At 71.6% G+C, this 57,671-nt stretch carries 45 protein-coding genes, 2 tRNA genes and 1 pseudogene (1 of these 48 running past the window's edge); 30 read left to right on the top strand and 18 right to left on the bottom strand.

Features of this window, described 5'->3' with window-relative positions; genetic code table 11:
* The coding region (locus DEJ17_RS01445; RefSeq protein ID WP_181420985.1) for a PRC-barrel domain-containing protein at positions 1-205 on the bottom strand (205 nt) is incomplete at its 3' end.
* Positions 206-335: 130 nt separating this feature from the next.
* Here DEJ17_RS01445 and DEJ17_RS01450 point away from each other — a divergent pair.
* Complete coding sequence (locus tag DEJ17_RS01450; RefSeq protein WP_110891749.1) at positions 336-1,217, top strand: general stress protein; 882 nt, start codon at positions 336-338, stop codon at positions 1,215-1,217.
* A 448-nt stretch (positions 1,218-1,665) separates the two neighbouring features.
* Here DEJ17_RS01450 and DEJ17_RS01455 read toward each other — a convergent pair whose 3' ends face one another.
* Both DEJ17_RS01455 and DEJ17_RS01460 read right to left on the bottom strand, forming a co-directional pair.
* Positions 1,666-2,136, bottom strand: coding sequence for a GNAT family N-acetyltransferase (locus tag DEJ17_RS01455; protein ID WP_181421005.1), 471 nt, complete (start codon positions 2,134-2,136; stop codon positions 1,666-1,668).
* Positions 2,137-2,151: 15 nt separating this feature from the next.
* On the bottom strand, positions 2,152-3,636 hold the full coding sequence (locus DEJ17_RS01460) for an aminopeptidase P family protein (protein ID WP_110891751.1): 1,485 nt from the start codon (positions 3,634-3,636) through the stop codon (positions 2,152-2,154).
* A gap of 70 nt (positions 3,637-3,706) precedes the next feature.
* Between DEJ17_RS01460 and DEJ17_RS01465 the strand changes: the two genes are divergently transcribed.
* Positions 3,707-4,579 (top strand): PHP domain-containing protein, encoded by an 873-nt coding sequence (locus tag DEJ17_RS01465; protein ID WP_027464577.1) that lies wholly within the window; start codon positions 3,707-3,709, stop codon positions 4,577-4,579.
* A gap of 156 nt (positions 4,580-4,735) precedes the next feature.
* On the opposite strand, the gene DEJ17_RS01470 is transcribed toward DEJ17_RS01465, so the two are convergent.
* Positions 4,736-6,244: a DEAD/DEAH box helicase gene (locus tag DEJ17_RS01470; RefSeq protein WP_110891752.1), complete on the bottom strand. Its 1,509-nt coding sequence runs from the start codon at positions 6,242-6,244 to the stop codon at positions 4,736-4,738.
* A 202-nt stretch (positions 6,245-6,446) separates the two neighbouring features.
* Between DEJ17_RS01470 and DEJ17_RS01475 the strand changes: the two genes are divergently transcribed.
* A complete protein-coding gene (locus tag DEJ17_RS01475; RefSeq protein WP_258366603.1) occupies positions 6,447-7,160 on the top strand; it encodes a ferritin-like domain-containing protein in 714 nt (237 codons plus the stop codon).
* Between the two features lie 46 nt (positions 7,161-7,206).
* Here the strand turns inward: DEJ17_RS01475 and DEJ17_RS01480 are convergent, their stop codons facing one another.
* Positions 7,207-7,503, bottom strand: coding sequence for a hypothetical protein (locus DEJ17_RS01480; RefSeq protein WP_110891753.1), 297 nt, complete (start codon positions 7,501-7,503; stop codon positions 7,207-7,209).
* A gap of 4 nt (positions 7,504-7,507) precedes the next feature.
* Positions 7,508-7,732 carry a DUF3107 domain-containing protein gene (locus DEJ17_RS01485; RefSeq protein ID WP_110860791.1) on the bottom strand — a complete coding sequence of 75 codons (225 nt, stop codon included), beginning with the start codon at positions 7,730-7,732 and terminating at the stop codon, positions 7,508-7,510.
* Between the two features lie 128 nt (positions 7,733-7,860).
* Here DEJ17_RS01485 and DEJ17_RS01490 point away from each other — a divergent pair, with 128 nt between their 5' ends.
* Positions 7,861-11,016, top strand: coding sequence for a UrvD/REP family ATP-dependent DNA helicase (locus tag DEJ17_RS01490; RefSeq protein ID WP_110891754.1), 3,156 nt, complete (start codon positions 7,861-7,863; stop codon positions 11,014-11,016).
* Entirely contained in the window at positions 11,013-14,279 is a 3,267-nt protein-coding gene (locus tag DEJ17_RS01495) for an ATP-dependent DNA helicase (RefSeq protein ID WP_181420986.1), read from the top strand. The genes DEJ17_RS01490 and DEJ17_RS01495 overlap by 4 nt, the downstream gene beginning before the upstream one ends.
* A 383-nt stretch (positions 14,280-14,662) precedes the next feature.
* Here the strand turns inward: DEJ17_RS01495 and DEJ17_RS01500 are convergent, their stop codons facing one another.
* Entirely contained in the window at positions 14,663-15,661 is a 999-nt protein-coding gene (locus tag DEJ17_RS01500; RefSeq protein ID WP_110891755.1) for a phosphotransferase, read from the bottom strand.
* A 116-nt stretch (positions 15,662-15,777) separates the two neighbouring features.
* Here DEJ17_RS01500 and nudC point away from each other — a divergent pair, with 116 nt between their 5' ends.
* Together nudC and DEJ17_RS01510 are read left to right on the top strand one after the other, a co-directional pair.
* The gene (gene nudC, locus DEJ17_RS01505; protein WP_110891756.1) at positions 15,778-16,713 is read left to right on the top strand and encodes an NAD(+) diphosphatase; all 936 of its coding nucleotides are present in this window, start codon (positions 15,778-15,780) and stop codon (positions 16,711-16,713) included.
* Entirely contained in the window at positions 16,710-18,476 is a 1,767-nt protein-coding gene (locus DEJ17_RS01510; protein WP_181420987.1) for an ATP-dependent helicase, read from the top strand. Before nudC ends, DEJ17_RS01510 begins: the two co-directional genes overlap by 4 nt.
* Here the strand turns inward: DEJ17_RS01510 and DEJ17_RS01515 are convergent.
* Positions 18,367-19,224 carry a TOMM precursor leader peptide-binding protein gene (locus DEJ17_RS01515; protein ID WP_110891757.1) on the bottom strand — a complete coding sequence of 286 codons (858 nt, stop codon included), beginning with the start codon at positions 19,222-19,224 and terminating at the stop codon, positions 18,367-18,369. The genes DEJ17_RS01510 and DEJ17_RS01515 overlap by 110 nt on opposite strands.
* A 60-nt stretch (positions 19,225-19,284) precedes the next feature.
* Complete coding sequence (locus tag DEJ17_RS01520; protein ID WP_110891758.1) at positions 19,285-20,697, bottom strand: zinc-dependent metalloprotease; 1,413 nt, start codon at positions 20,695-20,697, stop codon at positions 19,285-19,287.
* 148 nt (positions 20,698-20,845) lie between these two features.
* Here DEJ17_RS01520 and DEJ17_RS01525 point away from each other — a divergent pair, with 148 nt between their 5' ends.
* The 4 genes from DEJ17_RS01525 to DEJ17_RS01540 all read left to right on the top strand — a co-directional run bounded on the left by DEJ17_RS01525 (position 20,846) and on the right by DEJ17_RS01540 (position 26,187).
* Positions 20,846-21,955: a PDZ domain-containing protein gene (locus DEJ17_RS01525; protein WP_258366604.1), complete on the top strand. Its 1,110-nt coding sequence runs from the start codon at positions 20,846-20,848 to the stop codon at positions 21,953-21,955.
* Between the two features lie 165 nt (positions 21,956-22,120).
* Positions 22,121-25,099, top strand: a complete 2,979-nt coding sequence (locus DEJ17_RS01530; RefSeq protein ID WP_181420988.1) for a UPF0182 family protein — start codon at positions 22,121-22,123, stop codon at positions 25,097-25,099.
* A gap of 63 nt (positions 25,100-25,162) precedes the next feature.
* Positions 25,163-25,239: transfer RNA gene (locus tag DEJ17_RS01535), tRNA-Met, on the top strand.
* A gap of 108 nt (positions 25,240-25,347) precedes the next feature.
* On the top strand, positions 25,348-26,187 hold the full coding sequence (locus tag DEJ17_RS01540; RefSeq protein ID WP_110891760.1) for a carbon-nitrogen hydrolase family protein: 840 nt from the start codon (positions 25,348-25,350) through the stop codon (positions 26,185-26,187).
* Between the two features lie 32 nt (positions 26,188-26,219).
* Here the strand turns inward: DEJ17_RS01540 and DEJ17_RS01545 are convergent, their stop codons facing one another.
* Positions 26,220-27,428, bottom strand: coding sequence for an aminotransferase class I/II-fold pyridoxal phosphate-dependent enzyme (locus DEJ17_RS01545; RefSeq protein WP_110891761.1), 1,209 nt, complete (start codon positions 27,426-27,428; stop codon positions 26,220-26,222).
* 191 nt (positions 27,429-27,619) lie between these two features.
* Here DEJ17_RS01545 and DEJ17_RS01550 point away from each other — a divergent pair, with 191 nt between their 5' ends.
* From DEJ17_RS01550 to DEJ17_RS01570, 5 genes are all read left to right on the top strand, one after another.
* Positions 27,620-29,608 (top strand): S1C family serine protease, encoded by a 1,989-nt coding sequence (locus DEJ17_RS01550; protein WP_258366605.1) that lies wholly within the window; start codon positions 27,620-27,622, stop codon positions 29,606-29,608.
* 182 nt (positions 29,609-29,790) lie between these two features.
* A complete protein-coding gene (locus DEJ17_RS01555; protein ID WP_071405450.1) occupies positions 29,791-30,834 on the top strand; it encodes a glycosyltransferase family 2 protein in 1,044 nt (347 codons plus the stop codon).
* 4 nt (positions 30,835-30,838) lie between these two features.
* On the top strand, positions 30,839-31,660 hold the full coding sequence (locus tag DEJ17_RS01560) for a CDP-alcohol phosphatidyltransferase family protein (RefSeq protein ID WP_110891763.1): 822 nt from the start codon (positions 30,839-30,841) through the stop codon (positions 31,658-31,660).
* Between the two features lie 44 nt (positions 31,661-31,704).
* A complete protein-coding gene (locus tag DEJ17_RS01565; RefSeq protein WP_110891931.1) occupies positions 31,705-32,580 on the top strand; it encodes a glycosyltransferase family 2 protein in 876 nt (291 codons plus the stop codon).
* A 42-nt stretch (positions 32,581-32,622) separates the two neighbouring features.
* Complete coding sequence (locus DEJ17_RS01570) at positions 32,623-33,855, top strand: CDP-glycerol glycerophosphotransferase family protein (protein ID WP_110891764.1); 1,233 nt, start codon at positions 32,623-32,625, stop codon at positions 33,853-33,855.
* A gap of 47 nt (positions 33,856-33,902) precedes the next feature.
* Here DEJ17_RS01570 and DEJ17_RS01575 read toward each other — a convergent pair whose 3' ends face one another.
* From DEJ17_RS01575 to DEJ17_RS01590, 4 genes are all read right to left on the bottom strand, one after another.
* Entirely contained in the window at positions 33,903-34,205 is a 303-nt protein-coding gene (locus DEJ17_RS01575) for a hypothetical protein (RefSeq protein WP_110891765.1), read from the bottom strand.
* 116 nt (positions 34,206-34,321) lie between these two features.
* The gene (locus tag DEJ17_RS01580; protein ID WP_110891766.1) at positions 34,322-35,092 is read right to left on the bottom strand and encodes an ABC transporter ATP-binding protein; all 771 of its coding nucleotides are present in this window, start codon (positions 35,090-35,092) and stop codon (positions 34,322-34,324) included.
* A complete protein-coding gene (locus DEJ17_RS01585) occupies positions 35,092-35,916 on the bottom strand; it encodes an ABC transporter permease (protein WP_375342551.1) in 825 nt (274 codons plus the stop codon). Before DEJ17_RS01585 ends, DEJ17_RS01580 begins: the two co-directional genes overlap by 1 nt.
* Positions 35,917-35,959: 43 nt before the next feature.
* Entirely contained in the window at positions 35,960-36,655 is a 696-nt protein-coding gene (locus DEJ17_RS01590) for an NTP transferase domain-containing protein (protein ID WP_110891767.1), read from the bottom strand.
* Between the two features lie 297 nt (positions 36,656-36,952).
* Between DEJ17_RS01590 and DEJ17_RS01595 the strand changes: the two genes are divergently transcribed.
* The 3 genes from DEJ17_RS01595 to DEJ17_RS01605 all read left to right on the top strand — a co-directional run bounded on the left by DEJ17_RS01595 (position 36,953) and on the right by DEJ17_RS01605 (position 40,039).
* Positions 36,953-38,134: an ABC transporter ATP-binding protein gene (locus DEJ17_RS01595; protein WP_258366606.1), complete on the top strand. Its 1,182-nt coding sequence runs from the start codon at positions 36,953-36,955 to the stop codon at positions 38,132-38,134.
* Positions 38,110-39,681, top strand: a complete 1,572-nt coding sequence (locus tag DEJ17_RS01600) for an ABC transporter permease (protein ID WP_110891768.1) — start codon at positions 38,110-38,112, stop codon at positions 39,679-39,681. The genes DEJ17_RS01595 and DEJ17_RS01600 overlap by 25 nt, the downstream gene beginning before the upstream one ends.
* 97 nt (positions 39,682-39,778) lie before the next feature.
* Positions 39,779-40,039, top strand: coding sequence for a DUF3039 domain-containing protein (locus DEJ17_RS01605; protein ID WP_099051947.1), 261 nt, complete (start codon positions 39,779-39,781; stop codon positions 40,037-40,039).
* Positions 40,040-40,199: 160 nt separating this feature from the next.
* On the opposite strand, the pseudogene DEJ17_RS01610 reads toward DEJ17_RS01605, so the two are convergent.
* Positions 40,200-41,495 (bottom strand): annotated as a pseudogene (locus tag DEJ17_RS01610) (nicotinate phosphoribosyltransferase); the annotation flags it as partial.
* A 116-nt stretch (positions 41,496-41,611) separates the two neighbouring features.
* On the opposite strand from DEJ17_RS01610, the gene murI reads away from it, so the two are divergent.
* The 3 genes from murI to rdgB are packed head-to-tail and all read left to right on the top strand — an operon-like array spanning position 41,612 to position 43,778.
* Positions 41,612-42,457: a glutamate racemase gene (gene murI / locus DEJ17_RS01615; protein WP_110891770.1), complete on the top strand. Its 846-nt coding sequence runs from the start codon at positions 41,612-41,614 to the stop codon at positions 42,455-42,457.
* Positions 42,454-43,191: a ribonuclease PH gene (gene rph / locus DEJ17_RS01620; RefSeq protein WP_110891771.1), complete on the top strand. Its 738-nt coding sequence runs from the start codon at positions 42,454-42,456 to the stop codon at positions 43,189-43,191. Before murI ends, rph begins: the two co-directional genes overlap by 4 nt.
* The gene (gene rdgB / locus DEJ17_RS01625) at positions 43,188-43,778 is read left to right on the top strand and encodes an RdgB/HAM1 family non-canonical purine NTP pyrophosphatase (RefSeq protein WP_110891772.1); all 591 of its coding nucleotides are present in this window, start codon (positions 43,188-43,190) and stop codon (positions 43,776-43,778) included. The genes rph and rdgB overlap by 4 nt, the downstream gene beginning before the upstream one ends.
* 113 nt (positions 43,779-43,891) lie before the next feature.
* Here rdgB and DEJ17_RS01630 read toward each other — a convergent pair whose 3' ends face one another.
* The 3 genes from DEJ17_RS01630 to DEJ17_RS01640 form a co-directional block, all read right to left on the bottom strand.
* A complete protein-coding gene (locus DEJ17_RS01630) occupies positions 43,892-44,599 on the bottom strand; it encodes a DedA family protein (protein ID WP_110891773.1) in 708 nt (235 codons plus the stop codon).
* Between the two features lie 145 nt (positions 44,600-44,744).
* Positions 44,745-44,825: transfer RNA gene (locus DEJ17_RS01635), tRNA-Leu, on the bottom strand.
* Positions 44,826-44,925: 100 nt separating this feature from the next.
* Positions 44,926-46,233, bottom strand: coding sequence for an MFS transporter (locus DEJ17_RS01640; RefSeq protein WP_110891774.1), 1,308 nt, complete (start codon positions 46,231-46,233; stop codon positions 44,926-44,928).
* Between the two features lie 56 nt (positions 46,234-46,289).
* Here DEJ17_RS01640 and mnmA point away from each other — a divergent pair, with 56 nt between their 5' ends.
* From mnmA to DEJ17_RS01680, 8 genes are all read left to right on the top strand, one after another.
* Positions 46,290-47,396: a tRNA 2-thiouridine(34) synthase MnmA gene (gene mnmA / locus DEJ17_RS01645; RefSeq protein WP_110891775.1), complete on the top strand. Its 1,107-nt coding sequence runs from the start codon at positions 46,290-46,292 to the stop codon at positions 47,394-47,396.
* 66 nt (positions 47,397-47,462) lie between these two features.
* Complete coding sequence (gene ligA / locus DEJ17_RS01650; RefSeq protein ID WP_110891776.1) at positions 47,463-49,793, top strand: NAD-dependent DNA ligase LigA; 2,331 nt, start codon at positions 47,463-47,465, stop codon at positions 49,791-49,793.
* Between the two features lie 248 nt (positions 49,794-50,041).
* On the top strand, positions 50,042-51,343 hold the full coding sequence (locus tag DEJ17_RS01655; protein ID WP_181420989.1) for an alpha/beta hydrolase: 1,302 nt from the start codon (positions 50,042-50,044) through the stop codon (positions 51,341-51,343).
* A 246-nt stretch (positions 51,344-51,589) separates the two neighbouring features.
* Positions 51,590-53,917 (top strand): transglycosylase domain-containing protein, encoded by a 2,328-nt coding sequence (locus tag DEJ17_RS01660; RefSeq protein ID WP_110891778.1) that lies wholly within the window; start codon positions 51,590-51,592, stop codon positions 53,915-53,917.
* A gap of 130 nt (positions 53,918-54,047) precedes the next feature.
* The gene (gene gatC, locus DEJ17_RS01665) at positions 54,048-54,347 is read left to right on the top strand and encodes an Asp-tRNA(Asn)/Glu-tRNA(Gln) amidotransferase subunit GatC (RefSeq protein WP_017887005.1); all 300 of its coding nucleotides are present in this window, start codon (positions 54,048-54,050) and stop codon (positions 54,345-54,347) included.
* 11 nt (positions 54,348-54,358) lie between these two features.
* Positions 54,359-55,906 (top strand): Asp-tRNA(Asn)/Glu-tRNA(Gln) amidotransferase subunit GatA, encoded by a 1,548-nt coding sequence (gene gatA / locus DEJ17_RS01670; protein ID WP_027464607.1) that lies wholly within the window; start codon positions 54,359-54,361, stop codon positions 55,904-55,906.
* Complete coding sequence (gene gatB, locus DEJ17_RS01675) at positions 55,906-57,411, top strand: Asp-tRNA(Asn)/Glu-tRNA(Gln) amidotransferase subunit GatB (RefSeq protein ID WP_110891779.1); 1,506 nt, start codon at positions 55,906-55,908, stop codon at positions 57,409-57,411. Before gatA ends, gatB begins: the two co-directional genes overlap by 1 nt.
* 109 nt (positions 57,412-57,520) lie before the next feature.
* Positions 57,521-57,671: the 5' end (the start) of a type III polyketide synthase gene (locus tag DEJ17_RS01680; RefSeq protein ID WP_110891780.1), read on the top strand. It continues 989 nt past the right edge of the window; 151 of the gene's 1,140 nt are visible here — the first part of the coding sequence; it begins with the start codon at positions 57,521-57,523; its stop codon lies off the right edge, out of view.

Below are 57,671 nucleotides of genomic sequence, written 5' to 3' on the forward strand. Positions count from 1 at the left end.
GTCCGGCACCGATCGAGGTGATGCGGCCGATGCTCACGAAGATACGGCGCTTGCCCGGCACCTCGACGATGAGTCCGACGACGTGCGGGGGATCGGCCCGGCGGTAGACGACCAGGACGTCCCGGACCCTGCCGACTCGGTCGCCCGCGGGGTCGAAGACGGAGCACCCGGCAAGGCGGGCGACGAAGACCTTCGTGGCGCTCACCCGACCCAGCGTAGTCGCTCGGGTGTGGGCGTTCGCCCGCGCGGTCGACGGTGCCCGGTCGACGACGCCGGGCGGCGGCTTCCCTGAGAGTGCACGTGCGATTGCAAGGTGTGCGGTGAATGATGGCTGGGTGAGCAATCAGAGCCCCTTCGCCGGCAGGACCGCCCAGGCGTTCCCGACGCTGCCCAAGGGCGACGTCCTGGGAACGTACGACAGCTACCCCGACGCGCAGCGCGTGGTGGCGAAGTTGGCCGAGGCCGACTTCCCCGTCAACCAGCTCTCGATCGTCGGCAACGACCTGAAGACGGTCGAACGGGTCACCGGCAAGATGACCTACGGGCGTGCCGCCATCGCGGGTGCCCTGTCCGGCCTGTGGCTCGGCATCTTCTTCGGCATCGTGCTCACGCTCTTCTCTCCGAGCGCCGGCGGCCTGATCCTGGCCGCCGCGATCATCGGTGCCGCGTTCGGCATGCTCTACGGCATCGCCTCGTTCGCGATCACGAAGCGGCAGCGCGACTTCACGAGCGTGCACCAGGTGCTCGCCACGAACTACCAGATCGTCGTCAACCCGCAGCTGACCGGGCAGGCGCAGCGGATCCTGGGCGAGCACGGGGCGACCCCGTCCACGCACTGGAACGACGCTCCCCAGCAGCAGCAGCAGCAGCAGCAGCAGCCGTGGCGTCCGGGCCCCGGCGGGGTCCCGCCGCAGCAGCAGTCGCCGTACGGCGGGCACGCCACGCCGCACCAGCAGCCGGGAGGCCCGCAGAATCCCGGCACGTCGGCCCCCGGCGCGCAGACGGGTTCGTCTTCGGGCCCGCCGCGCTACGGCACGAACGACGGGCCCCGGTACGGGGAGACCCCGGAGACGGCTGCGGCCCCCGCGGCTCCGTCGGTGCCGGAGCGCCGGCCCGAGGAGCCGCCGCGCTACGGCGAGCGCGTCGCAGGTGCGACGCCGCCGGAGCCCTCGTCCTCGCCGGATGCCCCGCGAGACGGAGACAGCGACCGCCGCTAGCTGCGCTTCGGCCGACGCGCTCGGGCTTCGTCCCTCGGTCGCGCGTCGGGTCGGGTCGGGTCGGGCGGGAGCGCTCGACACGCCGTTCGCTTCCGCCGAGGCGGCACGGACTGTCGCCACTGTTCACCGCGGGTGGCACCTCGTGTGACCGCAGCCGTGCTCTCCGGGCGGGTTGAGGGGTTTGAGCCGTCTGAGCGGTCGCAACACCCCGCACACATGGCGTCGAGCGGTCGAAGATCGTCGTTCGGCGCCGGCCCAGACGACGGTTCTTGACCGCTCGGCCTCGGGCAGACGGCACGTCGTGACCGGGCGCGGTGCGGGTTCGGGCGCCGTGCGGGTTCGGGCGCGTGCGGATTCGGGCGCGGTGCGGGTTGGGTCGCCGTGCGGGCTTGCGCGCGGCAGGACGGCGCACGGCAGACCTCGGACCCGCCGGGCTACCTCGACGCGGCTAGAGGACCTTCGAGTAGCAGACCGACAGGGGCGCACCGACGTAGGGCCCGAAGTTCGCGATCCGCCGGAAGCCCTCGCGCTGGTAAAAGCCGACGGCGCGCTTCTGCTCCGTGCCCGTCTCGAGGACGAGCGCCGGGGACCCCAGGTCGAGCGCCGCTTCTTCCAGCCGGCGCAGCAGTGCAACCGCGACGCCGGACCCGCGGGACTGCGGCCGGACGTACATCCGCTTGATCTCGGCGATGCCGTCGTCGACGATGCGCAGGCCCCCGCACCCCAGGGGGGTACCGGACTCGTCCCGCGCGACGAAGAACACCGCGATCGACTCGGCGGTCGGCTTCTCGCCGGGTTCGGTGTCCCCGCCGTACGCCCGGTCGATCTCCAGGCGCTGCGCAGCACGGAGCCGCTGGGCGTCGGGGGAGTCGAAGTGCTCGACCTCGATCGAGAAGGTGTTCGGGGAGGCCTCGGGCATGGTCACCCGCTCAGGCTAGCGGCCCGAGCGTGCGATCCACCCCTCCACTTCCGAGGGGGTCCGGGGGATGCCGACGGACAGGTTCTCGGCGCCGTCCTCGGTCACCAGGATGTCGTCTTCGATGCGGACACCGATGCCACGGAACTCCTCCGGCACGGTCAGGTCGTCCTGCTGGAAGTACAGCCCGGGCTCGATCGTGAAGACCATGCCGGCCTGCACCGTGCCGTCGAGGTACATCTCGCGGCGGGCCTTCGCGCAGTCGTGCACGTCGAGCCCGAGGTGGTGGCTCGTGCCGTGCACCATGTAGCGGCGGTGGAACTGGTTGTCGGGCTCGAGCGACTCGGCGGCCGAGACCGGCAGGAAACCCCACTCGGCGGTCTTGCGCGCGATGACCTCCATTGCGGTGGCGTGGACCTGTCGGAACGTGATGCCCGGCTTGACGATCGCGAACGCGGCGTCGGCTGCTTCGAGCACGGCTTCGTAGACCATGCGCTGCACGGGCGAGAACGTGCCGCTCACCGGCAGGGTGCGGGTGATGTCGGCGGTGTAGAACGAGTCGACCTCGACCCCGGCGTCGATGAGGATGAGGTCGCCCGGCTGCACGGCACCGTCGTTGCGGGTCCAGTGCAGGATGCAGGCGTGGTGACCAGAGGCGGCGATGGTGTCGTAGCCCACGGTGTTGCCGTCGGCGCGGGCCCGGCGGTTGAACGTGCCCTCGACGATGCGCTCACCGCGCGGGTGTGCGAGCACGGCGTCGAAGTCGGCGATGACGTCGTCGAACCCGTGCTTCGTGGCGTCGACCGCCTTGCGGAGTTCACGGACCTCGTAAGGGTCCTTGACCAGTCGCAGCTCGGACAGGTCGCGGGAGAGCAGGTCGTCGGTGGCCGGCGAGCCCTCGGTCTCGTCGGTGCCACCGATCGGTGCACCGATGCGGGCGTCGAGCGATCGGGTCAGGTCGTCGTCGGCTTCGCGCACGAGCAGCGCCGACGCGTCGAGGGCGTCGGCGACGGCTGTGAACGCCCCGAGGTCGGCCGTGGCCAGCCCCAGGTCGGCGGCGACGGCGTCGAGCGAGGGGCGTGGACCGACCCAGAACTCCCCGATCTCGGGGTTGGCGTAGAACTCCTCGGAGTCGCGGCCAGCGGTGGCGCGGAAGTACAGCGTGGCGTCGTGCCCGGAGCCGTTCGGCGTCATCACGAGCACGGAGCCGACGACGGTGTCGGTGCCCCAGCCCGTCAGGTGCGCGAAGGTGGAGTGGGGGCGGAACGGGTAGTCGCAGTCGTTCGAGCGGACCTTGGCCTGCCCGGCCGGCACCACGATCGTGCGGCCCGGGTGCAGCTCCGAGATGCGCGCGCGACGCTCGGCGGCGAAGGCGGCCTGCTCGCGGGGTTCGGGCTGCGCTTCCGAGCGCTCGGCCCACTGCGACCCGATGAAGTCCTTGAAGGTCGAGGACCCGGGGGTCGTGGATCGGTTGCTCGTCGCGCGGGGAGTCGTGTCGGCCATGCGTCCATCATCGCACCGCCCGGGGACACCCGGCCTGTGCGGCCGCTCACCTGTGGATAGCATTGGCCACGTGCCAGACCCGTTCATCGACCTGCACGCGCACTCCAGTGTCTCCGACGGCACCGAGCGTCCCGCGGAGCTCGTCCGAGCGGCCGCGGCCGCCGGACTCGACGCCGTCGCGCTGACCGACCACGACACGACCGCGGGGTGGGCGGACGCCACGGCCGCGGCGCACGAGCTGCCCCTGACCCTGCTGCCGGGCCTCGAGCTGAGCACCCGGATCGGCTACCGCAGCGTGCACGTGCTCGGCTACCTGGTGGACCCCGAGCACCCCGGACTGGTCGAGGAGACGACCCGGATCCGCGACGGCCGGCTCTCCCGCGCGCACCGCATGGTCGACCGCATCGCCGAGGACCACCCGATCACCTGGGCGGACGTGCTGGCCCAGTCCAGCCCCGGTGCCACGATCGGCCGTCCGCACATCGCCGACGCCCTGGTCGCCCGCGGACTCGAGTCCGACCGGTCCGCGGCGTTCCGCGGCATCCTGCACCCGGCGTCCGGTTACTACGAGCCCCACGAGGCGCCCTCACCCCTGCGCGGTGTGGAACTCATCCGGCAGGCCGGCGGCGTGCCCGTCATCGCGCATCCGGCGGCGTCATCGCGCGGGATCGTCATCGACGAGCCGATGCTCCGCGACCTCGTCGACGCCGGGCTCGGCGGGCTCGAGGTCGATCACCGCGAGAACCTGGCACACGGCAAGCGCACCCTGCTCGACTGGGCGACGCGCTACGGCCTGTTCGTCACCGGTTCGAGCGACTACCACGGCACCGGCAAGCCGAACCGGCTGGGGGAGCACCGCACCGCACGGGTCTCCTTCGATGCCATCGTGTCCGAGGCCACGGGCAGCGCCCCGGTCGTCGGCCCCGGTTCGCGTCTGGCCTGACCGCAGGCTGATCGACTGGCTGACGAGGCTTCGGCCTGGCCGACGGTCCACGCGCCGGCGTCCACGTGAACTGTCGCGGGGCGCGTGACGCCGGTCCGCGGGTGGAGACGACGAAGGGCCCGTCGCGTCAGCGACGGGCCCTTCGGCCTGGAGGCGCTACTCGCCGTCCGACGTGCCCTGCGGCGCCGAGGCGGTCGCCGAGGCATCGCCGGTGCCGGCACCACGACGCCGGCGACGGCGACGGCGCTTCGCGGCACCGTCGGTGGTCGAACCACCTTCGGTGGCCGTGCTGTCCTCGGTGCCCGCTGCGGCGGTGGGGGCGACCGACTCGATGGCCGTGGCCTGCGGGGCGGACTGCTCCGAGCCTCCTGACCGGGTGCGGCTGCGCGACCGCGAACGCGACGCGTCCCGCGAACCCGACGCGGGGCGGTCGCTGCTGCGCTTCTCGGCGGAGGCGCCGGCAGAAGCCGCGTGCGAGGACGAGCCGGGCAGGCGGCCCTTCGTGCCCTTGGGGATGTCGAGTTCCTCGAACAGGTGGGGCGACGACGAGTAGGTCTCGACGGGCTCGGGGATGCCGAACTCGAGGGCCTTGTCGATCAGCGTCCACTTGTGCAGGTCGTCCCAGTCGACGAACGTGACCGCGATGCCGGTCTTGCCCGCGCGGCCGGTGCGCCCGGCGCGGTGCAGGTACGTGTCCGGGTCGTCCGGGATCGTGTGGTTGATCACGTGCGTGACGTCGTCGACGTCGATGCCACGGGCGGCGACGTCGGTGGCGATGAGCACGTCACGCTTGCCGGCCTTGAACGCCGCCATCGCGCGCTCGCGCTGCTCCTGGTTGAGGTCGCCGTGCACCGCTGCGGCGTTGAACCCGCGGTCCTTCAGCTCCTCGACGAGCTTCGCCGCGGCACGCTTGGTGCGCGTGAAGATCACGGTCTTGCCGCGGCCCTCGGCCTGGAGGATGCGGGCGATGACCTCGTCCTTGTCCAGGGAGTGGGCACGGTAGATGAGGTGCTTGATGTTGGCCTGCATGAGGCCCTCGTCCGGGTCGGTCGCCCGGATGTGCACCGGACGGCTCATGAACCGGCGGGCGAGGGCGACGATCGGCGCGGGCATCGTCGCCGAGAACAGCATCGTGTGCCGCACCTCGGGGACGGCCTGGAAGATGCGCTCGATGTCCGACAGGAACCCGAGGTCGAGCATGCGGTCGGCCTCGTCGAGCACGACCTCTTGCACGTGGGAGAGGTCGAGCAGACGCTGCCGCTGCAGGTCGATGAGCCGCCCGGGCGTGCCGACGACGATCTGGGCACCGGCCTTGAGCTGCTCCACCTGGCCTTCGTAGGCCTTGCCGCCGTAGATCGAGACGACCGTGGTCGGGCGGTTCGAGGCCGCGAGCTCGAGGTCCTCGGTGACCTGGACCGCGAGTTCACGGGTCGGGACGACGACGAGCGCCTTCACGCCGTGCGCCGGGTCGGCACCGAGTCGCTGGATCAGCGGCAGGCCGAAACCGAGCGTCTTGCCGGTACCCGTCTTGGCCTGGCCGATGATGTCCTGGCCGGTCAGGCCGAGCGGGATGGTCTGTTCCTGGATCGGGAAGGGCTCGATGATGCCCTTGCCGGCCAGTGCATCGACGATGTCCTGGTCGATGTTGAGGTCTGAGAAAGTCAAAGAATCACCTTAGTTCTGGTGGAAGTCCGGGCCAGTCTACCGACGGGGCCGTGGTCCGGGCGCTCCGGGGTGCGTCGGAGGGTCGGGCTGGCCGGTCGGCGGGGCGTGCTGGTCGGTCCGGCGGCGGACGCTGGCCGGTCCGCGGGGCGTGCTGGTCGGTCCGGCGGGCCGGACACGGCGTGGCCTCTATGCTGGTCGGGTGGTGTCGTGGTGGAACCGGAAGCGCGCGGCGCAGCTCGCTGCCTCGTGGCTCGCGTCGCGGAACCCGCGCGGAGCCGCGCAGGTCAAGCGTCTCGCGCTCGACGACGTCAGCCCCGAGCTCGACGTCTACCTGGGCCAGGCCGCGTACCTGCAGCTCTCCGTCTACGAGACGATGGGGCGAGCCGGTGCGTCTGCCCCGACGCTCTCCGGCCGACTGGTCACCGGGGTCCTCGCGACGACGGCGCTCGAACGGCACCGGACGATCGTCGCCGAGATCGAGCGCATCGGCGAGGACCCGGCGGCGCTGATGGCCCCGCACCGCGAGGCGATCGACCTGTTCCTCGAACGGACGAGCGGTGCCGACTGGTACGAGTCGATGCTGACGGGCTACGTGACGGCCGGCATCCTGAACGACCTGTTCGGCAACCTGCTCCGCTCGCTGCCGACGGAAGTCCGGCAGCGGCTCCGTTCGGTGTTCGACGCGCGCGAGGAAGCGGCGGTCGTCGAGGAGCTGACGGCGCACATCGAGGACGACCCGCAGATCGGTTCGCGCCTGGCGATGTGGGGACGGCGTCTGGTCGGCGACACCCTGCTCGTCGCGCGGTCGGCGCTGGCGTCGCACGCGCGCGAGGACCAGGAGCGACTCGAGCCGGTCTGGACCGAGCTCATCGCTGCGCACACCCGACGGATGGATGCCCTCGGCCTGACGGCCTGAGGATCGTCGCGGCGCCGGGCCTGCGCCTGCGGACCGGCGGCTCCGGTCAGGCGCCGCGGGTCTTGAGCTGCTCGTAGTACGCGGCGTCGTGCTTGACGCGCTGCGTGCCGAGGAGCCACTCGACCACGAGTGCGACCACGCCGGACCCCACGAGTGCCACGACCCAGATCCAGGTGCCGTCGTACCGCCACCCGCCCCAGGTCAGGGCCTCCCAGAGGACGGCAGCGGCGATGCCGCCGACCGCGGGGCCGACGAGCACACCACGGTTCGACCGCCACGGCAGGATCACGTGCGCGACCGCACCGATGATGAGGCCGCCGAGGACGGCGAAGAGCAGTTCCACGTCGTCAGGCGACGAAGCCGATGCGCCGTGCCTCTTCCGCGCCGACCTCGACGTACGCGAGGGCCGAGACGGGGACGATGAAGCGACGGCCCTTGTCGTCCTGCAGCGACAGGTGCGTCGACTGCGCGGTGAGTGCCTCGGACACGGCCTTCTCGACCTCGTCCGCGGTCTGGGCGGTCTCGAACGCGATCTCGCGGGGGCTGTTGATGATGCCGATCTTGATGTCCACGAGCACAGCGTATCCGAGCGGTCCCGTACGGCATCGGGCGTTCGCCGCGGGCGCACTCAGGTGGTGGGGCGACCAGCGTCCCGCGCGTCCGTGACGGTGCTGTCGGCGGTCCTGGGTACCGTACGAGCGTGCCGCAGACCACGCTGACGCCCGCTCCCGAGGACACCGGGTTCGCACGCGCACTGGTGGACGACCCCTCGCAGGCCGCGGTGCTCGCGTTGCCGGACGGCCGTCACGCCGCGGTGATCGGTGCGCCAGGCAGCGGCAAGACGACCACGCTCGCACGGCTCGTCGCCGACCGGCTGTCCCGTCCCGACGCGATCACCCCCGACGGCCACGCGACGGTGCTCGCCCTGACCTCGGCGCGGACGGCTGCGACGGCGCTGCGCGACCGGCTCGCACGGGCGGTCGACCGTGTCGTCCCGGGTGCGCTCGCACGCACCGTGAACTCGCTGGCGTTCCAGATCGTCACCCACGCGGCGTCGGTGCAGGGCCAGGAGCCCCCGACGCTGCTGACCGGTGGCGAGCAGGACCGGATCATCGCCGACCTGCTCGCCGGGCACGAACTCGACGCAGCCGGACCGGCATGGCCCGACCCGATCACCGCCGTCGTCCGTGAACGAGCCGGGTTCCGCACCGCCCTGCGGGACGTCATGATGCGTGCTGTGGCCGCCGGCGTCGAGCCCGACGACATGCGGGAACTCGGTGACGAGCTCGGACGGCCCGAGTGGCGGGCGGTCGGCGACTTCGTGGACGACTACCGGGCATCGGTCACCGCTTTCCGGCCGACCGGGCTCGACTCCGGCGAACTCGTGGCGTACGCGACCGCCGCGGTGCTGCGGCACGAGCTCCCCACCGGCATCGCCGCCCTGCGCCTGGTCGTGGTCGACGACACGCAAGAGCTGGTGGAGGGCGAGATCGCGTTGCTCGGGGCGCTCGCCCGTTCCGGTGTGCAGGTCGTGGCCTTCGGCGACCCGGACATCGCCGCCTCGGCGTTCCGCGGCGCCGAACCGGACGTGCTCGGTCGCCTGGCCGTACGACTCGGGGTGGACCGCGTCGACGAGCTCGTCCTCCGCGCGGTGCACCGGCACCCCGCACCGATCCGCGCCCTGGTCACCGGCGTCACGGGGCGCATCGGCACCGCGGCGGCCGGTCGGCAGCGCAGCGCGACGGCGAGCGACCAGGACGCGCGGTCCGACGCCGTCGTGCACCTCGAGGCCGCGAGCCGGTCAGCCCTCATCGTGGCGATCGCTCGTCGACTGCGCGAACACCGCCTGCTCGACGGCATGCCGTGGCACCGGATGGCCGTGGTCACCCGCAGTGGTGCCGCCATCCCCGAACTCGTCCGGGCGCTCTCGGTGGCCGAGGTCCCGGCGACCGCCGGTGCCGCGCCCGTCCGTCCGCGCGACGACTCCGCTGCGCGGGCGCTGCTCGACGCGGCTGCGGTGGCGCTCGACGTCCTGCCGCTCGACGCCGCCTTGGCCACCGCGTTCGCCACCGGGCCCCTCGGGGGCCTGGACACCCTGGCCATGCGGCGGCTCCGGCTCGCCCTGCGGCGCGAGGAACTCGCGGGCGACGGCAGCCGCACCGCCGACGAACTGCTGATCGATGCACTGGGCGCACCGGAGCGCCTGGCGACGGTGGACGCCGGGTTCGCGCGGCGGGCGACCCGGTTGGCGCGGAGCCTGGTGCAGGCGCGTGCCGACGCCGATGCGGGTTCGAGCATCGAGGAGATCCTCTGGGGCCTCTGGGAACGCAGCGGCCTCGCGAAGTCGTGGGGCGCCCAGTCCGCAGCCGGTGGTGTGGGGGCGGGGGAAGCCGACCGGCACCTCGACGCCGTCGTCGGCCTGTTCACCGCCGCCAAGCGCTTCGTCGAGCGCACGCCGGACGCTCCCGCGCGCGTCTTCGTCGACGACCTGCTCGGCGCCGACCTGCCGGAGGACTCGATCGGCCCCGACCGGACCGCCGGCCGGGTGCGGGTGCTGACGCCCTCGGCGACGGTCGGACTCGAGTGCGACGTGGTCGTGGTGCTCGGCCTGCAGGACGGCGTCTGGCCGAACACCCGCGTCCGCGGCAGCCTGCTCGACCCGGACGGCCTCGTCCGCGCCGCTTCCGGGGTCGAGCGCTCCCCGATCGACGACCGTGCCGCCGTGGTCGCCGACGAACTCCGGCTGTTCGCCCGGGCCGTGTCGCGTGCCACCACCCAGGTCGTCATCGGCACGGTCGCGAACGACGACGAATCACCGTCACCGTTCGTCCGACTCGTCCCGGTGCCGCCGGACCGTCAGCCGACCGTCCACCCGCTGTCCCTGCGCGGGCTCGCCGGGTCGCTGCGCCGCCGGGTGGTGGGCTCCGGCGACCACGAGGCCGCGTCCGCGCTGGCCCGCCTGGCCGAGGCCGAGGTCCCAGGGGCGGCTCCGGATGAGTGGTACGGGCTCGCTGAACCGACCACCGACGAGCCCCTGGTCGACCTCGACGCCGAGCCCGCGCCCGAGGTCGATGGCGGCGAGCCCGTCGCCCCGGCCGTGTCGGTGTCGCCGTCACGGATCGGCACCTTCGAGGAGTGCCCGGTGCACTGGTTCGCGCAGACCTTCGGTGGCGGCGCCCCGAGCCCGGCGATGGGCATCGGCACGATCGTGCACGAGGCGATGGAGCACGCCACCGAGACCGACGTCGAGTCGCTGTGGGAGCGGGTCGAGGCGCGGTGGGACGAGCTCACGTTCGAGTCGCCCTGGGTCGCCGACCGCGAACGTGCCCGGACCCGGCGGATGATCGAGGGGCTGAGCGACTACCTTCGCACGTTCGCCAGCGCTGGACGTCAGCTGCTCGGTGCCGAGACCTCGTTCGCGCTCGTGACCGGTCCCGCCCGGATCCGGGGCAGCATCGACCGCATCGAGGTCGACCTCGACGGCCGGGTCAGCGTCGTCGACCTGAAGACCGGCCGGTCGATGCCCAGCGAGAAGAACGACATGCCGGAACACCCGCAGCTCGGCGCTTACCAGCTGGCGGTCGAGGACGGCGCCGTCGACGGTGTGCCCGCCGGCTCCCCGATGGCCGACGCCCGGCTGGTCTTCGTCCAGAACCCCCGCGGCGGCCACGCCTTCTCCGAACGGACGCAGCATGCGTTCGACGCCGAGGCGCGCGAGGCCTACCGCGAGCGGTTGCACGGGGTGGCGCGGGGCATGGCCGGCCGGACGTTCGTGGCGAACGTGGACGACCACTGCGAGAAGGCCCGGACCGGGGTCGAGTGCCGGATCCACGTGGTGGCGGAGGTGACCTGGTGAGCGACTCGACCGAGACGACCGAGACGACCGAGATGACCGGTTCTGCTGCTGCTGCTCCGCCCGCCGTCCGCCACGGCGCCGACGCCATCGCCGACGCCCTCGGCCGGCCCCGTCCCACCGCCCAGCAGCGCGCCGTCATCGAGTCGCCGCTCGTGCCGGCCCTGGTCGTCGCCGGTGCCGGCAGCGGGAAGACCGAGACGATGGCCTCGCGCGTGGTCTGGCTGCTGGCGAACGGACTCGTCCGCCCAGACGAGGTCCTCGGACTGACCTTCACCCGCAAAGCCGCCGGCGAACTGTCCGTCCGCATCAACGATCGCATCCGCGCGCTCGAAGAAGTGGGGTTGATCACCCCCGGCGACGCGTTCGAAGCGCCCACCGTGTCGACGTACAACGCCTTCGCCAACGCGGTCTTCCGCGAGAACGCCCTGCTCGTCGGCCGCGACGGCGAGTCCCAGGTGCTGACCGAACCCTCGGCCTGGCAGCTCGCCCGCCGGGTCGTGGTGGCCGCCCGCGACGAGCGGCTCGCCGGCCTCGACCGCGACGTCGACACCCTGACCGCCGCCGTGGTCGCGCTCGCCGGTGCCACCTCGGAGCACCTCGTCGAGCCGGAGGACCTCCGCCGGTTCGCGGTCGAGTTCTCCGAACTGCTCGAACTCCCGGGCAACCGCGGCAAGCCCTACAAGGCCATCACCGACGCGGTCGCCGCGATCGGTGCCCTCGAGCCCCTCGCCGACCTGGTCGCCGAGTTCCGCCGGCAGAAGATCGACCGCGGGTTCGTGGAGTTCTCCGACCAGATCGCCCTCGCGCTCGCAGCGGCCGAGTCGGCACCGCGCGTCGTCACGGACCTGCGGAGCCGGTACGGAGTGGTGCTCCTCGACGAGTACCAGGACACCTCGGTCGTGCAGACCCGGTTCCTCGCCCGGCTGTTCCGCGGGCACTCCGTGATGGCGGTCGGCGACCCGCACCAGTCCATCTACGGGTTCCGCGGTGCGAGTGCCGCGAACCTCGCCCGGTTCCCACACGACTTCGGCGGTGACGAACCCGGCGTGGCCGAGCCCGTCACCTTCGCCCTGTCGACGAGCTGGCGGAACCCGGTCGACGTGCTCGCGGGCGCGAACGCGATCGTGTCACCGCTGTCCGCGGCGTCCGAGGTCGACGTCGAGCGGCTCTCGCCGCGGCCGGGCGCAGATCCCGGCACGGTCCGGGTGGCGTTCCCCGAGACCCTGCCGGAAGAAGCCGACGAGGTCGCCGCTTGGTTCCGGGACCACCGCGGTCGCAACCCGGCGGGCTCGATGGCGTTGCTGCTGCGCGCCCGGAAGGACCTCGCGGCGTTCACCGCGGCGCTCGGCGCCCGCGGGGTGCCGTACCACGTGCTCGGCACCGGCGGACTGCTCCAGCGTCCGGAGATCGTGGACCTGGTGGCGTGCCTGCGCGTCCTGCACGACCCGGCGGCCGGCAACGACCTGATCCGGCTGCTCGCGGGTGCGCGGTGGCGGGTCGGGGCGGCGGACATCGTCGCCCTGCACCAGCTCGCCCGGTGGTTGTTCCAGCGCGACCACACCCAGCAGCGCCTCGACGACGACCTGACCGCGGCGTTCCGTGCATCCGTGGCCGCCGGCGAGCACGGGTCGATCGTCGACGCGCTCGACTTCGTCGCGACCGCGCCCGACGAGCACGGCGCGCTCGAGGGCATCACCGCCGCTGGTCGCAGCCGGATGCGCGCGCTCGGCCGGCAGCTCGCGATGCTCAGGTCACGCGCGGGGAGCGACCTGGTCGACTTCGTGACGCTCGTCGTGCAGGAGATGCGGCTCGACATCGAGGTCGCCGCGCACGAACAGGGGAGCGGTGCCTACCTCGACGCCTTCATCGACGAACTCGCCGGCTTCGTCTCGACCGACGACCGCGCCGACCTCGGCTCGTTCCTCGGGTGGATCGACGCCGCAGCCCGGCGTGACGACATGGGCCCGCGGTCCGAGGAACCCGAGGCCGGCACCGTGCAGATCCTGACGATCCACGGGTCCAAGGGGCTGGAGTGGGACGCCGTCGCGGTGCCCCGGATGGTCGAGGGCGGTCTGCCGGCGCGTGCGCAGGAGGGCTCGTCCGGTTGGCTCGGGTTCGATCGACTGCCGTACGAGTTCCGCGGGGACGCCGCCGAGCTGCCCCGACTCGCGTGGCGCGGGCAGGAGACCCAGAAGGACGTCACCACGGCGATCGACGCCTTCAAGGAACAGGTGAAGGCCCGCAACGAGGACGAGGAACGCCGGCTCACCTACGTCGCCCTGACCCGCGCCAAGCACGACCTGCTGGTGTCCGGCTCGTTCTGGGCTGGCGGGGTCCGACCCACCGAGCCGAGCCGCTACCTGCGTGACCTGGTGGACGCCGGTGTCATCGACGGTGCGGCGATCCCGGAGACGACGGTGCACGACGAGAACCCCCTGGGGGACAGCGGCGCGACCCAGACGTGGCCGCACGTGCCGTTCGGGCAGCGCGCGCCGCGGGTCCTGGCCGCCGCTGAGCGGGTGCGGAACGCGAACCCCGGTGCTGCGGGGCGCTTCGCCGCCGACATCGACCTGCTGCTCGCCGAACGGCACGCCACCCGGAACGCGAAGCACGCGGTCGCCGTCCCGCACCGGGTGCCCGCGTCGGGCTTCAAGGACTACCTGACCGAACCCGACTCCGTGGCCGAGCGGCTCCGCCGGCCGATGCCGGAGCGACCGTACCGCGCCACCCGGCTCGGCACGCTCTTCCACCAGTGGGTGGAACAGCGCACGCGGAGCGGTGGCGCGCTCGAGACGCTCGACGTCTGGGACGGCGAGCTCGACGCCGACGTCGACGACCTCGCCGATGCGTCGCCGGACGCCGTGGTCACCGACGACGACGCCCGGCGGCTCGCGGACTTCCAGGCGACGTTCGCCCGCTCTCGTTGGGCCGGGCTGACACCGATCGAGGTCGAGCGTGAGATCCACATCCCGTTCCTCGGGCACAGCGTGGTGTGCAAGCTCGACGCCGTGTACGAGATCGACGGGCGTGCCGAGGTGGTCGACTGGAAGACGGGCAAGGCGCCGTCGGGGGCGGACGACCTGGCCCGCCGCACCCTGCAGCTCGCGCTGTACCGCGTCGCGTACGCCGAGTTCACCGGGCGGCCGCTCGACCAGGTCGACGCGGTGTTCTACTTCGTCGCCGACGACCTCGAGGTCCGTCCGACCGAGCTGTTGGACCGCGCCGGACTCGAGCGCGCATGGTCCGAGGCCATCGGTAACTGACGTCCTTCGGCCGGACGGTCGGCGCCCGCGCCCGTCACGCTCCGCCCGGCGCGGGCCGCGCCCAACGGGCCGTGCCGGAAGAGCCGCGTCTGCCGGGCAGTGCGCCTGTCGTGCGCCGCGCCTGCCGGGCGCCGCGCCTGCCGGGCGCCGCGCCCGTCGTGCTCCACCCGGGAGGCCCGGTGCCGGCCCGCCGGACCGGCACCGGGCCTCCAGACGGTCGCGTCCCGGACGAGAGCCGACGACCGGAACCGGTCACGACACCCCGCTGTCGGTGCGGCGAGCGGTCACAGACCGTCGGATGGACGCGTCACGACCGACGATCCGTGACCGCCCGGCGGAACCGAGCGGGGAGTCGTGACCAACGTGCGGCGGCGCGATCCGCGTCAGCCGTGGCGTCGCTCGGTGGAGGACAACAGCTGCTCCACCTCGCCGATCTCCATCGTCTCCGGCGACACGGACTGCAGCGGCTCCGCACTCGGGGCGTGCACCGCGTCGACCAGGCGGTGCATCATCGCCACGGCGTCGTCGACGACCTCGGTGCTCTTCGCCTGCACGCCGTGCAGCAGCCAGTGCGCCGTCTCGAGCTCGTGGTGCACGCGCGCGCGCTGCGCGAGCTGGCGGTCGCGTCCGCCGCCGTTCGCCTCGTAGGCGCTGAGGACGGTGTCGAAGGCGTCGCGACGGCCGGCGAGTACCCAGGCGAGGTCCTTCGCCGGGTCGCCGAGCCGCAGCTCGCCCCAGTCGAGGACTCCGGTCACCGCATCGCCGTCGACGAGTACGGCGCCGGCGCCGAGTGAGCCGTGCACGACGGTCGGCGTGAACTGCCAGAGCTGCTGGTCGCGGGCGGCACCCTCCCAGCGTTCGACGAGCGCGGCGGGGACGAGCTTGGTGGCGACGGCACGGTCCATCACCGAGACGGCGGACCGGAGCACCTCGAACGGCGTGAGCGAGGGCAGGCCGGCGTCGGAGACGAAGCTCGTCGGCAGCTGGTGGATCGCGGCGACGGCACGGCCGACACTGGTGGCGAGCTCGGGGCGCTCGACGAGCGACGCGAGCGTCGGGTGGCTCCCGGCCAGCCGCGTCGTGACGATCGCGCGCGTCGACCCGATCGGTGCCTGGCCGCGGTACTCGACGACGCCGAACGGCAGGCGCGTTCGGATCCCGGCGCTCAGCGCCCGGATTGCGACGAGATCGGCCGACTGCCGGGCCTCGGCACGCTGGTTCCGCGGGCGGCGGATGACGATCTCGGCGCCGTCGGCGTCGCGCAGGAGCGCCGACTCGTAGTCGCCGGCCGCGGCCGAACCGAGCGTGCGCGTGCCCGTGACGAGGAGACCTGGAACGGCCGTCGTCGCCAACGCGGCTAGAGTGAACTGGGATCCCGCCATGTCCCTCAGGGTAGGCGCGTGACGCGTGCAGGGCTGCACGCCACGCTGTTCGGCGGCCCGCACGCCCACCGCACGTCTCTCGCCCGTCCGCACCCGATCCGAGGAGCTCTCCCGCCGTGACCGTCGAGTTCGCCGCCCGGCTCCCGCTCTCCCGCAACGAACTCGACCGCGACGCCGAGTTCCGCACGACCGACGACGTCGAGCGCCTCCTGCGCGAGGACGAGCGCACCCGGTACCTGCCGGTGCGCGGTGCCGAGATGCTCCGGAACGCCGACGGCACCCTGCGCTTCGTGACCGCGACGGAGATCCCGGTCGAGACCGTGACCCTGTACCTCGGCCGTTCGGTGTCGGACGCCGCGGACGCCCCGGCGGGGACCCGCTTCGTCGCTGCCCTGATCGACAGCGCGACGGCGACCGCCATCGAACCCGACGACGACGCCTGGCAGAGCCTCCGGATGTTCGGCACCGAGCTCTCGCCACGTGACCAGGGCCTGGCGGTCGAAGCCGTCGCGATGGCCAACTGGCACGCCGTGCACGGCTTCTCCCCGCGCACCGGTTCGCCCACGGCCGTCGTGAGCGGTGGGTGGGTCCGTCGCGACCCCGAGGGGCACGATCTCTTCCCGCGCACCGACGCGGCGATCATCGTCGGGGTCGTCGACGCCGACGACCGGATCCTGCTCGGTTCGAACGCCGCGTGGGACGCCGATCGGTACTCGCTGCTGGCCGGGTTCGTCGAGCCGGGGGAGTCGCTCGAGGACGCCGTCCGCCGCGAGGTCTGGGAGGAGTCCGGCGTCCGCGTCGAGGAGCCCGAGTACCTCGGTTCGCAGCCCTGGCCGTTCCCCGCGTCCCTGATGGTCGGCTTCCGTGCCCGTGCAGCCGGCGGTGACCCGACCACCGCTCGCCCGGACGGTGTCGAGATCCTTGATGTTCGGTGGTTCTCGCGCGACGAGATCCGCGAGCGCGCCGGGGAAACCCTGCTGCTGCCGGGACGCACCTCGATCGCCCGCGCCATCATCGAGGAGTGGTACGGCGGGTCGCTGGACCTGCCATGAGCGTCGCCGGACCGCGCGGCGCAGCCAGCGCAGGGGCAGTCGAGCCCCGACCGCCGTCGCCCGACGAACTGCTCGCCGCGCTCGACGCCGAGCAGCGGACGGTCGCCCGCACCCTGCTCGGTCCGGTCGCGGTGCTGGCCGGTGCCGGGACGGGCAAGACCCGTGCGATCACGCACCGGATCGCCTACGGGGTCGCCACCGGGACCTACGCCCCGAACCACGTCCTGGCGCTGACCTTCACGACCCGTGCCGCCGGCGAACTGCGGTCGCGTCTGCGCGCGCTCGGGGCCGGGACCGTCCAGGCGCGCACCTTCCACGCGGCCGCGATGGCGCAGCTCAGCTACTTCTGGCCGGACACTGTCGGCGGGCACGCCCCCAAGATCGTCGAGTCCAAGGGGCGGATGATCGCCCACGCCGCGGACACGGTCGGCATGCACGTCGACACCCCGGTGCTCCGCGACCTGGCCGCCGAGGTCGAGTGGCGCAAGGTGCAGATGCTCTCGCTCGACGAGTACGAGGCCGCCGCCGCGGACCGGGTGATGCCACGGGACACCACACCGCGCCGGGTCATCGACCTGATGAAGGCGTACGAGCGACTGAAGGACGACCGGCGTCAGCTCGACTTCGAGGACGTCCTGCTGGCGACCCTCGGCATGGTCGAGTCCGAGCCCCGCGTGGCCTCGTACGTGCGGCAGCAGTACCGGTTCTTCGTGGTCGACGAGTACCAGGACGTCTCCCCGGTGCAGCACGACCTGCTGCGGGCGTGGCTCGGCGGCCGCGACGACCTGTGCGTCGTCGGCGACGCCAGCCAGACCATCTACTCGTTCGCCGGAGCCTCGAGCGACTACCTGCTCGGGTTCGGGTCGGAGTTCCCGCGCGGATCGGTCCTGCGCCTCGAGCGGAACTACCGCTCGACCCGTGAAGTCGTGTCCGCGGCCAACACGCTGATGCGCGGCCAGCCGGGGGCACTCGACCTGGTCGCCCAGAGCGAGGAACCGGGCCCGGAACCGGTCGTGCTGGCCTGCGCCCACGACGGCGACGAGGCCCAGACCATCGCCCGCCGGATCACCGAGCTCGTCGGAGCCGGCGCGTCCTACGGGGACTGCGCCGTGCTCTTCCGCGTCGGGGCGCAGTCCGCCGCGCTCGAGTCCGCGCTCGGCCGGAACGGCATCCCGTACCGCGTGCAGGGCGGGACCCGGTTCTTCAACCGCCCGGAGGTCAAGCTCGCCGTCCACCACATGCGCGGCGAGGCGATCCGACAGACCGACGACGAGCTGACCCGCCGGGTCCGGCTGGTGCTGCAGGTCAGCGGCTGGACGGAGACGCCGCCGGAGGGCACCGGCGCAGTACGCGAGCAGTGGGAAGCGCTGCAGGCGATCATGGGCCTGGCCGAGGACGCCCCTGCCGGCACGACGATGCAGCAGTTCACCCAGGACCTGGTGGACCGCGCGGCGACGCACCACGAGCCCGAGGTCGACGCCGTCACGCTCGCGACGCTGCACTCGTCGAAGGGTCTGGAGTGGCCGAACGTGGTCATCGCCGGCGCCGCCGAGGGCCTGCTGCCGATCTCGCACGCGTCGACCGACACCGAGGTGGACGAGGAACGACGCCTGTTCTACGTCGGGCTGACCCGCGCCCGCCGATCCGTCACGATCACCTGGTCGCAACAGGGCTCCACGCGTGGGGGAGCCCGGGCTCCGAGTCGGTTCCTGGCAGCGCTCGGCACGCGCACCGCGGATGGGGCCGGACCGGCCAACGGCTGACCGACATGTCGTCGCGCTCGAAGACGAGCTGGTCGGGCTCGGCGCGTTGGGTCCGGAGCGGGAGCCGTTCGAGCAGCATCCGCGTCGTGGCTGCGGCCACCGCAGCCGACCGCCACGGCGACAGCGGTGCCGGGTGCCGGCCCCAGACCTGGGCGGCGATGGCCGGCCAGGCCGGGTCGTCGTCGACGCGTGCGTACTCCGCGCACTGGAGGCACGGCCCGGCTCCCGGCACGACGAACGGCCCGAGACGGACGCGTCCGTCGCCGACGACGACCGCCAGGTGCGGCACGCCGCGGCGGGTCCACGCGGCACGGAGCGCCGGGTCGACGACGTGGTCGGCCACCACCACGGCGAGCCGCGGCTCGGGCTCGGGCAGGACGACGGGACCCCCGGCCGGAGCGGTCGTGCGACTGATCGTCACGCCCTCGCCGGACAGGAACGTCGCCAGTGTGTCGGCGACGACACCGGCGCCGTGCACCTCGATGCGTTCGAGTGGCTCGGGCAGGACCTCGACCACCGCGGGCGACGCGGCCCCGAGCACGCCGGCAGCACGTTCCGGGGAGCACCCCGACGCGGCCGCGAGGCCCGACAGCGCGTCGTGCCCGGTCTCTCGACGGAGGCCGTTGAGGAACCGCTCTTCCCCCGTGGTCGGCACCGCAACGACGGCGCGTGGGGGATCGACCCCGAGCTGGACCGTGGCGGGGTCACGCCAGACGAACTCGAGCGTCGGATCGATGCGGATGCCCATGACCCCACGGTGCCGGAGTACGCGGCACGCGTGGGGTCACGGAGTGGATCTGTGGAGAACTCAGCGGGGCTGGTCGCCTGTGCCCGGCTCGTCGCCCGTCTCGCCATCGGGGTCGTCGGCCACCCGGCCAGACTCGTCCTCGTGGGGGCGCGCCCCCGTCGAGTCGTTCAGCAGGTCCTCGAGGGCCTTGTCGAACGCGTCGTCCTCGTCGGTCTGGGACGGGTTCCGCAGCCGTGCGACGAGGGCATCGGGGGCGTCGACGTCGTCCGAGGTCGGCACGAGGTCGAAGTGCGACCACAGGGCATCGCGCTGTTCGGCACCGAGCTCGTCGGTCACCCGCTGCCACATCGCCGCGGCCTCGCGCAGCCGACGCGGACGCAGCTCGAGGCCGACGAGCGTGGCGAACGCCGACTCGGCGGGGCCACCGGCGGCACGGCGACGGCGCACCATCTCGGCGATCGCTCCGGCCTTGGGGAGACGGACGGTGGCCGCCGCCGTGACGGTGTCCACCCATCCCTCGACCAGGGCGAGCATCGTCTCGAGCCGGGCGAGCGCTGCGTCCTGCTCGGCGGTGCGCGGCGGGATGAGGGCACCCGAGGCGAGTGCGTCGCGCAGCTGCTCCTGGTTGGTCGGGTCGATGTCGGCCGCGAGCTCCTCGACGCGGTCGAACGGGATGTGGATGCCCCGTGCGTAGTCCGTGATCGACGAGATGATGTGCAGCCGGAGCCACCGTGCCGACCGGAAGAGCCGGGCGTGCGCGAGTTCGCGGACCGCGAGGTAGATGCGGACCTCGTCCTCGGAGACGTCGAGGCCCTCGGCGAACTCGGCGACGTTCTGGGGCAGGAGCGCTGCGACCTGCTCGTCGAGGAGCGGCACGCCGACGTCACCGCCGGACACGACCTCCTTCGACAGCTGCCCGACGACCTGGCCGAGCTGGATCGCGAACAGCGCCCCGCCGATGCCGCGCATCGCCTTCGAGACGTCGCCGAGCATCGCCTTGAGCTGCTCGGGAGCGCGCTGGTCGATCGCCTCGGTCAGGGCATCGGCGATGCTGAAGGCCACCGGCTCGGCGATCTGCGTCCACACCGGGGTGGTCGCCTTGGCCCACTGCTCACGTGTGTAGAGGCTCGGGGTCGCGGTCAGCTCGGCGACGGTCGTGACCTCGTCGAGCCACAGCGCCGCGACCTGGAACGCCTGGTCGGCCGCCTGCGACGTGGCCGGGTCGACGGGGTGGCCGCCGTCCCGGGCGATCGCCGCTGCGCGTTCCGCCGTGGCCGAGAAGTCGATGCCGTCACCGCCGGACTGCGCGGCGCGCTGGAGCTGGCTCATCAGGTTCGCCACGGAGGCCGGGTCGTTCGGCAGGCCGGCGGCACCGGCGAGCTGCGACGGGTCGATCTGCCCCTCGCCCGAGAGCAGCTTGCGCAGCATCTCCTGGAAGTCGTCGTCCGGCCCCGGCTGTGGTTCATCAGGCATGCCGACTACGCTAATCGCTGCTCACGGGGCCGCACCTGGGATGCCCCCGTGGGAACGCCCGAAGCGCTGCGCCCAGGGCGAACAGCCCGCGAGACGTGGGCGACCACCCTGCCGCCAGGCGCGGGTGCCCACCTCGGAAGGACCCCGCGTGACCCTCTTCGCCCCCACGCCCCGTCGTCGCTCGCGTGCCCGGACCGTCGGGTGGGCGTTCCTGATCGGCGCGGTCGTGCTGGGCCTGCTGGCGAGCCTGCTGCCCAGCCCGTACCTCATCGAGGTCCCCGGGCCGGTCTACAACACCATCGGCACGCAGCAGCAGGGGACGGGCAAGAACGCGAAGGACGTCAAGCTCATCCAGGTGTCCGGCCACGAGACGTACCCGACGGCCGGCGCCCTCGACATGCTCACCGTCGGGATCCAGGGCGACGCCACGAACCGCCCGTCGTGGACCAGCGTGATCCGCGCGATCTTCACCAGGTCGCAGGCGGTGATCCCGGTCGAGGCGATCTACCCGAGCGGCACCACGACCGAGCAGGTGAACGAGCGGGACTCCGCCGACATGCAGGCGTCGCAGCAGTCGGCCGTCGCCGCCGCGCTCATCCAGCAGGGGAACGACCTGCCCACGGAACTCGAGGTCAGCGCCGTGCAGGAGGGGTCAGCGGCCGACGGCGCGATCGAGAAGGGCGACGTCATCACGGCGTTCGACGGCAAGTCGCTCACGACCAACGCCGACGCAGTGAGCCTGCGCGAAGCCGTCGCGCAGCACGGCACCTCGAGCCCCGCGACCGTCACCGTCGAACGGGACGGCGCGACGAAGGACGTCCGGGTGACGCCGCGCAGCGAGCAGGGCACGGCGCTGCTCGGGGTCGGCGTCACCGAGCGCTACGAGTTCCCCTTCAAGGTGTCGATCCGCCTGCAGGACGTCGGCGGTCCGTCCGCCGGCATGATGTTCGCGCTCGGGATCATCGACGAGATCACGCCGGGCAAGCTCAACGGCGGCAAGCACGTCGCGGGCACCGGGACGATCACGGCGGACGGTGAGGTCGGCCCCATCGGCGGGATCCGGCAGAAGCTCTACGGCGCCGCGGACGCGGGTGCCACGGTGTTCCTCGCTCCCGCGGACAACTGTGACGAGGTCGTCGGGCACGTGCCGGACGGACTCGACGTCTACAGCGTCTCCACGCTCGACCAGGCCGTCACCGACCTGCAGACGATCGCCGACGGCAAGAGCACCGCGAAGCTCGCCCGCTGCGGTTCCTGACCCGGTCCTGAGTCCCCGTACAGGTTCACGTCCGGTCAGGTCCCATAGGATCAGTGTCACTGACGGCCCGCCGCGAGCCGGGCCCGCCGGTCCGACACGTCTGGAGCACATCAAGTGACGACAACCTCGTCCACCTCGGGGCGGCGTTCGCCGCGGGTCCCCATCGTGGTCACGATCATCGTGCTGGCCGCACTGGTGATCGCCTTCTTCATCTTCGCCAGCCTGTACACCGACTACGCGTGGTTCGCGCAGCTCGGGTTCCAGCAGGTCCTCACGACCCGGTGGATCGCCGGGACCCTGATGTTCCTGGCGGGCTTCCTCGGCATGGCGGTCCCGGTCTTCGTGAGCATCGCGCTCGCGTTCCGGTTCCGCCCGGTCTACGCGAAGCTCAACTCGCAGCTCGACCGCTACCAGCAGGTCATCGAGCCGTTGCGGCGTGCCGTGATGATCGGCATCCCCGTGGTGCTCGGCATCTTCGCCGGGCTCTCGACGGCGGGGCGCTGGAGCATGGTCCTCGAGTACTTCAACCGCACGCCGTTCGGCAAGACGGACCCGCAGTTCGGTCTGGACATCGGGTTCTACGTGTTCGAGCTGCCGTTCTGGCGCTCGATCGTGGCGTACTCGTCGGCCGTCGTCCTCATCGCCGGGCTCGCCGCGCTCGCTGCGAGCTACCTCTACGGTGCGCTCCGCTTCGGTGGTCGTGAGGTCCGGATCTCCCGCGCCGCGCGCATCCAGCTCGCCGTCACGGCCGCGCTCTACATCGCCCTGCAGGCGGTCAGCCTCTGGCTCGACCAGTACGCGGCGCTGACGAAGTCGAACTCGCTCATCACCGGCGCGCAGTACACCGACGTCAACGCGGTGATCCCGGGTCGCGAGATCATGGCCGGCATCGCGGCGATCGTCGCGCTGCTCTTCATCATCACGGCGGTCATCGGTCGCTGGCGCATCTCGATCGTCGGTACGGGGCTGCTGCTCGTCGCCGCGATCGTCATCGGCGGCATCTACCCGTGGATCGTGCAGCGTCTGCAGGTGAAGCCCTCGGAGCGCACCTTCGAATCCGCTTACATCGAGCGGAACATCAAGGCCACCCGTGACGCGTACGGCGTCGCCGGCGTCGAGGAACAGAACTACGACGCCACGACCGAGGCGAGCTCGGGTGCCCTGGCGCAGGACGCCCAGACGACGGCGAACATCCGCCTCATCGACCCGAAGATCGTCTCCGACACGTTCAGTCAGCTCCAGCAGTACCGGCAGTACTACCAGTTCCCGGACGAGCTCGACGTCGACCGCTACGACGTCAAGGGCGAGACCGAGGACACCGTGATCGCGGTCCGCGACATCGACCTCGAGGGCCTCAGCTCGGCCGCGAACACCCAGTACAACCGTGCGTTCGTCTACACGCACGGCTACGGCGTCACCGCGGCGTACGGCAACCAGCGTGCGAGCGACGGCAAGCCGGTGTTCCTCGAGTCCGGCATCCCGTCGAACGGTGCGCTGGGCGACTTCCAGCAGCGCGTGTACTTCGGCGAGACCTCGCCGCCCTACTCGATCGTCGGCGCACCGAAGGGCACGAAGGACGTCGAGCTCGACTACCCGTCCGGTTCCGACGACGACAACGGTGGCAACGCGACCACCACGTACGCCGGTGACGGCGGTCCGAGCCTCGGCAACTTCTTCAACCGGCTCGTCTACGCCGCGAAGTTCCAGTCGGAGCAGATCCTGCTGTCGAACGCGGTGAACAAGGACTCGCAGATCCTCTACGACCGCGACCCGATCACGCGCGTGCAGAAGGTCGCGCCGTACCTGACGGTGGACAGCGACACCTACCCGGCGATCGTCGACCACCGCATCCAGTGGGTCGTGGACGGCTACACCACGAGCGACGCGTACCCGTACTCGCAGAGCCAGAGCCTGTCGGACAGCATCGCCGGCGCCGAGTCCTCGACCTACCGCACCGACCAGGTGAACTACATCCGCAACTCGGTGAAGGCCACGGTCGACGCCTACACGGGCAAGGTGACCCTGTACACGTGGGACACGAAGGACCCGGTCCTGAAGACGTGGCAGAAGATCTTCCCGACGTCGACCAAGCCGGTGTCGAGCATGAGCGCCGAACTCCTCGACCACGTGCGGTACCCGACCGACCTGTTCAAGGTGCAGCGCTCGATCCTCGGCACGTACCACGTGACCAACGCCAACTCGTTCTACTCGGGTGATGACGCGTGGAACACCCCGCAGGAACCGACGAGCACGGCGACGTCGGACAGCGATGCCGACACCGCGGCGACGTCGACGAACGCGCTCGGGGCGCAGACGACGACCACGGCGAGCAGGGCGAACCTGCAGGACCCGTACTACCTGACCATGAAGGTGCCGGGGCAGGGGACCGCGTACTCCCTGTACACGACCTACATCCCGCAGCAGTCGGCCGGGGCGAACAACCGCAACGTCCTGACCGGTTACCTGGCGGTGAACTCCGATGCGGGTGGTGCCGGCAAGGGGGAGAAGGCGTCGGGTTACGGCAAACTCACGCTGTTGACGATGCCGAAGACCGACAACATCCCGGGCCCCGGACAGGTGCAGAGCCTCTTCAACGGTGACTCGACGGTGTCGCAGGAGCTGAACATCCTGAAGCGCGGCAACTCGACCGTGAAACAGGGCAACCTGCTCACGCTCCCGGTCGGCGGTGGGTTCCTCTACGTGCAGCCCGTCTACGTCCAGTCGACCTCGAGTGGTTCGTACCCGCTGCTGCAGAAGGTCCTCGTGGCCTTCGGCGACAAGATCGCGTTCGAGGACACCCTCGACGAGGCTCTGAACTCGCTGTTCGGCGGCGACTCCGGTGCGGCGGCCGGCGACTCCGGCGCGAGCGGCAGCGGCAGCGGTTCCGATTCCGGTTCTGGTTCTGGTTCCGGTTCCGCCAGCGGGTCCGGCTCGGACGCGGGCTCCGGCTCCGGCTCGACCGGCTCGACGGGTTCGGGGGCGGCCGACAACGATGCCCTGCAGGAGGCCCTGGACGACGCCAAGGCGGCACTGCAGGATCGCCAGGAGGCCTACGCCGACAACGACCTGGTCGCTGCGGCCGAAGCCGACCAGCGCCTCCAGGACGCGATCGAGGCAGCAACGGCGGCCGAGAGCGGCAGCTGACACACCGTGGCGGGGCACTCGATTTGTGTCCCGCCACGGGCCCGTGTAGGCTTCTAAACGTGCCGCGGGGTGGAGCAGTTCGGTAGCTCGCTGGGCTCATAACCCAGAGGTCGTAGGTTCAAATCCTGCCCCCGCAACCAAGCGCCACATGAAGGCCCCGGTCCAACAAGACCGGGGCCTTCTTCGTGTCCCTGGCTGCAGACCCGACCCGGCCGCAAGCCCGCCGCACCCCCGGGTACGCTCACCGCATGGCCACCCTCACGATCGCGGCGGCGCAGTTCGCCCCCGTGGACGACCCCGTCGCCAACCTCGAGACCGTGCGCACCGCCGCCGTCGACGCGGCGGCCCGGGGCGCGGACCTCCTCGTCACGCCGGAGTACACCTCGTACTTCACCGCCGACATCGACGATCGGTTCGTCGCCGCTGCGCAGCCCCTGGACGGTCCGTTCGTCTCGGGCCTCCGCGACGTCGCCCGCGAGTCCGGCATCGCCCTGGTCGTCGGGGTCGCCGAGTCGGCAGACACGCCGGCGCGCTTCCGGAACACCCTGGTCGCGGTGCTCCCGTCGGGCGACCTGGCGGCGACGTACCGGAAGGTCCACCTCTACGACGCCTTCGGCTCGCGCGAGTCCGACCGTATCGAGTCCGGCGACCCGGAGCAGCTGCCGGTCTTCGAGCTCGGCGGAGTCCGCATCGGGCTCGAGACCTGTTACGACCTGCGCTTCCCCGAGGTCACGCGACGGCTCGCCGCTCCGGAGACCGGAGCGGCCGACGTCGTCGTCCTCCCCGCGGAGTGGGTGCACGGCCCCGGCAAGGAGCACCACTGGCGCACGCTGCTGACCGCCCGCGCGATCGAGAACACCGTCTGGGTCGTCGGGGTCGGGCAGACGCCGCCCATCGGGATCGGCGGCTCGGTCGTCCTCGACCCGTCGGGCGTCGCGGTCGCCTCGGCCGGCGCCTCGCCGACCACGCTCACCGCCACGATCGACACCACCGCCACCGACGCCGTCCGGCGGGTGAACCCGTCGCTGTCGCTGCGGCGGTACGACGTCGCACTGCGCACCCTGTCTGGAGGCCCGGGGCAGTACTGACGCGTCGGTCGCGTCCCCGACGCGGTCGCGTCTCAGGCGCGGGGGCGCGCTCCGAGGGTCGCCAGGCGTGCGGCGGCGTCCTCCAGGACGCTCCGGCGCTTGCAGAACGCGAAGCGCACCAGGGAGCGGTAGCCGGCGACGCGGTCCGGGCGGACGAACGCCGAGACGGGCACCCCGGCGACCCCGGCCAACGCGGGCAGTTCGAGGCAGAACGCACGGGCATCGTCGTACCCGAGCGGCGCGGCGTCGGCGAGCACGAAGTACCCGCCGTCGGGTCGCATCACGTCGAAGCCCGCCGCCGTCAGTCCGTCGGCCAGCAGTTCGTGCTTCGCGCGCAGGTCGGCGGCGATGCCGGTGAACACCGCGTCGGGCAGGCGGAGTCCCACGGCGACGGCCGGTTGGAAGGGTGCGCCGTTCACGAAGGTCAGGTACTGCTTGACCGTCGTGATCGCGTCGACGAGTGCCGGGGGAGCGGTGAGCCAGCCGACCTTCCACCCGGTCGTGTTGAAGGTCTTGCCCGCGCTCGACACCGACACCGTCCGCTCAGCGGCGCCGGGCAGGGTCGCGATGGGCGTGTGCGGGACGTCGAACGTCAGGTGTTCGTAGACCTCGTCCGTGATGATCACCGCGTCGCGCTCGGTGGCCAGGTCGACGATCGTCTGCAGCACCTCGGTGGGCAGGACCCGGCCGGTCGGGTTGTGCGGGGTGTTCACGAGCACCGCGCGGGTGCGGTCGGTGAAGGCCGCGCGGAGCGTGCGCTCGTCGGGCAGGAAGTCGGGCGCGGTGAGCGGGACCGTGACGTGCACGCCGCCGGCCAGCCGGATGAGCGCGCCGTAGGCGTCGTAGAACGGCTCGAAGGTGATCACCTCGTCGCCGGGTTCGACCAGCGCGAGGATCGTCGCGGCCAGCCCCTCGGTGGCGCCGGCGGTGACGAGGACCTCGCGGTCGGGGTCCACCTCGAGCCCGTACCACCGCTGCTGGTGCTCGGCGATCGCCGCCCGCAGGTCGGGGGTGCCCCGGCCCGGCGGGTACTGGTTCACGCCGTCGCGGATCGCCTGCACCGCGGCCTCGAGCACCTCGGCCGGACCGTCCTCGTCGGGGAACCCCTGCCCCAGGTTGACCGCGCCGGTGCTGGCAGCGAGGGCGCTCATCTCGGCGAACACCGTCGGTGCGGGGACCCCGTCCGGTCCGAGCAGCATCGCTCCGTCGGCGGCTCGCAGCCACGGTCCTGCCTGGCGCATGTGGTTCCCTCCCGTGCGGGCGACGACGTGTCGCGCTGAACGGACCCCAACCTAGCTGTCCGTCCCGCGGCGGACCGGACCACCGTGTCCAGCGCACGCATAAGATCGCCAGGGGTGGCTCGCAGCCTCGCCAGAAGGACCGCTCAGGTGGTTGCGACAGACTGCACGAGCTTGAAAGGAGCACGTCCAGCATGACCGACACCACGCCCAGTGGGCAGGGCGACGACCGCCGTCCGGACGATGCGGCTCCGCCTGCCGCCAGTGAGGACGCCGCAGCAGCGGCCACGAGAGGGAACACGTCGATGCCGAACGACTCCGCCGACCAGCCGGACGAGACCCCTCGCCCGAACCAGAACCAGAACCAGAACCAGAACGACGAGACGACCCCGGACCACACGGACGTGATCCCGTCGTCGACGGACCACCCGACCGACCGTTACACCGCGCCGTACCCCGCCGTCTCCGGCGAGTCCTCGGGCGGGCAGCAGGGCGGCTACGGCCAGCAGACGTCGCCGTACGGCCAGCAGGCGCCGCAGCCCCAGAACCCGTACGGCCAGCAGTCCCAGCAGAGCCAGAACCCGTACGGCCAGCAGTCGCAGTACGGCCAGCAGGCGCCGCAGGCCCAGAACCCGTACGGCCAGCAGTCCCAGTACGGCCAGCAGGCCCAGAACCCGTACGGCCAGCAGTCCCAGTACGGCCAGCACTCCCAGTACGGCCAGCAGAGCCAGAACCCGTCCGGCCAGCAGTCCCAGTACGGCCAGCCGGGTGCCGAACGCCCCCGCTACGGCGAGTACGCGCAACCGACGTCCTCGTCCGCTCCGAGCTCGTCCTCCGAGTACGCGAACGCGTCCGCGCAGGCCCCGCAGTCGGCCACGAGTGCCTTCGGCGACGTCGACGCCGCGAACCAGCGCAACGGCCACTACTTCAGCGACGACGCCTCGGGTGCCGCGGCGACCACGACGACCAAGGAGCGCTCGGGCCGCAACAGGCTGCTCCTGCCGATCATCGCCGGTCTCGTCGTGGCCGGGCTCGTGGGTGGCGGTGCTGGATGGCTCGCATCGTCGGCGGCGAACGACGGTGGCAGCGTGGTGTCCTCCGGTTCGTCGCAGGGCGGCAACCTGACCGTCAACGACTACGACTCCGCCACCGTCGTCACCGCGGTCGCGGCACAGGCGACCCCCTCCGTGGTCACGATCAACGTGTCGGCGAGCAACGAGGCCGGCACCGGTTCCGGCGTCGTGATGAGCAAGGACGGCTACATCGTCACGAACACCCACGTGGTCACCCTCGACGGCGACAGCTCGAACGGCCGGATCACGGTGACGACCTCGAACGGCAAGATCTACGCGGGCAAGCTCATCGGCACCGACCCGACGGTCGACCTCGCGGTCATCAAGATCGATGCGAACGACCTCAAGCCGATGGAGTTCGCGGACTCGTCCAAGCTCAACGTCGGGGACACCGCCGTCGCGATCGGTGCGCCCCTGGGCCTGTCGAACACCGTCACCGACGGCATCGTCTCGACCCTGAACCGCAGCATCCAGGTCACCTCGAGCGCGCCCAGCGAGGGCGGCGACTCGAACGAGGGCGGCAACGGCGGCTCCGGGCCCTTCGACTTCTGGGGCAACGGGGACAACGGCAGCAGCTCGTCGGCGAACACCACCGTGTCGCTCCCGGTCATCCAGACCGATGCGTCGATCAACCCGGGCAACTCCGGCGGCGCACTGCTCGACTCCGACGGCAAGCTCATCGGCATCAACGTGGCGATCGCGTCCGCCGGCAGTTCGTCGTCGTCCGAATCGGCCGCCGGCAGCATCGGCGTCGGCTTCTCGATCCCGTCCAACCTGGTCAAGCGGGTCGCGGACGAGATCAAGGACAACGGCTCGGCGACCCACGGCTTGCTCGGCGCGACCGTCGGCGACGCCTCCGAGGACGCCAGCGCCACCCAGATGGGCGCCCTCATCAAGTCGGTCTCGTCCGGCGGTGCCGCGGCGAAGGCAGGCCTGCAGAAGGGCGACGTCGTCACGAAGATCGGTTCGGCGACGGTCTCCGACGCCACCGACCTGACCGCGCAGGTGCGCTACTTCGCGGGTGGCGCCTCGACGACGATCAGCTACCTCCGCGACGGCCAGACCCGCCAGGCCGACGTGAAGCTCGGGACGTTCGACAGCAAGGGCTGACGCCACCACCAGACGGACTGGAGGCCCGGGGCACGACGTGCGCCGGGCCTCCAGTCCGTCACGGGGCGCGTCGCGCGCCCGCGCAGGTGGCGGGTTCGGCCTCTTGATAGGCTCATGGTCGCTCTGCGGGGCGGCACCGCCCCGGTGCGTCCCGTGCCGCCAGCCAGCACCCCGAGGAACGCATGCAGTCAGACGGACAGCCCCTGCCGGGCGTCTCGTACGTGATGCCCGTGCTCAACGAGGTCACCGAGGTCCGGGCCGCCGTCGGCAGTCTGCTCGACCAGGACTACACGGGGCCGTTCGAGGTCATCCTCGCGCTCGGGCCGTCGATCGACGGCACGAACGAACTCGTCGCCGAGATGAGCGCCGCCGACCCCCGGATCCGCGCGATCGACAACCCCGTCGGGTCGACGCCCGCCGGGCTGAACGTCGCGATCCGTGCGTCCGTGCACCCCGTCGTCATCCGGGTCGACGCGCACTCGGTCCTGCCGACCGACTACACGCGCATCGCGGTGCACACGCTCCTCGAGTCCGGTGCGGACAACGTCGGCGGCATCATGCGCGCCGAGGGCCGGACCCCCTTCGAACGGGCCGTCGCCCTGGCCTACGGCAGTCGTGTCGGCCTCGGTGGCACGCCGCACCACGTGGGTGGCACCGCGGGCCCGGCCGAGACCGCCTACCTCGGCGTGTTCCGGCGCGAGCGGCTGTTCGACGTCGGACTCTTCGACGAGGGCATCAAGCGCGGGCAGGACTGGGAGCTCAACCGGCGGCTGCGCCAGACCGGTGGGACCGTCTGGTTCACGCCGGAACTGGTCGTCACGTACCGCCCGCGGCCGAGCCTGAAGCGCCTGGTGCGGCAGTTCGTCGCCACCGGGCTCTGGCGCGGTGAGCTTGCTCGTCGGTTCCCGGCCAACAACGGCCTGCGCTACTTCGTGCCGCCGGCGATGGTCGCGGCGATGGCCCTGGGCATCGTCGCCGGACTCGTCGGCATCGTCGGCGCCGTGCTCGGCACCCCGCTCGCCTGGGCGCTGCTCGGGTTCGTGGTGCCCGTCGTCTACCTGCTCTTCGTCGTCCTGGGGTCGATCGCCGTGGCGCGCCGCTCCGGGCTGCCGACGCTCCTCTGGCTGCTCGTCGTGCTGCCCTGCATCCACGTGGGCTGGGGGCTCGGGTTCATCATCGGGTTCCTGACCCGCACGTCCGAGCTGACCACCCACACGGGACGGTGACCCAATGACCGACCAGCCCACGACCGGCCGCGGATCCGCGCGCCCGACCTCGATCGCCGAGCTCCGGGCCGTCGCCCAGCCGGACGAGGTCCGTGCCCGCGCCAACGCCGAGCACTGGACGGCCTCGCTGTACCTGCGCGACGTCTCGCCGTACCTGACCTGGGTGCTCCTGAAGACCCGCGTCAGCGCGAACCAGGTCACCGGCCTGATGATCCTGGTCGGCTGGAGCGTCGCCGCTGCCCTGCTCATCCCCGGCATCTGGGGCGCTGCGCTGGCGCTGGTGCTCGGCCAGCTGCAGATGCTCGTCGACTGCTCCGACGGCGAGGTCGCCCGGTGGCGCGGCACCAAGTCGCCCGCCGGGGTGTTCCTGGACAAGGTGGGGCACTACACGACCGAGGGGCTGATCCCGGTCGCGCTCGGTGTCCGGGCCGCCACCTGGCCGATCCACGGCGCCGACTGGATGTGGACCACGATCGGTTGCGCGCTCGGCCTGGTCATCGTGCTGAACAAGGCCCTCAACGACATGGTGCACGTGGCCCGCGCGAACGCCGGGCTCGACAAGCTCGTCGACCGGCGGGATGCCTCCACCGCGCCGTCCGGCCGCAAGCTCGCCTCGCTCCGCCGCCTGGCACGGTTCCTGCCGTTCCACCGCCTGTACCACTCGGTCGAGCTGAGCATGCTCGCGTTCGTCTTCGCCCTGCTCGCCCTGGTGATCGGTGACCCGCTCGCCAGCCGGATCCTGGTCGGTGCACTGCTGCCGCTGGCCGTGCTCGCGACGATCGGGCACTTCCTGGCGATCATGGCCTCGAAGCGGGTCAAGGCGTGACCGAGGACACGACCGTGCCCGGCACCACGCGCCGCCACGCGGTGGTGGACCGCGGACGACCACGCATCGCCGTGGTCAGCCTGTCGCAGGGCACCCGGCCAGACGACCTTCGCCGCGGCCTCGACAGCGTGCTCGCGCAGCAGGACGTCGAGCTCGACGTCGTCTGCGTCGGCAACGGCTGGGCGCCGACCGGCCTGCCGGACGGCGTGCGGGCGCTGGCCCTGCCCGAGAACGTCGGGATCCCGGCCGGGCGCAACGCCGGGGCCGAGGTCGTCGACGGCGACTACGTGTTCTTCCTCGACGACGATGCGTCGGTGCCGTCGCCGACGTTCCTGCGCGACGCGATCGCGCTGTTCCAGCACGATCCGTCGCTCGGCCTCGTGCAGCCCAGGGTCGTCGACCCCACGGGCGCCGCGAACCCCCGCCGGTGGGTACCGCGCATCCGGAAGGGCGAGCCGGACCACTCGTCGCCGGTCTTCTCGGTCTGGGAAGGCGCCGTCGTGCTGCCGATGGACGTGTACCGGGCCGTCGGCGGATGGGGTGGCGAGTACTTCTACGCCCACGAGGGCATCGAGCTCGCCTGGCGCGTCTGGGATGCCGGCCGTCGGACCTGGTACGCCGGAGACCTCGTCGCGCACCACCCCGCGATCGACCCGGCGCGGCACACCGAGTACTACCGGTTGAACGCCCGGAACCGGGTGTGGCTCGCTCGGCGCAACCTGCCGGCGGTGCTGCGGCCGGTGTACGTGGGGTCGTGGGCCGCGATCCAGATCGCGCGCTGGTGGCGTCACCCCCGCCGGCTCGCCACCTGGTTCGGTGGCATCCGTGAAGGATGGACGACCGACTGCGGTCCGGTCCGCCCGATGGGCTGGCTCACAGTCGCACGGATGACCATCGCAGGGCGGCCGCCGGTCGTCTGACCCGCCCGCCCCGTCCCGCCAGAGCAGACCCGGAGAAGGACCATGTCGATCATCAGCGACCTGCGGACCGCACTGCGGCTCGTCGAGCGACTCCTGACGTCGCGCCGGAACCGTCGGCAGCTCGCAGGGCGACTGCCGTCCGCGCCCGAGCCGACGCCCGGTTCGATCGAGATCGCCGTGTACTTCGCCGACGGCCCGGTCAACATGTACCAGGTGCGCCAGTGGTACGCGCCGCTGGCCGAGCTCGCGAAGACGCACCCGGTGGCGATCGTCTCGCGGAGCCCGGGCACCATGCTGACCCTGCTCGACGAGTCCCCCGTGCCCGCGGTCTACGCCCGACAGGTGGTCGACCTCGAGCACTTCGTCGACTCCCAGGCGCCGAAGGTGGTGCTGTACGTCAACCAGAACGCCCGCAACTTCCAGATGATGCGGTACGGACGGATGTGGCACGTCTTCGTCAACCACGGCGAGAGCGACAAGATGTACATGACCACGAACCAGTTCAAGGCGTACGACTACGCCCTGATCGCGGGCGACGCCGCACGTGACCGTCTGGCCGAGGCGCTGTGGGACTACGACCTGGACGCCCGGACCATCGCGATCGGGCGCCCGCAGGCCGACCACTTCGCCGGAGTGGCTCCGTACCCCGACGACGACCGGACCGTCGTGCTCTACGCACCGACGTGGGAGGGTGACCGCGGAGCCGCGGCGTACGGGTCGATCGCGTCGCACGGCACGGTCATCGCCGAGCAGGTGCTCGCGTCGCCCCGCCACCGTCTGGTGTACCGCCCGCACCCGCGCAGCGGTGTCCTCGACCCGGCGTACCGCGCGGCGCACGAGCGGATCGTCGCGGCGATCAGCGCGGCGAACGCTGCCGACCCGGCGGCACACCACCTGTACGACGACGGCGGCGACCTCGGCTGGCAGCTGGCGGACGCCGACGTGGCGATCACCGACATCAGCGCGATGATCTACGACCGGCTGGCGGTGGGCAAGCCGCTCATCGTCACGCGGCCGGTGTCGCCGGAGGCCGATGTCGACGAGCGCGGCTACCTGAGCGCCGCGAACTGGCTGACCGCGCGAGACGCCCCGTCGGTGCTCGCCCGTGTCGACGCGGCCGCGAGCGACGCCGAGGAGCTCGCGCGCCTGCAGCACTGGGTCGCCCGGTACTTCGGCGACACGACCCCGGGCGCTGCCACGGAGCGCTTCCACGCGGCCGTGGAGTGGCTGCTGGAGCGGTGGCGGACCGTCGCCGCCGAACGCGACGGGCGCTGACGGCCCGTCGTCACCCCGGGTGCTCCGTGCCGTCCGCCGGTACGGCGTCACGGCTGGAGACCAGGTTCGACGAGCGACATCCGCCAGAGGTACTCGGACCGGTCGGGTCGGCGCCACCGGACGATGACGACCCCGGTGTCCTCGGGGTCGGCGCCGAAGACCGCCAGGGACAACGATCGGCCCGGGTCGAGACGGCGAACCGCGAGCGGCGGGCAGTAGCCGTTGCCCAGATGGGTGAGGGAGAGTCCGTCGACCGGCTCGGGGCCGGTGTTGACGAGGTCGTACCGACGCGGTGCGTGCGATCGGTCGACGGCGAACGGGACGGCGTACGCGGTTGGTGGGTGGTGCATGGGGGGAACGCTAGGGGGAGGGTCCGACGGCGGGACCCCGGGTGCGGCCACGAGGGCCGGGGCTGTGGAGGGAGCCAACGACACCCGTGTTGGTGCAAGGGGAGTACCCCGGTCGGTCAGGAGCCGTAGTCGGCCGCGTACCGGGCCAGCGCGGCTTCGATGGTGTCGTCGAGCTGCAGGCGCCCCTTGTCGAGGTAGAGCCCACGGTCGCAGAAGCGGCGGAGGTCCTTGTCGCTGTGTGAGACGAAGAACAGCGTGCGGCCACCGGCCAGGAGCTCCTCGATGCGCTTGTAGCACTTCTCGCGGAAGGCCTTGTCGCCCACGGCCAGTACCTCGTCGACCAGGATGACCGGCTCGTCGAGCCGCGAGATCACCGCGAACGCGATTCGGACCTTCATGCCGCTCGACAGGTGCTTGTAGGGGGTGTCCACGAAGTCGGCGATCTCGGCGAAGTCGATGATCTCGTCGAAGGCGTCGCGGATCTCGGCCCGTGACATGCCGTGCAGGCCGGCCGTCAGGTACACGTTGTCGCGCACGGTGAGGTCGCCGACGAAGCCACCGGTGATCTCGATGAGCGGCGCGACGCCTGCGCCCACGTCGACGCGGCCCTCGTCGGGCAGCATGACCTGGGCCACCAGCTTCAGCAGGGTCGACTTGCCCTGTCCGTTCCGCCCCACGACGCCGATCGCCTCGCCGGGCCGGACGTCGAACGACACGTTGCGGAGCGCCCAGAACTCGTCGGCGCGCTTGCGTCGCCCGCGTCCGGCGAACAGGTCCTTGAAGTTCCGGCTCGCCCGACGGTTGCGCTTGAAGCAGATGCCGGCGTCGCGCACCGAGATGACCGGGGCGACGGTCTCGGTGCGTCGGGTCTGGTCGGTCGCGGTCATCACAGCTCCTTCAGCACGCGGTGCTCGCTGCGGCGGAACACCGCGAACCCGATCACCAGGACGATGCCGGTCACGACCACCGAGGCGCCGACCTCGAGCCAGTCGAGCTGGCCGGGGAAGAAGGCCGCGCGGTACATGCCGAAGATGCCGGTGAGCGGGTTGATCGCGGCGATGTCGCGCAGGGCGGACGGCAGGGCATGCGTGCCGTAGACGATCGGGGACGCGTAGAACAGGAACCGCAGCACGAGCTTGGTGGCGCGCTCGAGGTCACGGAAGAAGACCACGAGCGGCGCGACGATGAGGCCCAGGCCGTAGACCAGCGCGCACTGCAGCACGATCGCCAGCGGGAAGAACACGACCTGCCAGTGCAGGTGGGCACCCGTCCCGATCGCGAAGGCGGCCAGGACCGGCAGGCTCAGCAGGAACTCGATGCCCTTCGACGCGTCGATCCGTGCCACCCAGATGGTGCGGGGGATGGTGGTCGAGCGGATGAGCTTCGATTCCTTGATGAACGCCCGGGTGGAGTCCGAGACGCCACCGGTGAACCACATCCACGGCAGCAGCGCGGACAGCAGGAACACGATGTACGGGTCTTCACCGACCGAGCCGCGGTGGAAGACCTGCGTGAAGACGAACCAGTAGATCCCCGACATGACGAGCGGGTCGAGGATCGACCAGACGTAGCCGAGCGCCGACGTCGAGTAGCGGACCCGGAGGTCTCGGACGGTCAGCAGCCAGAGGGCCTGACGATAGCGCCGACCGGCGCTCCGGGCATTCGCGGGGGCGGCAGCCACGGGCGCGGTCGGCGCACTCGCTGTGGTCACGGTTTCCCTTCGGGCGGAGCCGCCGAGGGGTCCTGACGGTGGTTCAGGCGAACAGGTTGTTCGCGCGCTCGAGGTCCTCGGCGAAGTCGATCTCGACCGCGTACAGGTCGGAGATGTCGATCGGCGTCCAGCGTAGCCCGTCCTCGGCGATGGCAGCCTCGATGCCGCCCTCGAAGTACTCCTGGTCGTCGACGCGCCCGAGCTGGCGGATGAGGGCCTGCTTGTCGGCAGCGGAGACGTAGTTGATCCCGACGGCTTCGCCGAGACCCCCGACGACCTGCTTGGAGAGCTTGTGGATGAAGCCCTCGGCGTCGACGGTGTACTTGACCTCTTCGTCGGAGACCTTGTCGGTGTTGACGCTGACGAAGGAACGACCCTCGTCGATCATGTCGGCCGCACGGACGAGCGCCATCGGGTCGAAGACCACGTCGCCGTTCATCCAGAGGACACCGCTCTTGCCGGTGGCCTTGAGGGCGCGCAGCAGGCTCTTCGAGGTGTTGGTGGAGTCGTACGACTCGTTGTAGACGAAGTTCGCTTCGGGGAACGCCTCGACGATGTGCTCCGACTTGTAGCCGACCACGATCGTCACGCGGGCGCCCGAACCGAACGCGGCGCGGATGTTGTCGAACTGCTGCTGCATGATGGTGCGGCCGTCACTGAGCTCGGTGAGCGGCTTCGGCAGGCTGCGGCCGAGACGGCTGCCCATCCCCGCTGCGAGGATCACGATCTGCGTGGTCATGCTGGTCCCTTCTGGTGTCCGCCCGCGCACCCTGGGGTACGGGCGGGCCTCGTCGAGTCTGCGCTTCCAACGTCCGAGTTGCCCGAGAACCGGTCGCGCCGACGTGGACGTCGCTGCGAGGAGGCCGCCGGGATCGCCTGCTGGAGCAGGTTTCCAAGTGGTGAACACTCCTTCGTGCCCTGGTGAATGATACGGAAACACCCCCTCGCGGGGTACGGGTCTGCGCGCTTCGTACTCAATTCGTGACCCTGACCGGGTCGGTTCCCGCCGGTCGGAGAGCGTTGGTACGGTTGGTCGATGCCAGCGCGAGCAGAGAACGAGGACGTGTACGCCACGGCCGACGCTGCCTGGATGACCGAGGCGGGGGACGCCGACGAAGCGGACACCGCTGCGGCTGCGGAGGACGACGCAGCCGACGACGACACGGGGGACACGGATGCGGACGACGCCGCCACTGATGACGCGATGACCGACGAGACGACGGCCACCCGCACCGACGACGCGACGGCCACCGCGCCGCGCCCCGCGAAGGCACGGAGCGGCAGGGGACACACCAAGCGCCCGACCAAGGCCGCCGCGCCCACCGACGCCCAGCCTCCCGTCCCGACCGACGCGGACGACGCGACGGACGACGCCGACCGGACGAGCGCCGCAGCCACACCGGCGGCGAAGAAGCGCGCGCCCCGCACCGCCGCGCCGAAGCAGCCGCAGAAGCTCCAGCCCGTCGTGCTCGAGGCGAGCGGCCTGGTGAAGCGGTACGGGCAGACCCTGGCGGTCGACGAGGTCGACCTCGAGATCCGACAGGGCTCGATCTTCGGCGTCGTCGGCCCGAACGGTGCCGGCAAGACGACGACCCTGTCCATGATCACCGGTCTGCTGCGTCCCGACGCCGGCTCGGTGACCGTGCTCGACCACGACGTCTGGGCCGACCCCACGGCGGCGAAGCGCAGCCTCGGTGTCCTGCCGGACCGGCTCCGCCTGTTCGACCGGCTGACCGGGGCGCAGCTCCTGTACTACTCGGCCACGCTCCGCGGGCTCGACGGTGCCACCGCACGGAAGCGCAGCGCCGACCTCGCGGAGGCCTTCGGGCTGGGCGAGGCGCTCGGCCGACAGGTCGCCGACTACTCCGTCGGCATGGCGAAGAAGATCGCCTTGGCCGCGACCCTCATCCACTCGCCGCGGGTGCTCGTGCTCGACGAACCGTTCGAGTCGGTCGACCCGGTGAGCGCCGCGACGATCACGGACATCCTCCGCCGGTACACCCGGGGTGGCGGCACCGTCGTGCTGTCGAGCCACTCGATGGAGCTCGTGCAGCGCACCTGCGACTCGGTCGCGATCATCGTCGGCGGCAAGGTCCTGGCGTCCGGCACCATGGCCCAGGTCCGGGGCCGCAAGAGCCTCGAGGACAAGTTCGTCGAACTCGCCGGCGGTCGTGTCGTCGCAGAGAGCATGGAATGGTTGCACAGCTTCTCCGGCTGAGGGCGGACCTGCTCGCGGGCGAGGTCCGCGGCACCGCCCGCCGGTCCGTCGCCGTCGTGCTCGGCAGCTTCGTCGGACTCCTCGCCGCCGTGTTCGTCGCGTCGCAGACCATCGCCCTCGGTGACACCGATCCGGACGTCGCGCGTGCGGTCATCGTGCCCGTCGGCACCCTGATCACCTTCGGGTTCACGGTCGTGCCGCTCGTCGTGGGGCGGAGCGACCAGCTCGACCCGCGGCGCTTCGCGGTCTTCGGCATCGAGCGACGTCGCCTGGCGATCGGCCTCGTCGTCGCCGGCCTCGTCGGCATCCCGGTGATCGGGGTGGTGGTCGTCGCGGTCGGCCAGGTCGTCGCGTGGGCACGCGAACCCGGGCTCGGGCTGCTCGCGGTGCTCGGCGGTGTGCTCGGCGTCGCGACCTGTGCGCTCCTGATCCGCGTCTGCTGCACCGTCGGTTCGCGGCTGATCGGCCCGGACCGCTCCCGCGACGCCGGGTGGCTGGTCGCCCTGGTCATCGTCGCGCTCGCGATCCCGACGGTCGCGCTGCTGGTCCGCGTCGACTGGCTCGATCCGCAGGGCGCCGAGATGCAGCGCGTCGCGGACGTCGCCGGGTGGACTCCTTGGGGTGCGGCATGGGCCGTGCCCGCCGATGTCGCGAGCGGCCACGTCGGCGCCGGGGTCGTCAAGCTGCTCGTCGCGGTCGTCGTCGTCGCGCTCCTCGCCTGGGGGTGGTGGGCGCTCGTCGGCCGTGCGCTCGAGACCGTCGACGACCGTGCCCGCACCCGCCGCTACCAGGGCCTGGGCTGGTTCGACCGGTTCGGGTCGGCGCCGGTGTCGGCCGTCGCCGCCCGCGCGCTCACCTACTGGGTGCGCGACCCGCGGTACCGCACGTCGTACCTGATCATCCTGCTCGTGCCGATCGTCGTCATCCCGCTCGGTGTCGCCGGGGTGCCGTGGCAGTGGACCGCCCTCGTGCCGCTGCCGCTGATGGCCTTGATCGCCGGGTTCCTGCCGCACAACGACGTCTCGTACGACAACACCGCCGTGTGGCTGCACGTCGCCTCCGGTGCGCCCGGGTGGAGCGACCGGCTCGGTCGGGTCGTGCCCGTGCTCGTCGTGGGGGCACCCGCGATCGTCGCCGGGGCCGCGATCTCCGCGCGGCTGTTCGGTGACTGGGCGGCGTTCCCACTGCTCATCGGCGTGAGTGCGAGCGCGCTGCTGTCCGGCCTCGGGTTGTCGAGCGTCCTGTCCGTGCTCATGCCCTACCCGACGGTGCGACCGGGTGACCACCCGTTCCAACAGCCGCAGGCCGCCGGCGTCATCGCCACGGTCGCACAGGCGTCCATGGTGATCGGCATCGTGCTCTGCACGGTTCCCGCGGCCTGGCTCGCGGTGCTCGCCGCCGTGCAGGGCCCGGAGCCCTGGTCGGTCCTGACGCTGCTGGTGGGCATCGGGGTCGGTGCGGTCGTGCTCGTGATCGGGGTCTCCGCCGGCGGGCGTCTGTTCGACCGCCGCGGCCCTGACCTGCTCGCCGCGGCGCAGCGCAACTAGCGACACAGCGCAGCCAGCGACACGGAGCGACCAACGCCAGGATCGCCCAGCGCGGACGAGCGGCGCGCCCGAGGGCGGACCGTCGTACCCTGGACCCATGAGCATGACGGAACCAGGCGGCGGCCTCGACGTGATGGACCGGGAGCTCGAGAAGCTCCTCGAAGACGAAGCGATCGAACCCGGTGACCACGAGCGGTTTTCGCACTACGTCAAGAAGGACAAGATCCTGCAGTCGGCCCTGTCCGGCAAGCCGGTCAAGGCCCTGTGCGGCAAGAAGTGGATCCCGGGTCGCGACCCGGAGAAGTTCCCGGTCTGCCCGGACTGCAAGGCCATCTACGAGAAGATGAAGGCCGAGTAGACGTGACCAGCAGACGGACGGGAGGCCCGTGGCGACGCCGCCATGGGCCTCCCGTCCGTTCGTCGGCCGATTCGTGAGCAGCAATGGTCGCGTCCGTCGCACAGACCCGACCGTTTCTGCTCACGAAGCGGCGACGCGACGCGACGCACGTGCGCGCGCGCTAGATCATCAGGGTGGGGATGGCGGGGTCGCCGCGCCCGATGCGTGACGCATCCGCGGGCAGCTCCGCCTTCGCCCGCCTGTGGTGCGCACGTGCGGCCTCGACGCCCTGCGTGCCGAGGAACGCCTGGTCGACCTCGCCGCCGGTGACGACGGGGACGAGCAGCGGTCGTTCGTCGGGTCCGACCTGTGCACCCGTGAGCACGATCTCGGCGGTGGCGACGCCGTTGCGGAGTCGTCGGCCCGCCTCCTTCCGGCCGCCGATCGACGCCTTGTCGGCCGACTTCTTGGCGACCGGGACCCAGTCACCGCCGTCCGCGTCCCGGTGCGCGACGAGCTTGAACACCATGCCGGCGGCCGGGTGCCCGGAGCCTGAGACGACCGACGTGCCGACGCCGTACGAGTCGACGGGGGCGGCCCGGAGCGCGGCGATCGTGTACTCGTCGAGGTCGTTCGTCACCGTGATCTTCGTGCCGGTCGCGCCGAGCCGGTCGAGCTGCGCACGCACTGCAGCGACGACGGACGGCAGGTCGCCGCTGTCGATCCGGACGCCGCCGAGCTTGCCGTCGGTGAGCCGGACGGCCGTCTCGACCGCGGCCTCGATGTCGTAGGTGTCGACGAGCAGGGTCGTGCCGCTGCCGAGCGCGTCGAGCTGCGAACGGAACGCCTGCTCCTCGGAGTCGTGCAGCAGCGTGAAGGCGTGCGCGGCGGTGCCCATCGTGGGGATGCCCCAGGTGCGGCCGGCCTCGAGGTTGCTCGTCGCGCCGAAGCCGGCGATGTACGCGGCGCGGGCAGCGGCGACCGCGTTCCACTCGCCGGTGCGGCGGGAGCCCATCTCGGCGAGCGGGCGGCCGTCGGCGGCGGAGACCATGCGGGCGGCGGCCGAGGCGATCGCGGAGTCGGCGTTGAAGATGCTCAGCGCGAGGGTCTCGAGCACGACGGCCTCGGCGAAGGTGCCCTCGATCTGCAGGATGGGGGAGTTCGGGAAGTAGACCTCGCCCTCCCGGTAGGCGCGGACGTCCCCGCTGAACCGGTAGTCGGCGAGCCACGCGGCGGTGCCGGCGTCGATGACGCCGCGGTCGCGCAGGAACCCGATCTCCTCGTCGCCGAAGCGGAAGTCGCCGAGGGCGGTGAGGAAGCGTCCGAGCCCGGCCGCGACGCCGTAGCGGCGGCCGTCTGGCAGCCGCCGGGCGAACACCTCGAAGACGCATCGGCGGTCGGCGGTCCCGTCCTTCAGGGCGGCGTCCACCATGGTGAGCTCGTACTGGTCGGTGAGGAGCGCGCTGGTCACGTCTCCGACACTAGTGACGTGATCCTCTGCGGGCCCGGATCGCCTCGGGCGGCCGGCTCACGTGGCGCGCGGGGTCGGGTCGGTGCACGTCGGCGGGCGGCGGGCGTCGGTACGCTGGTGCCGTGACGGATGCACCGATCGGAGTCTTCGACAGCGGGGTCGGCGGCCTCACCGTGGCCCGTGCCATCATCGACCAGCTCCCGCGCGAGAGCATCCGGTACGTCGGCGACACCGTGCACTCGCCCTACGGCCCGAAGCCCATCGCCGACGTCCGCCGCTACGCGCTCGAGGTCATGGACGACCTGGTCGAGCAGGGCGTCAAGGCCCTGGTGATCGCGTGCAACACCGCGTCGTCCGCCGTGCTCCGCGACGCCCGGGAACGCTACGAGCAGGCCTACGGCATCCCCGTGGTCGAGGTCATCCAGCCCGCGGCCCGCGCTGCCGTCAAGCAGACCCGAACGGGCCGCATCGGGGTCATCGGCACCGTCGGTACGATCGCGTCCCGCGCCTACGAGGACGCCTTCGCGGTCGCCGCCGACGTCACGCTGACCACCGCCGCGTGCCCCCGGTTCGTCGAGTTCGTCGAGGCCGGGGACACCTCGTCGCCATCGCTGCGCGAGATCGCGGCCGGCTACCTCGACCCGGTCCGCGCCGCCGGCGTCGACACCCTCGTGCTCGGCTGCACCCACTACCCGCTCATGTCCGCCGCGATCCAGTTCGTCATGGGCCCGGAGGTCACGCTCGTCTCCAGCGCCGAGGAGACGGCGAACGACGTCTACCGCCGGCTCGTCGAGCACGGGCTCGAACGCACCACGACCACCGCCCCGACGTACTCGTTCGAGGCGACGGGCGACGACAAGAACGGCTTCATCCGGCTCGCCCGGCGCTTCCTCGGCCCCGAGGTCTCGAGCGTCGGCCACCTCCAGACGGGGGCCATCACGCTGCCCCGCACCGAAAGGACCCCATGACCGACACACTCCGCGTCGACGGCCGCACCGCCACCGACCACCGTCCCGTCACGATCGAGCGGGGGTGGAGCTCGCAGGCCGAGGGCAGCGCGCTCATCTCCTTCGGCGACACCAAGGTGCTCTGCACCGCATCGTTCACCAACGGTGTCCCGCGCTGGCTCGCCGGCAAGGGCACCGGCTGGGTCACCGCCGAGTACTCGATGCTGCCGCGGTCGACCAACGAGCGCATGCAGCGCGAGTCCATCAAGGGCAAGGTCGGCGGCCGCACCCACGAGATCTCCCGCCTGATCGGCCGGTCGCTCCGGGCCGTCGTCGACACCAAGGCGCTCGGCGAGAACACCCTGGTCATCGACTGCGACGTGCTGCAGGCCGACGGCGGCACCCGGACGGCGTCGATCACCGGTGCGTACGTGGCGATGGCCGACGCGATCGAGTGGGGCCGCGCCAAGAGCTTCATCGCGAAGAAGGCCACCCCGCTCACCGACAGCGTGCAGGCGATCTCGGTCGGCATCGTCAAGGGCGAGCCGATGCTCGACCTCGCCTACACCGAGGACTCCGCAGCCGACACCGACATGAACATCGTCACGACGGGGTCGGGCAAGTTCATCGAGGTGCAGGGAACCGCCGAGCATGCGCCGTTCGACCGCGACGAGCTGAACGTCCTGCTCGACCTGGGCCTGGCCGGCAACCAGTCGCTCGCCGCGATCCAGAAGACCGTGCTGGGGATCGCGTGAGCAGCACCGTCGTCCTGGCCACGCACAACCAGGGCAAGGTCGTCGAGCTCCGCGAGATCCTCGGGTCGGCGTTGGGCGAAGGTGTCGAGCTCGTCGGCTACGACGGTCCGGAGCCGGTCGAGGACGGCGACAGCTACGCCGCGAACGCCCTGATCAAGGCGCGCGCCGCCGTCGCCCACACGGGGCTGCCGGCACTCGCCGACGACTCCGGCATCGCGGTCGACGCCCTCGGTGGCGCCCCGGGCATCCACTCGGCCCGGTATGCCGGCACGCGTTCCGACGCCGACAACATCGCACTGCTGCTCGCCAACTTGCAGGGCGTCGTCGAGCGCACCGCCGCCTTCGTGTGTGCGGCTGCCTTCGTGACACCGGACGGCCAGGAGCACGTGGTCGAGGCGGTCTGGAACGGCGAGGTCCTGACCCAGCCCGTCGGGGACGGCGGCCACGGCTACGACCCGGTGTTCCGGCCGGACGACGCCGATCGCTCGTCCGCCGAGCTCACCCGTGACGAGAAGAACGCGCTCTCGCACCGCAGCAAGGCGTTCCGGGGGATCGCGCCGATCGTTCGGGAGCACTTCGGCGTCTGAGCGCCAGCGCGCTCTTCGTTCCGCACGAACGAAGTCGCCCCGAACCACGTGATCACGTGGTTCGGGGCGACTTCCGGTTGTGTGCCGGCGCGCCGGTACAGCCCGTGCTGCGACTAGAGCGTCGGGTCCACCGTCGGGGCCGTGGTGGCCTCGGCCTCGTTCGCGTGCTTCGCCTTGCGGGCGTTGCGCAGGTAGGTCAGCGCCATCGGCACCACGGTCACGACGACCGCGGCGAGCAGGATGATGTCGATGTACTCGCGGACGATGTGCGCCACGAAGGGGATGTGCCCGATGAAGTACCCGAGGAACGTCACGCCGACGCCCCAGACCACGGCGCCGATCGCGTTGTAGAGCGAGTACTTCTTGTAGTCCATCCGGCCGACGCCCGCGGCGATCGGGGCGAAGGTGCGGACGACCGGCACGAAGCGGGCGAGGATGACCGCGGCGGGTCCGAAGCGGTGGAAGAAGGCGTTGGTGCGGTCGACGTTCTCCTTCGAGAACAAGCCGCTGTCCTTCCGCTCGAAGATCGGGGGCCCGGCCTTCTTGCCGATGTAGTAGCCGAGCTCGCCGCCGAGGAACGCAGCGGCGCCGATCATCAGCGCCGCGACCCAGACCGGGATGCCGCCGATCTCGCCCCCGCGGTCGAAGGCGAACAGGCCGGTGATGACCAGCAGGCTGTCGCCCGGGAAGATGAAGCCGATGAGCAGACCGGTCTCGGCGAACACGATCGCGCAGACCACGAGCACGGCGATGGCCCCGAAGTGGTCGAGGATGTACTGCGGATCGAGCCACGGGATCAGGGCGAGTGCGACGGAGTGCATGGTTCTTCCGGTCGTGGAGGCGGGAGTCACGGGGAGGACTCCCGCGGGATGAGGGTACCGCCCGCAAGTGACCGGGCCATCCCTCGCAGGGTTGACCCGCTCGAGGCGTGCGGATGACCGCAACGGTGCGGCAGGAGGGACTCGGTGCGGAAGGAGGGACTCGAACCCTCACGCCTGGGGCACAGGAACCTAAATCCTGCGTGTCTACCGATTCCACCACTCCCGCGAGCAGCGGCAGTCTACCGAGCGCGGGGTGCGGGGCGGACGTGCGCCGGGCCTCCAGACCGTGGTGTGCACCGTGCGCGATCCGCAGGCGCTGCCGCGCGTCAGCGCAACGGCCGCGGCAGGTACCGGGGGACGTACCGGAGCAGGATGCCCGCGCCGACCAGGCCGAGCACGCCCATCACGCCGCTGGCGACCGCGATGGACGCGACGGCGGTCACGCCGGAGATGACGAGGGGCGCCGCCGCCGACCCGAAGTCGCCCGTGAAGCGCCAGGCCCCGAGGAACGGTGCCGGGGCGTCGCGCGGAGCGAGGTCGGCGCCGAGCGTCATGAGGATGCCGGAGCCGACGCCGTTCGCCAGGGACATGCCCATCGCGATCGCGACGAACCAGCCGACCCGGGCGTCCAGGTGGCCGCTCCAGGCGAGCAGGAAGTAGCTGATGCTCAGGCCGAGCATGCAGGGCAGGGCACTCGCGAGCCGTCCCCACCGGTCCATGATCTGTCCGCTCGTGTAGAACAGCGCGAAGTCGACGGCTCCGGCGATGCCGATCACGAGCGCCGCGGTGGAGTCGTCGAGGCCGACGCTCACCGCCCACAGCGGCAGGATCACCTGCCGTCCGGCGCGCATCGCGCCGATCAGCCCGGCGCCGCTGCCGAGCCGCAGCAGGACCGCCCGGTTGGCGCGGATGGTGCGGAACAGGCCCTGCGCCTCCTGCTGGACGAACTGCGCGCCGGTGTCGGCGGGCGGTTCGGTCGCGTGGTCGCTCGCGTCCGGCGCGTGGTCGGCCGACAGCCTGGAGGCCCGTGGCGGCAACCGCAGGCCACGCGCGCCCGTCGCCGGGTCGCGCAGCACCAGGAGCACGGTCGCCGCCGCCAGGCAGCAGACGACGTGGATCCAGAAGGCGCTGCGGGTGGTGCCGGTCAGGTGGATGACGCCGGCGGCGATGAACGGGCCGACGAAGTAGCCGAAGCGGAAGACGCCGCCCAGGCTCGACAGCGCCCGGGCCCGGATCCGCAGGGGGATCGCGGTGGTCATGTAGGCGTGCCGGGCGAGTGCGAACACCGCGGTGGAGACGCCGACCAGGAACACTCCGAGCGCCAGGACCCAGGCGTTCGCGGCCGTCGTGGCGACGACGAGCCCGACCACCGACACCAGCGCGGCGCCGATCATCGCGTTCCGCTCGCCGATGCGGGCGACGACGATGCCGGACGGCACGTCGCCGATGAGCTCGCCGACGAGGATGAGCGAGGCGACGAAGCCCGCGAACGCCAGGCTCGCGCCGAGGGAGTCCGCCGCGATCGGGATGATCGGGATGATCGCACCCTCGCCGATCGCGAAGAGCGCGGCGGGCAGGAACCCGGACAGCAGGACGGACCGGAAGTCGAATGAGTCGTTCCCCGTCGTGGCCATCGCGCGACCAACGGTACGCCAGCGGTACCGCTTCGTCGGCGGGTTACCCTGGAGGCATGCGTGTTCTGGCGGCGATGAGCGGTGGTGTCGACTCGGCGGTGGCCGCAGCCCGGGCGGTGGACGCGGGCCACGACGTGGTGGGCGTGCACCTGGCCCTGAGCCGGATGCCCGGCACCCTGCGCACCGGCAGTCGCGGGTGCTGCACCATCGAGGACTCGATGGACGCCCAGCGCGCCGCGTCGGCCCTCGGGATCCCGTACTACGTGTGGGACTTCTCGGCCCGGTTCAAGGAGGACGTCGTCGATGACTTCGTGGCCGAGTACCAGGCAGGCCGCACCCCGAACCCCTGCATGCGCTGCAACGAGCGGATCAAGTTCGCGGCGCTGCTCGAGAAGGCACTCGCCCTGGGGTTCGACGCCGTCGCGACCGGCCACTACGCCTCGATCGTCACCGGACCGGACGGCTCGCGTGAACTGCACCGGTCGGCCGCGTGGGCGAAGGACCAGTCGTACGTGCTCGGGGTCCTGACCGCCGAGCAGCTGCAGCACGCGATGTTCCCGCTCGGAGCCACCCCGTCGAAGGACGAGGTCCGGGCCGAGGCCGCCGAGCGCGGGCTGACGGTCGCGCAGAAGCCGGACTCCTACGACATCTGCTTCATCCCGGACGGCGACACCCGCGGCTGGCTGGCGGACCGCGTCGGCACCGCCCCCGGTGACGTCGTCGAGCGCGACGGCACGGTCGTCGGCTCGCACGAGGGTGCCACCGGTTACACCGTCGGTCAGCGCCGCGGCCTGGCCCTCGGCCGCCCGGCGCCGGACGGCAAGCCCCGGTTCGTGCTCGAGATCCGTCCGAAGGACAACACGGTCGTCGTCGGCCCGAAGGAGGCCCTCGCCGTCACGTCGATGTCCGGCTCACGGTTCACCTGGGCGGGCACGGCTCCGGCAGACCCCGCGACACCGTTCGCCTGCGACGTGCAGATCCGCGCGCACGCCGACCCGGTGCCCGCGACGGCACGGGTGCAGGACGACGTGCTCGTGATCGACGTCGACGAGCCGCTGCACGGCGTCGCTCCCGGGCAGACCGCCGTGGTCTACGTCGGCACGCGGGTGCTCGGCCAGTGCACGATCGACAGCACGGTCAGCGCCGTCCCCGTCGACGCCTGACCCCGCCGCTCCCGGGGCACACGCTCGCTGCACGCCGCGTCGGTGGTGCACGGTAGAACTGATGCCATGAGCGAGACCGACGCGACGTTCGAGACCATCGACCCCGACGGGCTCGACGCCGCCCAGGCCGCGCGAGAGACCGACCGGTTGCGCGCCCGCGTCAACGAGCTGCGCCACGCCTACTACGAGGGCAACGCCTCGCCCCTGTCGGACGCCGACTACGACGCCCTGGTGCACCGCCTCGACGCGATCGAACGGCGGTTCCCGGAACTCCTGACGCCCGACAGCCCGACGCAGACCGTGGGCGGGCAGGCGCAGACGACGCAGTTCGCGCCGGTCGAGCACGCCGAGCGCATGCTCTCGCTCGACAACGTCTTCAGCCCCGACGAGCTCACCGAGTGGGCCGTCAAGGTGCAGCGGGACGCCGGTGCCGAGCGGGTGCGGTTCCTGACCGAGCTGAAGATCGACGGCCTGGCGATCAACCTGCGGTACGAGCACGGTCGGCTCGTCTCGGCCGCCACCCGCGGCGACGGCGTGGTCGGCGAGGACGTCACCGGCAACGTCCGCACGATGGGCACGATCCCGGACCGTCTGACGGGCACCGGCCACCCGCCCCTGGTCGAGGTCCGGGGCGAGATCTTCTTCCCGGTCGCCGAGTTCGACGAGCTCAACGCCAACCAGCGCGAGGCGGGGGAGCGCGTGTTCGCCAACCCGCGCAACGCCGCCGCCGGGTCGCTCCGCCAGAAGGAAGAGGGCAAGTCCGAGGCGAAGCGGGCACTGATGGTCGAGCGGCTGCGGCGTCTGCGGATGCTCGTGCACGGCATCGGGGCGTGGCCCGTCCGTGAACTCGAGCAGGGCACCGACGTCCGCAGTCAGTCCGAGGTGTACGAGCTCCTGCAGACCTGGGGACTCCCGACGAGCAGCCACTACCGGGTGTTCGACACCATCGACGAGGTCAACGGCTTCGTCCGGACCACGGGGGAGCGCCGCTCGGCCGTCGAGCACCAGATCGACGGCGTCGTCGTGAAGGTCGACGACCTCGCCCTGCACGAGGAGCTCGGGTCGACGTCGCGGGCGCCGCGGTGGGCAATCGCGTACAAGTACCCGCCGGAAGAAGTGCACACGACCCTCACCGACATCGTGGTCAGCGTCGGGCGCACCGGCCGTGCCACCCCGTTCGCGGTGATGGCACCGGCCGAGGTCGCCGGGTCCGTCGTCCGCCAGGCCACACTGCACAACCAGCAGGTCGTCAAGGCCAAGGGCGTGCTGATCGGTGACGCCGTCGTGCTGCGGAAGGCCGGCGACGTCATCCCCGAGGTGCTCGGTCCGGTGGTCGAGCTCCGCGACGGCTCGGAGCGCGAGTTCGTGATGCCGACCCACTGCCCCGAGTGCGGCACGGAGCTCGCCCCCGCGAAGGAAGGCGACATCGACCTGCGCTGCCCGAACGCGAAGAGCTGCCCGGCGCAGGTGCGCGGTCGGGTCGAGCACATCGCCTCGCGCGGGTCGCTCGACATCGAGGGACTCGGCGAGGTCGCGGCCGCGGCACTCACGCAGCCGCTCCGCCCGGAGACCCCGCCGCTCGTGACCGAGGCCGGACTGTTCGACCTGACGATGCAGGACATCGTCCCGATCGAGGTCATCGTCCGCGACGCCGAGACCGGCATGGAGAAGGTCGACGACGACGGCACCCCGAAGCGCGTCACGCCGTTCAGCCGGGCGCGCAAGAAGACCGATCCGCCGTTCGACCCCGAGGCGCGGGGCGCCGACTACACCGGTGAGCCGAGCCGCTACCCGTCGAAGAACGCGTTCGAGATGCTCGCGAACATCGACGCCGCGAAGACGAAGCCCCTGTGGCGGATCCTGGTCGGCCTGAGCATCCGCCACGTCGGACCGGTCGCCGCCCGTGCCCTGGCGAACCACTTCGGCTCCCTCGACGCGATCCGATCGGCATCGCGCGAAGACCTGGCCGCCGTCGACGGGGTGGGCGGCATCATCGCCGACGCCCTGCTCGCCTGGTTCGAGGTCGACTGGCACCGCGAGATCATCGACCGCTGGACCGCGGCCGGCGTGCAGTTCACCACGCCCGGCCACCCCGGCCCCGGCAGCGCCGACGTCGAGGGCGGCGTGCTGAGCGGCGTCACCGTGGTCGCGACGGGGTCCCTCGAGGGCTACACGCGAGAAGGTGCACAAGAGGCGATCATCAGCGCCGGCGGCAAGGCGGCCTCGAGCGTGAGCAAGAAGACCGACTTCGTGGCCGCCGGTCCGGGTGCCGGTTCGAAGCTCACGAAGGCCGAACAGCTGGGCGTCCGGATCATCGACGCCGAGCAGTTCCACCTGCTCGTGACCGAGGGACCGGAGGCGCTCGCCGAACCGGACGCACCCACGACCGAGGACTGAGCAGGGCGCAGCGCGCGCCCGGTCGCATCCGCTGAACGCGGCGCGCCGTCGAGCGTGCCCAGTTCGGGGGACAAGTTGCATCGCGCATGGATGATCCGCGCACATCTCCATAGACTCGACCGAGCATCACCCGTCGTCTGCAGGGGGACGTCGGGACGGCCTTCCCGGGGGAGACCCGATTGCTGCTCATCGCTGCGGCTCTGCTCACCGCCTCGATGCACTCGCTCGGAGTGATCGAGGCCCCAGGCGTGCCTCCGACGCACCCGGTCACCGTCGTCAGTTCCGCCTCGACCCGCATCGTCCCGGTCGACGACCTCGCCGTCGTCGCCCCGTCGGCGTCGGTGACACGGGTCGGGCTCGAGGACCTCGCTGTCGCCCACGGCCGCGCGTTCGTCGACGACCTCGGTGCACTCGGCCCCGCAGACCTCCGTCACGCGGCCGTCGACCGCCGCGTCGTGGCGACGGTGCAGGACGACCCCCCGCCCGCACAGACCGTCGCGCAGTGGTGGTCCCACCTGCCCACCGAGGAGCAGGACCGGCTCCGCGTGCACGCACCGGCCCTGGTCGGGAACCTCGAGGGCGTGCCGTACGCCGTCCGCGACCAGGCCAACCGCGCGACGCTCACGTCCGGCCTCGCGGACTCCGACGCCGGTGCCGCCCGGGCCGCGATGCTCGGGCAGGTCCGGGACTCGCTGGTGCACGAACCGGGCGACCCGCGACGCTTCCTGGTGGCGCTCGACACCCGGGGCTCCGGACGTGCGGCGATCAGCATCGGCGACCTCGACACCGCGGCCGACGTCACCGTCGTGGTGCCGGGCATGTTCTTCACCGTCACCGGGCAGATGGCCGACTTCACGAACATCGCCAGCGATCTGTCCAGCGAGCAGGCCACCCTCGCGCCCCTCGCCGCGGCGGGCAACGGTTCGGGCGTGGCCGTCGTCGCCTGGATGGGGTACCGCACGCCGGACCTGTCCAACATCATGTCGCTCGGGCTCGCACGGACCGGGGCGGAGCGGCTCGAACGCACGGTCGACGGGCTACGCGAGATCCGCGCGGGCGACCAACCGCGGGTGAACATCGTCGCGCACTCGTACGGGTCGACCACGGCGATGATGGCCCTGGCCTCGGGTCGGATGACGGCGGACACCCTGACCGTGCTCGGGTCGCCGGGCAGCGACGTCCGGACGGCGGCCGACCTCGCCGTCGCCACCGGACAGGTCTTCGTCGGCGGGGCGCACAGCGACCCCATCGCGGGCTCGGGGTACTTCGGCACCGACCCGGGCGGCGCGTCGTTCGGGTCGACCGTGCTGGACCTGGCGGGGGGAGCCGACGCACTGTCGGCCGGCGACGTGTTCCGGCGACCCGTGGGCCACAACGACTACCTCAAGCCCGGCACGGCATCGCTGCACGACGTCGCCCTGATCGGCATCGGCCGCGGGGACCTGGTGCGCGAGCAGGTCCGACGCGGCAAGTCGGGTGGCGACGGCATCGTGGGTGCCTCGCCGGACATGTACCTCGTGCGCCCGCAGGACCTGCAGCCCCGTGACTGACCGGCCGTGAGCGACCGGCCGTGACCGACCGGGCGGGCCCGCCGGGCGTGGCGACGCGGTGGGCGTGACCCGATCGTGACCGGCGGCCGACGTGCCGGAGCCGATCCGGGCCTCCCGGCTGGATCCGCGCGGACGCACGGATCGCGACGCCGCCTCGGAACCGCCTGGGTGGCAACCTGAACGCGACCGCAGCCTGCACTCGTTCCAGGGCAGAACCGGTACAGCCCTGCTGCCTACGGTGCCGTCATGCGTGTGGTGCGATGGCCTGGTGCTCTCCTGATGTTCGTGGTGATGTCCGTGCTCGCCGGCATGCTCGTCGCCGTCGCGGTGACCCCGGCGGTCGCCGTCGCGGGTGAGGGGACGTCCGGGGCGGTGTCGTTCTTCGAGGACCTGCCGACCTACCTCGACGTGCAGACCCCGCAGCAGGTGTCGTCCGTGTACGCGGAGCAGGGCGGGAAGCAGGTCAAGATCGCATCGTTCTACGCCGAGAACCGCACGAACGTGACGGCCGACCAGATGGCGGACTCGCTCAAGCAGGCGGCGATCGACACCGAGGACCCGCGCTACTACGACGAGGGCGGCATCGACGTGCTCGGGACGCTCCGCGGCGTCGCCGCGACCGTCGTCGGCGGTGACGTGCAGGGCGGCTCGAGCATCACCCAGCAGTACGTCAAGAACGTCCTGGTGCAGCAGTGCGAGGAGCTCACCGGCACGGACCAGGCCGCCACCGAGAAGAAGGTCGCGGCCTGTTACGAGGACGCGGCCGGCGTCACGCCCCAGCGCAAGCTGCAGGAGATGCGGTACGCCATCGCGGTGAACAAGAAGTACTCGAAGGACGAGATCCTGACCGGGTACCTCAACATCGTCGGGCTCGGCGGGCGGGTCTACGGGGCCGAGGCCGGGGCCGAGCACTACTTCGGCGTGCACGCGGAGGACCTGTCGCTCGTGCAGTCGGCCACGCTCGTCGCGATCCTCAACAACCCGTCGAACCTGCGCATCGACGTGCCGAGCGACAAGGACAACGGCAAGGCCAACGGGTACGAGCTGACGAAGGACCGCCGCGACTACGTGCTCCGCCGGATGCAGGCGCACGGGTCGATCACGAAGGCGCAGATGACGAAGGCGATCGCGACGCCGGTCACGCCGAAGATCACCGAGACCGCCAACGGGTGCTCGACCGCCGCGACGAACCACGACGCCGGCTACTTCTGCGACTACGTCCGCGACCAGGTGCTGCAGGACCCCGCGTTCGGCGAGACCGCGGCAGCACGCATCGCCACGCTCGACACCAAGGGCCTGCAGATCCACACCTCGCTCGACCTCGACCTGCAGGGCCAGGCGCAGTCCGCCCTGTCCACCTACGTGCCGGCCACGATGGCCGGCGTGGACGTCGGCGGCTCGAACGTCACCGTGGAACCGGGAACCGGCCGGATCATCTCGATGGTCCAGAACACCACGTACACGCAGGGGGACAACGCCGCCGCCGGGGCCACGGCGGTGAACTACAGCGCCGACTCCGGGTACGGCAACTCGGGCGGGTTCCAGACCGGCTCGACGTACAAGGTGTTCACCCTGGCCGAGTGGCTCGCCAGCGGGCACACCCTGTCCGACTCGGCCACCACCTCGGAGCACCAGTTCGAGAACGCCGAGTTCACCAACACCTGCCAGAACGTCGCGGGCGGCACCTGGAACGTCGCCAACGCCGAGAGTGTGCCGTCGTCGATGTCGGTCGAGGCGGCGACGGTCGAGTCGATCAACACCGCGTACGCCCAGATGGGGAAGCAGCTCGACCTGTGCAAGATCGCCCAGCTCGCGCAGTCGATGGGCATCCACCGCGCCGACGGCGGTGACCTGACGCAGACGCCGTCGTCGATCCTCGGCGTGAACGAGTTGTCGCCGATCGACCTGGCCGAGGCCTACGCGGGCTTCGCCAACGGCGGCATCGTGTGCACGCCCACCGCGATCGACTCGGTGACCGAGGCGGACGGCACGAAGATCACCCCGACGCCGGCGTCCTGCACACAGGGCGTCTCGGCGGACGTCGCGGGCACGGTCGACTACGCACTGCAGGGCGTCCTGTCCGGGTCGGGGACGGCCGCGAGCGCGAACCCCGGGGACAGCGTGCCGAAGTTCGCCAAGACCGGCACCACCGACGGCGACGTGCAGAACTGGCTGGTCGCGTCGTCGACGAAGTACACGAACGCCACCTGGGTCGGCAACGTGCAGGGGAGCGTGAGCCTGGCGAACTGGCCGTTCCTGCAGGGCACCACCGGGTACAGCGCGAAGTTCGGGGTCGGGAAGTCGATGATGGCGTACCTGGACCAGACCGTCGGCGGGGGAGCGCTGCCGACGCCGAGCCAGGCGATGATCGGGCAGGCGAGCAAGTCGTCTTCGTCTTCGTCTTCGTCGTCGTCATCGGGGTCCTCGTCCGGGCCGGGGACCGCGCAGGACGACCAGACGTCGCCGACGGCTGCGCCCGCTGCTCCGGCTGCTCCGGCTGCGCCCGCGCCCGCCGCGACGGTGGCTCCTGCGGTGCCGGCTGCTCCGGCAGCGGGGGACCAGAACGGGAAGTGACCGCCTGGAGGCCCGGTGCCGGTCCGGCGGACCGGCACCGGGCCTCCACGGCGTTGTCCACAGCCGCGCCTGCGCGCCCGACGCAGCCAATAGACTGTGGGGCATTCCACGAACCGATCGACGGAGCACCATGCCTGACATCACGAGCGAGCAGGTCGCGCACCTGGCGAACCTCGCACGTATCGCACTCACGCCCGACGAGATCGAGAAGCTGACCGGGGAGCTGTCGCACATCGTCGAGAGCGTCGCCAAGGTCGCCGAGGTCGCGACCGACGACGTCCCGGCGACGAGCCACCCCGTGCCGCTCGGCAACGTCACCCGACCCGACGTGGTCGGCACGACGTTGACGCAGGAGCAGGCGCTCTCCGGGGCGCCCGACTCCGACGGCGAACGGTTCCGCGTGACCGCCATCCTCGGCGAAGAACAGTAGGGCGAAGAACAGTGACTGACGACATCACGAAGCTGAGCGCCGCGGCGCTCGCCGACGCCCTCGTGGCGCGCGACGTCTCGAGCGTCGAGGCCACCCAGGCCCACCTCGACCGGATCGCCGCCGTCGACGGCGACGTGCACGCGTTCCTGCACGTCAACCAGAACGCCCTGGCCGTGGCGAAGTCGATCGACTCCCGCCGCGCCGCGGGTGACGACCTCGGGCCGCTCGCCGGTGTGCCGATCGCCGTCAAGGACGTCCTGTGCACGCAGGACATGCCCACCACCGCCGGGTCCAGGATCCTCGAAGGCTGGGTGCCGCCGTACGACGCCACCCCCGTCGCGAAGCTCCGCGCCGCCGGCCTCGTGCCGCTCGGCAAGACCAACATGGACGAGTTCGCGATGGGCTCGACCACCGAGTTCTCGGCCTACGGCCCGACCCGCAACCCGTGGGACCTCGACCGGATCCCCGGCGGGTCCGGTGGTGGCTCGGCCGCTGCGGTCGCCGCGCACGAAGCGCCGTTCGCCCTCGGTTCGGACACGGGCGGCTCCATCCGCCAGCCGGGTGCCGTGACGGGCACGGTCGGTGTGAAGCCGACGTACGGCGGGGTGAGCCGCTACGGCGCCATCGCCCTGGCCTCCAGCCTCGACCAGATCGGTCCGGTGTCCCGCACCGTCCTCGATGCCGCGCTCCTGCACGACGTCATCGGCGGGCACGACCCGAAGGACTCGACGTCGATCCCGGACGCCTGGCCCTCGATGGCCGCCGCCGCACGCGAAGGGCTGCAGGCGGACACCCTCCGCGGCCTGCGCGTCGGCGTGGTCAAGGAACTCGCCGGTGGCGACGGGTTCCAGGCCGGGGTCACCCAGCGCTTCCAGGAGACGGTCGCGCTGCTCGAGTCGGCCGGTGCGGTCGTCGTCGAGATCGACGCCCCGTCGTTCGCGTACGCGATCAGCGCGTACTACCTGATCCTCCCGGCCGAGGCGTCGTCGAACCTCGCCAAGTTCGACTCGGTGCGCTTCGGCCTCCGGGTCACGCCCGAGAACGGTGCCACGGTCGAGGACGTCATGGCCGCGACGCGTGAAGCCGGCTTCGGTCCCGAGGTGAAGCGGCGCATCATCCTCGGCACCTACGCCCTGAGCGCCGGGTACTACGACGCCTACTACGGCTCGGCGCAGAAGGTCCGCACGCTCGTGCAGCGGGACTTCCAGGCCGCGTTCGAGCAGGTCGACCTGCTCGTCAGCCCGTCGGCGCCGACGACCGCGTTCCCGATCGGTGAGCGCATCGACGACCCGCTGGCCATGTACCTCAACGACCTCACGACGATCCCGGCGAACCTCGCCGGCGTCCCCGGCATGAGCATCCCGAACGGCCTGGCCCCAGAGGACGGTCTGCCCGTCGGCGTGCAGCTGATGGCGCCCCAGCGTGAGGACGCCCGGCTCTACCGCTACGGCGCCGCCCTCGAGCGTCTGCTCGAACAGCAGTGGGGCGCGCCGCTCATCGCGTCCGTCCCGGACCTCGACCAGAGTCAGCAGTCCGCTGCGCAGGAAGGTGTGATCTGATGGCGCAGAAGGACGCGCTGATGGACTTCGACGAGGCGCTCGAGCGCTACGAGCCGGTGCTCGGCTTCGAGGTCCACGTCGAACTCGCGACGAAGACCAAGATGTTCTCGGACGCCCCGAACTTCTTCGGCGGCGAACCCAACACGAACGTCACCCCGGTCGACCTCGGCCTGCCCGGGTCGCTGCCGGTCGTGAACGCGCAGGCCGTTCGGTACTCGATCCAGCTCGGGCTCGCGCTCGGCTGCTCGATCGCCAAGTCCTCGCGGTTCGCCCGGAAGAACTACTTCTACCCGGACAACCCGAAGAACTACCAGGTCTCGCAGTACGACGAGCCCATCGCCTACGAGGGTGAGGTCGAGGTCGAGCTCGCTGACGGCACGATCTACAACATCCCGATCGAGCGCGCCCACATGGAAGAGGACGCCGGCAAGCTGACGCACGTCGGTGGTGCCACCGGCCGCATCCAGGGCGCGGAGTACTCGCTCGTCGACTACAACCGTGCCGGTGTGCCCCTGGTCGAGATCGTCACGAAGCCGATCTTCGGCGCCGAACACCGTGCCCCGGAGCTCGGTGCCGCCTACGTGCAGGTCATCCGCGACCTCGTCCGAGCGCTCGGCGTCTCCGAGGCCCGCATGGAGCGCGGCAACCTTCGGTGCGACGCGAACATCTCGCTGCGCCCCCGCGGGCAGGAGAAGCTGGGCACCCGCACCGAGACGAAGAACGTCAACTCGTTCCGCGCCGTCGAGCGTGCGATCCGCTACGAGATCCAGCGCCAGGCTGCCATCCTCGCCGCCGGTGGCACGATCACGCAGGAGACCCGCCACTGGCACGAGGACACCGGCCGCACCTCGGCCGGTCGCCCGAAGTCGGACGCCGACGACTACCGGTACTTCCCCGAGCCCGACCTGCTGCCCGTCGTGCCCGACCCGGCCGTCGTCGCGGAGCTCCGTGCCTCGCTGCCCGAGGCTCCGGTCGCACGTCGCCGTCGGCTCAAGGGTGACTGGGGTTTCGCCGACCTCGAGTTCCAGGACGTCGTCAACGGCGGGCTCCTCGACGAGGTCGAGGGCACCGTCGCCGCCGGCGCCGCACCGCAGGCCGCCCGCAAGTGGTGGACCGGTGAGATCAGCCGCGTCGCCAACGCGCAGGACGCCGCCCCCGGCGACCTGGTGTCGCCGAAGCACGTCGCCGAGGTCATCGCGCTCGTCGAGTCCGGCGACCTGACCGACCGCCTGGCGCGCCAGGTGCTCGAGGGCGTCATCGCGGGCGAGGGGTCGCCGGCACAGGTCGTCGAGGCCCGCGGGCTCAAGGTCGTCTCGGACGACTCCGCCCTCACCGCCGCGGTCGACGAAGCACTCGCGGCGCAGCCCGACGTGCTCGCCAAGATCCAGGACGGCAAGGTCCAGGCGGCCGGCGCCATCATCGGTGCGGTCATGAAGGCCATGAAGGGCCAGGCTGACGCCGCCCGCGTGCGGGAACTCGTGCTGGAGCGCGCGCAGCAGTCGTAGGCAGTCCCACCACGGAGGGCACGTCACCGGTCGGTGCCGCGCCCTCCGTGCGTCCCGGTCGCCGTGTGCATCCTGGGGACGCGTCAGCGATCGGGTGACAGGATGAGTCGTGTCCGCAACGATCCGCGCCATCGGAACCGCCGTCCCCGAGACGACCCTCGACCAGCCCCGGGTGCGTGACCTCTTCTCCGCCCAGCCCGACCTCGGGCGGCTCGGCAAACGACTCGTCCCCGCCGCGTTCGACGGGTCGGCGGTCGACC

Origin of the sequence: Curtobacterium sp. MCSS17_011 (genome assembly GCF_003224275.1) — a bacterium.
GTDB lineage: Bacteria > Actinomycetota > Actinomycetes > Actinomycetales > Microbacteriaceae > Curtobacterium.

Coding starts and splice junctions, on each gene's coding strand:
- DEJ17_RS01455 (WP_181421005.1), bottom strand. CDS start 2,136: ATGCCCGAGGCCTCCCCGAACACCTTCTCGATCGAGGTCGAGCACTTC.
- DEJ17_RS01460 (WP_110891751.1), bottom strand. CDS start 3,636: ATGGCCGACACGACTCCCCGCGCGACGAGCAACCGATCCACGACCCCC.
- DEJ17_RS01500 (WP_110891755.1), bottom strand. CDS start 15,661: ATGGCGGGATCCCAGTTCACTCTAGCCGCGTTGGCGACGACGGCCGTT.
- DEJ17_RS01510 (WP_181420987.1), top strand. CDS start 16,710: ATGAGCGTCGCCGGACCGCGCGGCGCAGCCAGCGCAGGGGCAGTCGAG.
- DEJ17_RS01515 (WP_110891757.1), bottom strand. CDS start 19,224: ATGGGCATCCGCATCGATCCGACGCTCGAGTTCGTCTGGCGTGACCCC.
- DEJ17_RS01520 (WP_110891758.1), bottom strand. CDS start 20,697: ATGCCTGATGAACCACAGCCGGGGCCGGACGACGACTTCCAGGAGATG.
- DEJ17_RS01540 (WP_110891760.1), top strand. CDS start 25,348: ATGGCCACCCTCACGATCGCGGCGGCGCAGTTCGCCCCCGTGGACGAC.
- DEJ17_RS01545 (WP_110891761.1), bottom strand. CDS start 27,428: ATGCGCCAGGCAGGACCGTGGCTGCGAGCCGCCGACGGAGCGATGCTG.
- DEJ17_RS01550 (WP_258366605.1), top strand. CDS start 27,620: ATGACCGACACCACGCCCAGTGGGCAGGGCGACGACCGCCGTCCGGAC.
- DEJ17_RS01555 (WP_071405450.1), top strand. CDS start 29,791: ATGCAGTCAGACGGACAGCCCCTGCCGGGCGTCTCGTACGTGATGCCC.
- DEJ17_RS01560 (WP_110891763.1), top strand. CDS start 30,839: ATGACCGACCAGCCCACGACCGGCCGCGGATCCGCGCGCCCGACCTCG.
- DEJ17_RS01570 (WP_110891764.1), top strand. CDS start 32,623: ATGTCGATCATCAGCGACCTGCGGACCGCACTGCGGCTCGTCGAGCGA.
- DEJ17_RS01575 (WP_110891765.1), bottom strand. CDS start 34,205: ATGCACCACCCACCAACCGCGTACGCCGTCCCGTTCGCCGTCGACCGA.
- DEJ17_RS01580 (WP_110891766.1), bottom strand. CDS start 35,092: ATGACCGCGACCGACCAGACCCGACGCACCGAGACCGTCGCCCCGGTC.
- DEJ17_RS01590 (WP_110891767.1), bottom strand. CDS start 36,655: ATGACCACGCAGATCGTGATCCTCGCAGCGGGGATGGGCAGCCGTCTC.
- DEJ17_RS01595 (WP_258366606.1), top strand. CDS start 36,953: ATGCCAGCGCGAGCAGAGAACGAGGACGTGTACGCCACGGCCGACGCT.
- DEJ17_RS01600 (WP_110891768.1), top strand. CDS start 38,110: ATGGTTGCACAGCTTCTCCGGCTGAGGGCGGACCTGCTCGCGGGCGAG.
- DEJ17_RS01605 (WP_099051947.1), top strand. CDS start 39,779: ATGAGCATGACGGAACCAGGCGGCGGCCTCGACGTGATGGACCGGGAG.
- rph (WP_110891771.1), top strand. CDS start 42,454: ATGACCGACACACTCCGCGTCGACGGCCGCACCGCCACCGACCACCGT.
- DEJ17_RS01630 (WP_110891773.1), bottom strand. CDS start 44,599: ATGCACTCCGTCGCACTCGCCCTGATCCCGTGGCTCGATCCGCAGTAC.
- DEJ17_RS01640 (WP_110891774.1), bottom strand. CDS start 46,233: ATGGCCACGACGGGGAACGACTCATTCGACTTCCGGTCCGTCCTGCTG.
- mnmA (WP_110891775.1), top strand. CDS start 46,290: ATGCGTGTTCTGGCGGCGATGAGCGGTGGTGTCGACTCGGCGGTGGCC.
- ligA (WP_110891776.1), top strand. CDS start 47,463: ATGAGCGAGACCGACGCGACGTTCGAGACCATCGACCCCGACGGGCTC.
- DEJ17_RS01660 (WP_110891778.1), top strand. CDS start 51,590: ATGCGTGTGGTGCGATGGCCTGGTGCTCTCCTGATGTTCGTGGTGATG.
- gatC (WP_017887005.1), top strand. CDS start 54,048: ATGCCTGACATCACGAGCGAGCAGGTCGCGCACCTGGCGAACCTCGCA.
- gatB (WP_110891779.1), top strand. CDS start 55,906: ATGGCGCAGAAGGACGCGCTGATGGACTTCGACGAGGCGCTCGAGCGC.